The organism is Telluria antibiotica (assembly GCF_011682055.1).
GTDB lineage: Bacteria > Pseudomonadota > Gammaproteobacteria > Burkholderiales > Burkholderiaceae_D > Telluria > Telluria antibiotica.
Window position 1 is genome coordinate 1 of record NZ_JAAQOM010000017.1, and the last position, 57160, is coordinate 57160.

At 66.2% G+C, this 57160-nt stretch carries 49 protein-coding genes and 1 tRNA gene; 25 read left to right on the forward strand and 25 right to left on the reverse strand.

Translation table 11 applies throughout. The annotated features are described in order from the left end of the window. Nucleotides 1–106: 106 nt before the first annotated feature. Both thiL and HAV22_RS24205 read right to left on the reverse strand, forming a co-directional pair. Nucleotides 107–1081 (reverse strand): thiamine-phosphate kinase, encoded by a 975-nt coding sequence (gene thiL, locus HAV22_RS24200; RefSeq protein WP_166862636.1) that lies wholly within the window; start codon nucleotides 1079–1081, stop codon nucleotides 107–109. 83 nt (nucleotides 1082–1164) lie between these two features. Beyond that, nucleotides 1165–1677: a cupin domain-containing protein gene (locus HAV22_RS24205; RefSeq protein WP_229421405.1), complete on the reverse strand. Its 513-nt coding sequence runs from the start codon at nucleotides 1675–1677 to the stop codon at nucleotides 1165–1167. Between the two features lie 356 nt (nucleotides 1678–2033). Here HAV22_RS24205 and HAV22_RS24210 point away from each other — a divergent pair, with 356 nt between their 5' ends. The 5 genes from HAV22_RS24210 (at nucleotide 2034) to HAV22_RS24230 (ending at nucleotide 9129) form a co-directional block, all read left to right on the forward strand. After that, complete coding sequence (locus HAV22_RS24210) at nucleotides 2034–4346, forward strand: NADP-dependent malic enzyme (RefSeq protein ID WP_166862641.1); 2313 nt, start codon at nucleotides 2034–2036, stop codon at nucleotides 4344–4346. Between the two features lie 350 nt (nucleotides 4347–4696). Continuing rightward, entirely contained in the window at nucleotides 4697–5740 is a 1044-nt protein-coding gene (gene gmd, locus HAV22_RS24215) for a GDP-mannose 4,6-dehydratase (RefSeq protein ID WP_166862643.1), read from the forward strand. 34 nt (nucleotides 5741–5774) lie between these two features. Continuing rightward, nucleotides 5775–6695, forward strand: coding sequence for a GDP-mannose 4,6-dehydratase (locus HAV22_RS24220; RefSeq protein WP_166862904.1), 921 nt, complete (start codon nucleotides 5775–5777; stop codon nucleotides 6693–6695). Between the two features lie 5 nt (nucleotides 6696–6700). Beyond that, complete coding sequence (locus HAV22_RS24225) at nucleotides 6701–7957, forward strand: glycosyltransferase family 4 protein (protein WP_308789238.1); 1257 nt, start codon at nucleotides 6701–6703, stop codon at nucleotides 7955–7957. Between the two features lie 20 nt (nucleotides 7958–7977). Then, entirely contained in the window at nucleotides 7978–9129 is a 1152-nt protein-coding gene (locus HAV22_RS24230; RefSeq protein WP_166862908.1) for a glycosyltransferase family 4 protein, read from the forward strand. Nucleotides 9130–9539: 410 nt separating this feature from the next. Here the strand turns inward: HAV22_RS24230 and HAV22_RS24235 are convergent, their stop codons facing one another. After that, nucleotides 9540–10562, reverse strand: coding sequence for a response regulator (locus tag HAV22_RS24235; protein WP_166862645.1), 1023 nt, complete (start codon nucleotides 10560–10562; stop codon nucleotides 9540–9542). After that, nucleotides 10559–13936, reverse strand: coding sequence for an MHYT domain-containing protein (locus HAV22_RS24240; protein ID WP_166862648.1), 3378 nt, complete (start codon nucleotides 13934–13936; stop codon nucleotides 10559–10561). The genes HAV22_RS24235 and HAV22_RS24240 overlap by 4 nt, the downstream gene beginning before the upstream one ends. Nucleotides 13937–14172: 236 nt before the next feature. Between HAV22_RS24240 and HAV22_RS24245 the strand changes: the two genes are divergently transcribed. Then, on the forward strand, nucleotides 14173–14913 hold the full coding sequence (locus HAV22_RS24245) for a substrate-binding periplasmic protein (protein ID WP_166862650.1): 741 nt from the start codon (nucleotides 14173–14175) through the stop codon (nucleotides 14911–14913). A 149-nt stretch (nucleotides 14914–15062) separates the two neighbouring features. On the opposite strand, the gene HAV22_RS24250 is transcribed toward HAV22_RS24245, so the two are convergent. Further along, nucleotides 15063–17111: a beta-galactosidase gene (locus HAV22_RS24250; protein ID WP_166862652.1), complete on the reverse strand. Its 2049-nt coding sequence runs from the start codon at nucleotides 17109–17111 to the stop codon at nucleotides 15063–15065. Nucleotides 17112–17562: 451 nt separating this feature from the next. Beyond that, a tRNA-Leu gene (locus HAV22_RS24255) sits at nucleotides 17563–17647 on the reverse strand. 161 nt (nucleotides 17648–17808) lie between these two features. On the opposite strand from HAV22_RS24255, the gene HAV22_RS24260 reads away from it, so the two are divergent. Beyond that, complete coding sequence (locus HAV22_RS24260; protein WP_166862654.1) at nucleotides 17809–19776, forward strand: APC family permease; 1968 nt, start codon at nucleotides 17809–17811, stop codon at nucleotides 19774–19776. Nucleotides 19777–19794: 18 nt separating this feature from the next. Here the strand turns inward: HAV22_RS24260 and HAV22_RS24265 are convergent, their stop codons facing one another. The 7 genes from HAV22_RS24265 to hutC all read right to left on the reverse strand — a co-directional run bounded on the left by HAV22_RS24265 (nucleotide 19795) and on the right by hutC (nucleotide 26073). Then, nucleotides 19795–20268 carry a hypothetical protein gene (locus HAV22_RS24265; protein ID WP_166862656.1) on the reverse strand — a complete coding sequence of 158 codons (474 nt, stop codon included), beginning with the start codon at nucleotides 20266–20268 and terminating at the stop codon, nucleotides 19795–19797. A 225-nt stretch (nucleotides 20269–20493) separates the two neighbouring features. Continuing rightward, on the reverse strand, nucleotides 20494–22254 hold the full coding sequence (locus tag HAV22_RS24270) for an ArnT family glycosyltransferase (protein ID WP_166862658.1): 1761 nt from the start codon (nucleotides 22252–22254) through the stop codon (nucleotides 20494–20496). 166 nt (nucleotides 22255–22420) lie between these two features. Beyond that, on the reverse strand, nucleotides 22421–22690 hold the full coding sequence (locus tag HAV22_RS24275; protein WP_036236125.1) for a type B 50S ribosomal protein L31: 270 nt from the start codon (nucleotides 22688–22690) through the stop codon (nucleotides 22421–22423). Nucleotides 22691–22832: 142 nt separating this feature from the next. Beyond that, entirely contained in the window at nucleotides 22833–23102 is a 270-nt protein-coding gene (locus HAV22_RS24280; protein ID WP_166862660.1) for a hypothetical protein, read from the reverse strand. 135 nt (nucleotides 23103–23237) lie between these two features. Further along, nucleotides 23238–24500, reverse strand: coding sequence for a transcription termination factor Rho (gene rho / locus HAV22_RS24285; protein ID WP_036236120.1), 1263 nt, complete (start codon nucleotides 24498–24500; stop codon nucleotides 23238–23240). Nucleotides 24501–24638: 138 nt separating this feature from the next. After that, the gene (gene trxA, locus HAV22_RS24290; protein ID WP_036236119.1) at nucleotides 24639–24965 is read right to left on the reverse strand and encodes a thioredoxin TrxA; all 327 of its coding nucleotides are present in this window, start codon (nucleotides 24963–24965) and stop codon (nucleotides 24639–24641) included. A gap of 388 nt (nucleotides 24966–25353) precedes the next feature. Further along, nucleotides 25354–26073 (reverse strand): histidine utilization transcriptional repressor HutC, encoded by a 720-nt coding sequence (hutC, locus tag HAV22_RS24295; protein ID WP_229421400.1) that lies wholly within the window; start codon nucleotides 26071–26073, stop codon nucleotides 25354–25356. A 159-nt stretch (nucleotides 26074–26232) separates the two neighbouring features. Here hutC and ada point away from each other — a divergent pair, with 159 nt between their 5' ends. Both ada and HAV22_RS24305 read left to right on the forward strand, forming a co-directional pair. After that, nucleotides 26233–27360 carry a bifunctional DNA-binding transcriptional regulator/O6-methylguanine-DNA methyltransferase Ada gene (gene ada / locus HAV22_RS24300; RefSeq protein ID WP_166862662.1) on the forward strand — a complete coding sequence of 376 codons (1128 nt, stop codon included), beginning with the start codon at nucleotides 26233–26235 and terminating at the stop codon, nucleotides 27358–27360. Next, nucleotides 27357–28046, forward strand: coding sequence for a 2OG-Fe(II) oxygenase (locus tag HAV22_RS24305; RefSeq protein ID WP_166862673.1), 690 nt, complete (start codon nucleotides 27357–27359; stop codon nucleotides 28044–28046). The genes ada and HAV22_RS24305 overlap by 4 nt, the downstream gene beginning before the upstream one ends. Nucleotides 28047–28101: 55 nt before the next feature. Here the strand turns inward: HAV22_RS24305 and HAV22_RS24310 are convergent, their stop codons facing one another. Then, nucleotides 28102–28980, reverse strand: a complete 879-nt coding sequence (locus HAV22_RS24310; RefSeq protein WP_371869725.1) for a transposase — start codon at nucleotides 28978–28980, stop codon at nucleotides 28102–28104. Between the two features lie 140 nt (nucleotides 28981–29120). Between HAV22_RS24310 and HAV22_RS24315 the strand changes: the two genes are divergently transcribed. After that, a complete protein-coding gene (locus tag HAV22_RS24315; RefSeq protein WP_166862675.1) occupies nucleotides 29121–29621 on the forward strand; it encodes a hypothetical protein in 501 nt (166 codons plus the stop codon). A gap of 20 nt (nucleotides 29622–29641) precedes the next feature. Here HAV22_RS24315 and HAV22_RS24320 read toward each other — a convergent pair whose 3' ends face one another. Then, on the reverse strand, nucleotides 29642–30280 hold the full coding sequence (locus HAV22_RS24320) for a glutathione S-transferase family protein (RefSeq protein WP_166862677.1): 639 nt from the start codon (nucleotides 30278–30280) through the stop codon (nucleotides 29642–29644). 183 nt (nucleotides 30281–30463) lie between these two features. Between HAV22_RS24320 and HAV22_RS24325 the strand changes: the two genes are divergently transcribed. From HAV22_RS24325 to HAV22_RS24365, 9 genes are all read left to right on the forward strand, one after another. Then, entirely contained in the window at nucleotides 30464–31333 is an 870-nt protein-coding gene (locus HAV22_RS24325; protein WP_166862679.1) for an amidohydrolase family protein, read from the forward strand. Between the two features lie 23 nt (nucleotides 31334–31356). Continuing rightward, nucleotides 31357–32022, forward strand: coding sequence for a hypothetical protein (locus HAV22_RS24330; RefSeq protein WP_166862681.1), 666 nt, complete (start codon nucleotides 31357–31359; stop codon nucleotides 32020–32022). Nucleotides 32023–32114: 92 nt separating this feature from the next. Next, entirely contained in the window at nucleotides 32115–33833 is a 1719-nt protein-coding gene (hutU, locus tag HAV22_RS24335; RefSeq protein ID WP_166862683.1) for a urocanate hydratase, read from the forward strand. Nucleotides 33834–33850: 17 nt separating this feature from the next. Continuing rightward, the gene (hutH, locus tag HAV22_RS24340) at nucleotides 33851–35392 is read left to right on the forward strand and encodes a histidine ammonia-lyase (RefSeq protein ID WP_166862914.1); all 1542 of its coding nucleotides are present in this window, start codon (nucleotides 33851–33853) and stop codon (nucleotides 35390–35392) included. Nucleotides 35393–35480: 88 nt separating this feature from the next. Continuing rightward, nucleotides 35481–36281, forward strand: coding sequence for an N-formylglutamate deformylase (gene hutG / locus HAV22_RS24345; RefSeq protein WP_166862685.1), 801 nt, complete (start codon nucleotides 35481–35483; stop codon nucleotides 36279–36281). Continuing rightward, on the forward strand, nucleotides 36278–37639 hold the full coding sequence (locus tag HAV22_RS24350; RefSeq protein WP_166862687.1) for a formimidoylglutamate deiminase: 1362 nt from the start codon (nucleotides 36278–36280) through the stop codon (nucleotides 37637–37639). Before hutG ends, HAV22_RS24350 begins: the two co-directional genes overlap by 4 nt. Before the next feature lie 43 nt (nucleotides 37640–37682). Beyond that, nucleotides 37683–38300 carry a HutD/Ves family protein gene (locus tag HAV22_RS24355; RefSeq protein WP_166862689.1) on the forward strand — a complete coding sequence of 206 codons (618 nt, stop codon included), beginning with the start codon at nucleotides 37683–37685 and terminating at the stop codon, nucleotides 38298–38300. Continuing rightward, on the forward strand, nucleotides 38293–39504 hold the full coding sequence (hutI, locus tag HAV22_RS24360) for an imidazolonepropionase (protein WP_166862691.1): 1212 nt from the start codon (nucleotides 38293–38295) through the stop codon (nucleotides 39502–39504). Before HAV22_RS24355 ends, hutI begins: the two co-directional genes overlap by 8 nt. Before the next feature lie 45 nt (nucleotides 39505–39549). Beyond that, nucleotides 39550–41016 (forward strand): ABC transporter permease/substrate-binding protein, encoded by a 1467-nt coding sequence (locus HAV22_RS24365; protein ID WP_166862916.1) that lies wholly within the window; start codon nucleotides 39550–39552, stop codon nucleotides 41014–41016. Here HAV22_RS24365 and HAV22_RS24370 read toward each other — a convergent pair. From HAV22_RS24370 to HAV22_RS24395, 6 genes are all read right to left on the reverse strand, one after another. Continuing rightward, nucleotides 41004–41246, reverse strand: coding sequence for a hypothetical protein (locus tag HAV22_RS24370; RefSeq protein WP_229421401.1), 243 nt, complete (start codon nucleotides 41244–41246; stop codon nucleotides 41004–41006). The two genes, HAV22_RS24365 and HAV22_RS24370, sit on opposite strands and share 13 nt — an antisense overlap. A 189-nt stretch (nucleotides 41247–41435) precedes the next feature. After that, nucleotides 41436–41927, reverse strand: coding sequence for a GNAT family N-acetyltransferase (locus HAV22_RS24375; protein ID WP_166862693.1), 492 nt, complete (start codon nucleotides 41925–41927; stop codon nucleotides 41436–41438). Next, the gene (locus tag HAV22_RS24380; protein ID WP_166862695.1) at nucleotides 41924–42865 is read right to left on the reverse strand and encodes a DMT family transporter; all 942 of its coding nucleotides are present in this window, start codon (nucleotides 42863–42865) and stop codon (nucleotides 41924–41926) included. Before HAV22_RS24380 ends, HAV22_RS24375 begins: the two co-directional genes overlap by 4 nt. A gap of 48 nt (nucleotides 42866–42913) precedes the next feature. Further along, complete coding sequence (locus HAV22_RS24385; RefSeq protein ID WP_166862696.1) at nucleotides 42914–43369, reverse strand: outer membrane lipoprotein; 456 nt, start codon at nucleotides 43367–43369, stop codon at nucleotides 42914–42916. Between the two features lie 100 nt (nucleotides 43370–43469). Then, entirely contained in the window at nucleotides 43470–43907 is a 438-nt protein-coding gene (locus HAV22_RS24390) for an Mpo1 family 2-hydroxy fatty acid dioxygenase (protein ID WP_166862698.1), read from the reverse strand. 33 nt (nucleotides 43908–43940) lie between these two features. Next, nucleotides 43941–44918, reverse strand: coding sequence for a LysR family transcriptional regulator (locus HAV22_RS24395; protein WP_166862700.1), 978 nt, complete (start codon nucleotides 44916–44918; stop codon nucleotides 43941–43943). A gap of 186 nt (nucleotides 44919–45104) precedes the next feature. On the opposite strand from HAV22_RS24395, the gene HAV22_RS24400 reads away from it, so the two are divergent. The 6 genes from HAV22_RS24400 to HAV22_RS24425 all read left to right on the forward strand — a co-directional run bounded on the left by HAV22_RS24400 (nucleotide 45105) and on the right by HAV22_RS24425 (nucleotide 52920). After that, complete coding sequence (locus tag HAV22_RS24400) at nucleotides 45105–45320, forward strand: hypothetical protein (RefSeq protein WP_166862702.1); 216 nt, start codon at nucleotides 45105–45107, stop codon at nucleotides 45318–45320. Continuing rightward, on the forward strand, nucleotides 45317–46177 hold the full coding sequence (locus tag HAV22_RS24405; protein ID WP_166862704.1) for an alpha/beta hydrolase: 861 nt from the start codon (nucleotides 45317–45319) through the stop codon (nucleotides 46175–46177). The genes HAV22_RS24400 and HAV22_RS24405 overlap by 4 nt, the downstream gene beginning before the upstream one ends. Before the next feature lie 165 nt (nucleotides 46178–46342). Beyond that, nucleotides 46343–47551, forward strand: a complete 1209-nt coding sequence (locus HAV22_RS24410; RefSeq protein ID WP_166862706.1) for an efflux RND transporter periplasmic adaptor subunit — start codon at nucleotides 46343–46345, stop codon at nucleotides 47549–47551. Between the two features lie 27 nt (nucleotides 47552–47578). Next, entirely contained in the window at nucleotides 47579–50788 is a 3210-nt protein-coding gene (locus tag HAV22_RS24415; RefSeq protein ID WP_166862708.1) for an efflux RND transporter permease subunit, read from the forward strand. A gap of 1 nt (nucleotide 50789) precedes the next feature. Beyond that, nucleotides 50790–52304 (forward strand): efflux transporter outer membrane subunit, encoded by a 1515-nt coding sequence (locus tag HAV22_RS24420; RefSeq protein WP_166862710.1) that lies wholly within the window; start codon nucleotides 50790–50792, stop codon nucleotides 52302–52304. A gap of 112 nt (nucleotides 52305–52416) precedes the next feature. Continuing rightward, nucleotides 52417–52920 carry a DNA-deoxyinosine glycosylase gene (locus HAV22_RS24425; RefSeq protein WP_166862712.1) on the forward strand — a complete coding sequence of 168 codons (504 nt, stop codon included), beginning with the start codon at nucleotides 52417–52419 and terminating at the stop codon, nucleotides 52918–52920. Between the two features lie 10 nt (nucleotides 52921–52930). On the opposite strand, the gene HAV22_RS24430 is transcribed toward HAV22_RS24425, so the two are convergent. The 4 genes from HAV22_RS24430 to HAV22_RS24445 form a co-directional block, all read right to left on the reverse strand. Continuing rightward, nucleotides 52931–55918, reverse strand: coding sequence for an EAL domain-containing protein (locus HAV22_RS24430; protein WP_229421402.1), 2988 nt, complete (start codon nucleotides 55916–55918; stop codon nucleotides 52931–52933). A gap of 253 nt (nucleotides 55919–56171) precedes the next feature. Then, nucleotides 56172–56399, reverse strand: coding sequence for a hypothetical protein (locus HAV22_RS24435; RefSeq protein ID WP_166862714.1), 228 nt, complete (start codon nucleotides 56397–56399; stop codon nucleotides 56172–56174). Nucleotides 56400–56429: 30 nt separating this feature from the next. Continuing rightward, a complete protein-coding gene (locus HAV22_RS24440) occupies nucleotides 56430–56747 on the reverse strand; it encodes a CcdB family protein (protein ID WP_208296360.1) in 318 nt (105 codons plus the stop codon). After that, nucleotides 56747–57004: a type II toxin-antitoxin system CcdA family antitoxin gene (locus tag HAV22_RS24445; RefSeq protein ID WP_166862718.1), complete on the reverse strand. Its 258-nt coding sequence runs from the start codon at nucleotides 57002–57004 to the stop codon at nucleotides 56747–56749. The genes HAV22_RS24440 and HAV22_RS24445 overlap by 1 nt, the downstream gene beginning before the upstream one ends. Between the last annotated feature and the right edge of the window lie 156 nt (nucleotides 57005–57160).

Consider the following 57160-nt stretch of genomic DNA (forward strand, 5'->3'; position numbering starts at 1 on the left):
TCCCCGTTCCCCGTTCCCCGTTCCCCGTTCCCCGTTCCCCGTTCCCCGTTTCCCGTTTCCCGTTTCTTGTTTGCCGTAGGGTGGGCACCCCGTGCCCACGCGGAAGCTAGCCCGGACTGAAATGGTCCCAGCCCGCCAACTGCAGGTCGAGCCCAGCACCATCGCCATCGACCAGCCGCAATCCCGCCTCGGCCGTGATCGTGCCCACGCGCGTGACGGCCGTCCCGCTGGCTTCTCCGGCTGCCAGGATCGCCGCGCGCTTGTCCGCCGGCGCCGTGAAGCACAGTTCGTAATCGTCGCCGCCCGCCGCCGCGAACCGGCGGCGCAGCGCGCGCGGCTGGCGGGCCAGTGCCGGCCCCGTGGGCAGCGCGTCCACGTCGAGCACGGCCCCCACGCGCGATGAGGCCAGGATGTGCTGCAAATCGCCCACGAGGCCGTCCGAGATGTCGAGCGCGGCGTGCGCCAGGCCGCCATCCGCCAGCAGGCGGCCCAGCGCCACGCGTGGCGTCGGCGCGTGCATGCGCTGCGCAGTGGCCGCATGGTCGGCGGCATCCAGCGCGACTTCGCTGCGGCGCGCGGCCAGCCACAGGCGCGCGTCACCCAGGGTGCCCGAGATCCAGACGTCGTCGCCCGCGCGCGCGGCGTCGCGGCGCAGCGCCCGGCCAGGGGCCAGTTCGCCGAAGATCGTGATGCAGACGTTCAGCGGGCCCTTGGTCGTGTCGCCGCCCACGAGCTCGCAGCCGTGGGCGTCGGCCAGCGCGAACAGGCCGCGCGAAAAGCCGTCCAGCCAGTCGGGGTCGGCCGCCGGCAGCGCCAGCGCGAGGGTGAAGCCGAGCGGCGCGGCGCCCATCGCGGCGAGGTCGGACAGGTTCACGGCCAGGCATTTGTGGCCCAGCAGCAGCGGGTCGGCGCCGGCGAAGAAATGGCGGTCCTCGACGAGCATGTCGGACGAGACGGCCAGCAGCTTGCCGGGCGTGGGCGCGAGCAGGGCGCAGTCGTCGCCGACGCCGAGGACGGTGTTGGCGCCGGGTGCGCGGTCGCGCTGGAAGTAGCGTTTGATGAGATCGAATTCGGAGAGCATCCCGAGATTCTAATCCGGGACGCCCGTCAGGCGGCAACCGCTGCCGGCGCCGCCGCGCGCGCCGCGCGCCATGCGCAGCTGGGTCAGCACGTCGGCCGGCGGCATCCCGCACAGGCGCGCGAACAGGCGCGCGACATGTGGCAGGCCTCGGCCAGGTCTTCCACCTTCCACGCCCGCTCGGGCGGCTCCAGCATCCGGGCCAGTGCATTGCCGAGACGGCGGTCGGCGAGGACGGCGAACTGGCCGGGTGCGGTGCCATCCGTGCCGGCCAGCCAGGCGCGCAGCAGCAGCGCGAACAGGGCGCCGGACAGCTGTGCCACGACGACGTCGCTGCCGGGCCGGACCGACGTCGTCTCGTGCTGCAGCAGCCGCACGAGGGCATGCAGGCCGGGGAAGTCGTCGGCGCGGCTGGCGCGCACGGCCATCACGTCGGGCAGGGCACGCACGAGGGCCTGGCGCGCGGCGCCTTCGAAGACGAAGCTGCCGCACAGGATCGCGGTACCGGGGCCCGCACCGCCATTGCCCATGCGTTGCAGCGGCCCGTCCGCGGCGAGCGGGCGCACCGGCGCGGCGTCCGTGGCGGGACCCGCGTGCAGCCGGTTCGTCCAGCACCCAGGACGCGGCCAGCTCGCAGCGGATGTCGAGCGACGTGCGAATCGTGTACGGCGAGAGGAGGCGGCTCAATGTGTCCACGTGGTATCCGAATGAGACGATCGGAAAAATTATGGCAGCAACTCGGCATTCATTGTGCAAGCGGCGGCGTTTAGCCCGGCGGCCCTCGAGGCACTGCCGCACTTTGGTGAGAAACTGGTGGACACAGGCCATGGCGGGCTGCTCCGCCATGCTACCCGCCCTTGGTCGCTGCTGTCGATACCAAGAAATACGTAGACGGAGGACCGTGACACTCTGCTAAAATCGTAGACCCCCCGTCAGTTCAGGAAGGCAGCAAAGCATGGATTCGTCAATCGATAAAAAAGAAGAATTACGTCAACAACTGCGGGCTGCCGCGCTCGAGTACCACCAGTTTCCCACGCCCGGCAAGATCGCCGTCACGCCGACCAAGTCGGTCCTGAACCAGCGCGACCTGGCCCTGGCGTACTCGCCGGGCGTCGCCGCACCCTGCGAAGAAATCGTCAAGGACCCGTCCACGGCCTATAAGTACACGGCGCGCGGCAACCTCGTCGCCGTGATCTCGAACGGCACCGCCGTGCTCGGCCTGGGCAATATCGGCCCGCTGGCCTCGAAACCGGTCATGGAAGGCAAGGGCGTGCTGTTCAAGAAGTTCGCCGGCATCGACGTGTTCGACATCGAGATCAACGAAAACGATCCGGACAAGCTGATCGAAGTCATCGCCGCGCTGGAGCCGACGTTCGGCGGCGTGAACCTCGAGGACATCAAGGCGCCCGAGTGCTTCTACATCGAGCGCAAGCTGCGCGAGCGCATGAAGATCCCCGTCTTCCACGACGACCAGCACGGCACCGCGATCATCGTCGGCGCCGCCATCCTGAACGGCCTGAAGGTCGTCAATAAAGATCTCAAGAAGTGCAAGCTGGTGGTGTCCGGCGCGGGCGCGGCGGCGCTGGCCTGCCTCGACCTGATCGTCGACCTCGGCTTCCCGATCGAGAACATCTACGTGACCGACCTGGCCGGCGTCGTCTACAAGGGCCGCACCGAGCTGATGGACCCGGACAAGGAACGCTTCGCGCAAGACACGCCGGCCCGCTCGCTGGCCGAGATCATCCCCGACGCCGACATCTTCCTGGGCCTGTCCGCCGGCGGCGTGCTGAAGCCGGACATGGTCGCGAAGATGGCGCCGAACCCGCTGATCCTGGCACTCGCCAACCCGAACCCGGAAATTCTGCCGGAAGACGCGAAGGCCGTCCGCAACGACGTCATCATCGCCACCGGCCGTTCGGACTACCCGAACCAGGTTAACAACGTGCTGTGCTTCCCGTACATGTTCCGCGGCGCGCTGGACTGCGGCGCGACGACGATCACGCGCGAGATGGAAATCGCCGTCGTGCACGCGATCGCCGACCTGGCCCACGCCGAGCAGTCGGACATCGTGGCGTCCGCGTACGGCATCTCGAACCTGTCGTTCGGCCCGGAATACCTGATCCCGATGCCGTTCGACCCGCGCCTGTTGACGCACATCGCGCCGGCCGTCGCCAAGGCCGCGATGGACGGCGGCGTCGCCACCCGTCCGATCGCCGACCTGGCTGCCTACGCCGAGAGCCTGCAGCAATTCGTCTACCGCAGCGGCAGCTTCATGAAGCCGCTGTTCCAGATCGCCAAGACCGCGCCGGCCGAACGCAAGCGCATCGTCTTCGCCGAGGGTGAGGAAGAGCGCGTGCTGCGCGCCGTGCAGGTCGTCGTCGACGAGAACCTTGCCCGGCCGATCCTCGTCGGTCGTCCGGCCGTGCTGGAAAAACGCATCGAGAAATTCGGCCTGCGCCTGAAGCTGGGCAAGCACTTCGACGTCATCAACCCCGACTTCGACGAGCGCTACCGCGATTACTGGCAGTCGTACCACCAGATGGTCATGCGCAAGGGCATCACGGAAGACCTCGCCAAACTGGCGATGCGCCGCCGTCACACGCTCATCGGCGCGATGATGATCCACAAGGGCGACGCCGACGGCATGATCTGCGGCACGTACGGGACGACCGACGTGCACCTGCAGTACATCGACCAGGTGCTGGGCAAGCGTGCCGGCGCCAACGTCTATGCGGCGCTGAATTTCATCATCACGCAGGAACGCCAGCTGGCGATGGTCGACACGCACGTCAACGAGAACCCGACGGCGGAAGAGCTGGCCGAGATCACGCTGATGGCGGCCGAGGAACTGGAACGCCTGGGCATCAACCCGCGCGTGGCATTGCTGTCGCATTCGAACTTCGGTACGTCGAACAGCGCGTCCGCGAAGAAGATGCGCGCGGCGCTGGCCCTGATCCAGCAGAAGGCCCCGGCCCTGGAAGTCGACGGCGAGATGCACGGCGACACGGCGCTCGACTCGAAGCTGCGCGCCAAGATCATGCCGCAGTCGACGCTCAAGGGCGACGCCAACCTGCTCGTCATGCCGAACATCGAAGCCGCGAACATCGCCTACAACGTCGTCAAGACGGCGGCCGGCAGCGGCGTGGCCATCGGCCCCGTGCTGCTGGGCTGCGCGCGTCCCGTGCACATCCTGACGCCGTCGGCCACCGTGCGCCGTATCGTCAACATGACGGCCCTGTGCGTCGTCGATGCCGTCTCGGAGCGCTGACACAGTGCTGTAGTAGATTCGTCACCGGTAGTAACATCCGACAAAAGGGCCCATCCGGGCCCTTTTGTCATTCAACTGTAGAAATTTCTTACAAATCGTGAACATGTAATAAAGCTTGAGTAACAAGTAACAATGCGTAATCACGCGCCGTCTTTTCGAGGTTTCAGTCCATAATAGACGAGTACTTATTGTTTATTTTGCATCTTTTATGCGGTGCAAGACATAAGTGAATTCGCGGCAACGTGGCTGTATCGGAGTGTTATTTCCTCCGTGCCACCGCGTCCGATGTCCCGTGCCGTTCCCAAGGCGGTCGCGGCTGTCGCTACGGATCACCAATTGACACCAAGAACATGCAGACTACGAAAACGGCCGTGATCACCGGCATTACCGGCCAGGACGGCGCCTACCTGGCGCAACTGCTCCTCGACAAGGGCTATCGCGTGACGGGCACGTTTCGTCGGTCCAGCTCGGTCAACTTCTGGCGGATCGCCGAGCTCGGTATCGAGCAACACCCGAACCTGTCCCTCGTCGAATACGACCTCACCGACCTCGCGTCGAGCATCCGCCTGATCGAATCCACCCGTCCGGACGAGGTGTACAACCTGGCCGCGCAAAGCTTCGTCGGCGTCTCGTTCGACCAGCCCATCACCACCGCATCGATCACGGGCCTGGGCGCCGTGAACCTGCTGGAAGCGATCCGCATCGTGCATCCGAAAGCGCGCTTCTACCAGGCGTCGACGTCCGAGATGTTCGGCAAGGTGCAGGCCGTGCCGCAGGTCGAGTCGACGCCGTTCTACCCGCGCAGCCCGTACGGCGTGGCCAAGCTGTATGCCCACTGGATGACCGTGAATTATCGCGAATCGTACGGTATCTTCGGCAGCTCGGGCATCCTGTTCAACCACGAGTCGCCGCTGCGCGGCCGCGAATTCGTCACCCGCAAGATCACGGACGCCGTCGCCAGGATCGTCCTGAACAAGCTCGACGTGCTGGAACTGGGCAACCTGGACGCCAAGCGCGACTGGGGCTATGCGCGCGAATACGTGGAAGGCATGTGGCGCATCCTGCAGGCCGCCGAGCCGGACACGTTCGTGCTCGCGACCAACCGCACGGAAACCGTGCGCGACTTCGTGACCATGGCCTTCCGCGGCGCCAACCTGGACGTGGAGTGGAAAGGCGCGGGCGAACAGGAGACTGGCCATTGCGCCCGTACCGGCAAGCTGCTCGTGCGCGTGTCGCCGAAGTTCTACCGCCCGGCCGAGGTCGACCTGCTGATCGGCGACCCGTCGAAGGCGCAGCGCGAGCTGGCCTGGAAGGCCGAGACGTCGCTGGAACGGCTGTGCCAGATGATGGTCGACGCCGACCTGCGCCGCAATGAATCCGGTTTCTCGTTCTGACGTGCACGGCATGGCCACGGAAGACATCGTCCGCATGGGTGAACGCCACGACGAACCTCGCGAGGGGGAGGGTGGACGCGCCCTGATCACGGGCCTGCGCGGCTTCACGGGCCGCTACATGGCGCGGGAACTGGCTGCGGCGGGCTATCGAGTCTACGGCACCGTACAGCCGGGCGCGGAGACGGGCCCGGATGTCTTCGCGGCCGACTTGCTCGACCGCGCCGCGCTGGCGGCCGTCGTCGAAGAGGTACGGCCGGACGTCGTCGTGCACCTGGCCGCGATCGCGTTCGTCGCCCACGACAATGCCGAGCAAATGTACCGCGTCAACGTGGCCGGTACCCGCAACCTGCTGGAAGCGCTGGCACAGGGCGCGCACAAGCCGTCATGCGTGCTGCTGCCCTCGTCGGCCAATATCTACGGCAACGCCTCGGTGCCCGTCATCGACGAATCCGTCGCGCCCGCGCCCGCCAACGACTACGCCGTCAGCAAGCTCGCGATGGAATACATGGCGCGCCTGTGGATGGCCAGGCTGCCGATCGTGATCGCGCGGCCGTTCAACTACACGGGCGTCGGCCAGCACGAGGTCTTCCTGCTGCCGAAGATCGTGTCCCACTTCCGCAAGGGCGCGCACCGCATCGAACTGGGCAACCTCGCGATCGCCCGCGATTTTTCCGACGTGCGCATGGTCGTGAAGAGCTACCGCCGCCTGCTCGCGGCGGCGCCGGCCGGGGGAGTGTTCAACATTTGCTCCGGCCGCTCGCATTCGCTCGAGAGCGTGATCGACATGATGAGCGACATCGCCGGCTACCGCATCGACGTGCACGTCAACCCGGCCTTCGTGCGCGCCGGCGACGTGGCGACGCTCACCGGCAGCAACGCCAAGCTGACGGGCGTGATCGGGGCCGTCGCCTCGCCGCCGCTGGTCGACACGCTGCGCTGGATGTACGAGGCGTGAGCACGATGCAGACCGGCCAGGACAACACCATGATCGAACTGGGCCTCCCCAAACGACGAGCGGTCGGCGCTGCCGGCCTCCACGACCACCTCCGCACGCTGGTCAGTACCGCCGAGGCCGCGAACGACGCGCTGGCGTTGCCCGACCTGCGCATCGGCCTGGGCACGACCATGATCGAACCTGCGTACACGGGCGGCCACCTGGACGGCATCGGCGTTTATACGCAGGCGTTGCTGCGCCACCTGCCCCGGGCCGGTTGCGCGCTGCTGCCGTATTCCTGGCCGCGCGTGCGCGGCGCCGCCGCCATCACGGCGGGCGCGGCGCTGCCCCATTCGTTCGAGCGCGCGTCGTTCGTCGACCTCGTGACACCGCGCACGCACCGCGTGCACGTGCCCGTCGACGTGTTCCACGTCACGGACTACCGCGTCGTGCGCATGGATTGCCCCGTGGTGGCGAGCCTGCACGATGCGCTGCCGGTCAAGCATCCCGAATGGTGCAACCCGACTCTGCGCGGCGTGAAGAACTGGCTCCAGCGCAAGGCCGCGCAAAAGGCCGACCACGTGATCGCGCTGTCGCATTTCGCGATCCAGGAACTGGTCGAATGCTTCGGCATCGACGAGCGCCGCATCACCGTCGTGCCGTGCGGCGTCGACGACGAATGGTTCGACCCGCCGCCGGCCGATGCCGTGGCGGCGACGCTGCGGGTCAATGGTTTGCGGCCGGGTTATTTCCTGTTCGTGGGCACGCTGCAGCCGCGCAAGAACGTCGAGCGCTTGCTGGACGCCTACCTGTCGCTGCCGGCCGTCGTGCGCGCGGAACGCCAGCTCGTCATCGTCGGCAGTGCCGGCGCGCGTTCCGACGACGTGCTGCGCCGCATCGCGGCCGCCGTGCAGGACGGCGCCGACGTCGTCTGGCTGAACCACCTCGTCGACAACGCCGACCTGCGCCACGTGTACGCGGGCGCGGGCGTCTTCGTGTTCGCCTCGCTGTACGAAGGCTTCGGCATCCCGGTCGTGGAAGCGTTCGCATCAGGCGTTCCCGTCGTCGCGTCGAACACGACGTCGCTGCCGGAAGTGACGGCCGGCGCGGCGCTCGACGTCGATCCGCTCGACACGGGCGCGATCGCCGACGCGATGCTCACCCTGGCGCGCGAACCCGCCGCGCGGGCGCGCTGCATCGCGGCCGGTCGCGCGCGGGCGGCCCAGCTGACGTGGGCCGAGACGGCGCGCCAGACGGCCGCCGTCTACCGCGCCCTGGTCTAACACGCGCCATGTCCAGCCCCATGCGCGTCCTCCATTTCTACAAGACCTATTACCCCGATTCCGTCGGCGGGGTCGAGCAGGTCATCCGCCAGATGTGCGTGAGCACGGGACGCCTGGGGATCACGAACCATGTGCTGTCGCTGTCGCGTGACCAGAACCTCGAACCGTTCGACTACGAGGGCCACACGGTGCACCGGGTGCCGCTGAATGTCGAAGTGGCGTCGAACGGCGTGTCGGTGCAGGCGATCGGCGCGCTGGCGCGCATGGCGGCGCAGGCCGACGTCGTGCATTACCACTTCCCGTGGCCGTTCATGGACATGGCGCACTTCCTGGCCCGCATCGACAAGCCGACCGTCGTGACGTACCACTCCGACATCGTGCGCCAGAAAACGCTGCTGAAGCTGTACCAGCCGCTGCGGCACCGGTTCCTGCAGAGCGTCGACGCGATCGTCGCCACCTCGCCCAACTATCTCGCATCGTCCGCCGTGCTGGATCGCTACCGCGACAAGACGCGCGTCATCGCGTTCGGCCTCGACAGATCCAGTTATCCGGTGCCGGAGCAGGCGCGCCTGGACCACTGGCGCGCGCGTGTGGGACAGAAATTCTTCCTGTTCGTCGGCGTGCTGCGCTACTACAAGGGCTTGCACATCCTGCTCGACGCCGTGGCGGGCACCGACTATCCGGTCGTGATCGTCGGCGCCGGGCCGATCGAGGCGGAGCTCAAGGCGCGCGCCGCGAGGCTGGGCCTCAAGCACGTGCAATTCGTCGGCGCCGTCGACGACCATGACAAGGCCGCGCTGCTGGACCTTTGCTACGCCGTCGCCTTTCCTTCGCACCTGCGTTCGGAAGCGTTCGGCATCTCGCTGCTGGAAGGCGCGATGTACGGCAAACCGATGATCTCCAGCGAGATCGGCACGGGCACCACGTACATCAACGTGCACGGCGAGACAGGGCTCGTGGTGCCGCCGTCCGACCATGAGGCCCTGCGCGCCGCCATGCAGCGGCTGTGGAACGACCCGCGCATGGCGCGGGAGATGGGGCAACGCGCCGAGGCGCGCTACTGGCAGCTGTTCACGTCGGCGCAGATGGCCGAGAGCTATGCGCGGCTGTACGAGGAACTCGTTGCGCGCAAGGCGGAAGTGCGGCTCACGGCCGCGGCGCGTGTCGGATAACTGCATGGTGGGCACGGGGTGCCCACCCTACGCGTTACATCTCACGGGTATCCACCCCACGCGTTACATGTCATGGGGTATCCACCCAACGCGTTACATGTCATGAGTATCCACCCCACGCGTTACATGTCACGGGGTATCCACCCAACGCGTTACATGTCATGGGTATCCACCCCACGCGTTACATGTCACGGGGTATCCACCCAACGCGTTACATGTCATGGGGTATCCACCCAACGCGTTACATGTCACGGGGTATCCACCCAACGCGTTACATGTCATGGGTATCCACCCCACGCGTTACATGTCACGGGGTATCCACCCCACGCGTTACACGTCATGGGTATCCACCCCACGCGTTGCATCTGCTGTAGGGTGGGCGGCCTCCGCCCACCATGCCTTCACATGACCTACGCGGCCGCAGGGATCGGCGCCGGCACCGGCTCCTGCTCCGCCCAGCGCGTACGGATCGCGCGGATGGCCGGCATCTGTTCGAGGAACAGGTCGACCAGCACCGGATCGAAATGCCGTCCCTTCTGCTTGATGAGGAAGTCGAGCGCCTCTTCTTCCGTCCACGCTTTCTTGTACGGGCGCACGGACGTCAGCGCGTCGAACACGTCGGCGATGGCGCAGATGCGGCCTTCGAGCGGGATGGCGGCGCCGGCGAGGCCGTTCGGGTAGCCGCTGCCGTCCCATTTCTCGTGGTGGGTGAGGGCGATGTTGCGCGCCAGCGCGAGCACGCCGTGGTCGTGCTGGCCGATGATCTCGGCGCCGATCAGCGCGTGCCCCTGCATGATCTGCCATTCGTCCGCATCGAGCGGCCCGGGTTTCAGCAGCACGCGGTCGGGGATGCCGATCTTGCCCACGTCGTGCATCGGGGCGGCGTGCAGCAGGTCGTCGGCTTCGGCCTCCGTCATGCCGGCGGCGAGGCCGAGGATGCGCGCGAAATGGCTCATGCGGATCACGTGCAGGCCCGTCTCGTTGTCCTTGTACTCGGCGGCGAGGCCCAGGCGCTGGACGATTTCCAGCCGCGAGGCGCGCAACTCTTCCATGCGCACGAGCGACAGGTGCGTGCGCACGCGCGCACGCACGATCGGCGGGCTGACGGGCTTCGTGATGTAGTCGACGGCACCGGCCTCGAAGCCTTCCAGCTCGTCGGCCGTGTCGTTCAGCGCCGTGACGAAGATGACGGGGACGGCCGCCAGCGCCGGATCGGCCTTGAGGGCAGCGCATACTTCATAGCCGCTCATGCCGGGCATCATCACGTCGAGCAGGATCAGGTCGGGGGTTTCCTCGCGCGCCAGCTCGAGCGCGCGCGGGCCGTCCTTGGCGAAGCGCAGGCGGTAGTGGCCTTGCAGGATCTGGCGCAGCAGTTGCAGGTTGCTTGCTTCGTCGTCGACCGCGAGGATCAGCGGCTGGTTGACGGTGGTCATTCGGTAATCTCCTGTGCCGGCTCGTCGATGGCCGCCAGCACGGCGTCAAGTTGTTGCAGGGCGAGGTCGAACTCGAAATCGGAAATGGCGGTGTGCACCTGGGCCACGCGGGCGGCCAGCGGGTGGCCGCTCGTGGCGGCGGCGAGACCGGCCAGTGCGGCGTCGTCCAGGCCGCCGCGCTTGAGCGCATCGCGCAGCACGTTGGCCGCGCGTCGCGCGCGGTCCAGGTCGGCCGCGGGACGCGTGCCCGAGGCTGTCGGCTTCGCGGGCTGGGCGCCGGCGCGGGATGGTTCGACCGCGCGGATCGTGCCCAGCGCCTCGTCCAGCAAGGTGGCCACGTTGGCCAGCGTAGCCTCCAGTGCGTCCTCGGTACCGGGATACAGCTTGCCGCTGTCGCCGTCGACGAGGCCTTCCAGCGCGGCCAATGCGTCGGCCAGCAGCTCCAGGCCGAGGTTCGCGGCGATGCCGCGGACCCGGTGCGCCTGCATGCGCAGCGCGAGGTAGTCGGCGGCGGTGGCCTGGGCCGCGAGCGCCGCGGCCAGGCCGTCGTGCTGGGCGGCGAAGTGGGCGAGGGCTTCCAGGAACGCGTCTTCCTTGCCGCTCCAGCGGCGCAGGCCGGCGTGGCGGTTCAGCGTATGGCGCTCCTGCGCCGGCAGGTCGTCCGGCTGCTGGCCGGGGCCGAGGCCCAGTACGCGCGCGATCTCGTGCGACAGCGCAAACCAGTCGACGGGCTTGCTGGCGAAGCCGTCCATCCCGGCCTCGATGCTGGCGCGACGGTGTTCAGCGAGCACGCTGGCCGTCATGGCGATGATCGGCACGCGCGGGCGCCCCGCCGCCGCGGCCTGCTGGCGGATCATGCGCGTGGCCGAGAGCCCGTCGAGGGTCGGCATCTGGAAGTCCATCAGGATCACGTCAAACGGCTCGCGGGCCACCATCTCGACGACGGCGGCACCGTCGCCGACGGCCGTCATCGTGTGGCCGCGGCGCGCCAGCAGCAGTTGCAGCAGCTCCTGGTTCTGCGGGACGTCGTCGGCCACGAGGACGCGCAGCGGCGGCAGGGCGGCGGCCGTGCGCACGCGCGGCTGCTGCGGGGCGAAGCGCGCCAGCGCGAGCGGCAGCACCACGTGGAACGTCGTGCCGTGGCCAGGCTCGCTCTCGGCCCAGATGCGGCCGCCCATCAGTTCGACGAGCTGCTTGCAGATCGTCGTGCCGAGGCCCGTGCCGCCGAAACGGCGCGTCATCGAGGCGTCGGCCTGGGTAAACGGTTCGAAGATGGCGGACAGGCGGTTCGGCGCGATGCCGATGCCCGTGTCGCTCACCATGAAGTGGAGTTGCTCGTCCTTCAGCTCGGCGCGCAACGTGACGGTGCCTTTTTCCGTGAACTTGATGGCGTTGTCGAGCAGGTTCGTGAGCACCTGGCGCACGCGCAGCTCGTCGCCGCGCAGGCAGGTGGGCAGCGTCGGGTCGTAGTGGATGTCGACGTGCAGGCCCTTGGCGCGCGCGTTCGCGGCCAAGGTGGACGACAGTTCGTCGATCAGCGACAGCAGGTTGTAGTCGTTCTGTTCCAGCTCGACCGCGCCCTTTTCCAGCTTGGCCGTGTCGAGGATCTCGTTGAGCAGGCGCAGCAGCGCACGGCCCGAACTGCGGATCGTGTCGAGGTGGCGGCGCTGGTCGGCGTTCAGTTGGCCGTCCAGCAGCACGTCGGTGAAGCCGAGGATGGAATTCATCGGCGTGCGGATCTCGTGGCTCATGTTGGCGACGAAGCTGGCGCGCGCTGCCGCCGCCTGTTCGGCGTTTTCCTTCGCGACGCGCAGCGCGTCTTCCATGTGGCGGCGCTCGGTGATGTCGAGGATGACGCCGTCGAGCCAGCACAGCTCGCCCGCGTCGTTGCGCACGCCGGTGCCGTTTTCCCACATCCAGCGGGTGCTGCCGTCCGCGTGCAGTAAACGGTATTCGACGAGGTAGGGGCAGTCTTCGCGCAGTGCGGTGGCGATCGTTTCCGACACGCGCACGCGGTCGGCCGCGTGGATCAGCGACCCGAACGCGCGGCGCGGCGCCGTGCCGAGGAAGTCGCGGCCCGGATAGCCGGTGACGCGCTCGACGGCATCGCTGATGAACAGCATCGGCGCGTCGCCGTCGACGAGGCTGCTGCGGTAGGAAATGCCCGGGATGTTGCCGATCAGCGAACGGAACTGCTGCTCGCTGGCGCGCAGCGCCTGCTCCATCTTGCGGCGGCCGCTGATGTCGGTGATGAAGCAGACGAACAGGTCATGCTGGTCGAGGCGTGCGTGGCCGATGGCGCGCCGGATCGGCACGGTGCTGCCGTCCCTGCGGAGGCCCGTCACGTCGGCGCCGCGTGCGCTGGGGCTGATCTCGCCCGTCTGCAGCGAACGCAGCAGGCCGACTTCCTCCAACGCGGACTCGTTGCCGATCAACTGACGGATGTTGCGGCCGACGATCTCGTCGCGGCCCCAGCCGAAGATGCGCTCGGCCGACGCGTTGAATTCGTGGATGGTGCCCTCGCGGTCGACCGTGATGACGCCGTCGACGGTGGTGGTGAGCAGCGCGCGCATCCACGCTTCGCTGCGCGACAGTTCGCGGAACATCTGGCGGTAGCGCAGCAGGCCGTTGGCCGCCAGCACGAAGACGGTGAACGCGACGACGATCAGCGTGATCGCCAGCGCGAGGAAGGTGTCGTTGCTGGCCTTGTGCGGCGTCAGCGTGTCCACGTGGCCGACGAAGCGCGCCGCCTCCATGCCCGTGTAGTGCATGCCGGAGATCGCGCAGCCCATCACGATGGCGGCCAGCAGCAGGCGGCGTTGCTCGCTCAGCCGGTGCGACAGGCTGGACAGGCCGAAGCGCACCCACAGCGCCAACGTCGCCAGCACCACCGCGACGACGATGGACAGGCCGAACGTGAACGGATCGTAGCGCAGCCCGAGGCCCATGCGCATGCCGGCCATGCCGGCGTAGTGCATGACGCCGATGCCGGCGCCGACGAGCACGCCGCCGGCCAGCAAGCCCCAGCCGCCCAGGCGGTCGCGTGCGATCACGGCCAGCGCCACGAACGAGGCGGCGATGCTCGGCAGGCTCGACAGGATGGTGACGGTCGGATCGTAGTCGACGGCCGTGCACAGGTCGAACGCGAGCATGCCGATGAAGTGCATGGCCCACACGCCGGCACCGAGCGACAGGCTGCCTGTTCCAAGGATGATCCAGCGCTGGGCGCGGTTGGCCGTGGCCTGGCCCGCGATCTGCAAGCCCATCCATGAAGCGAAGATGGCGACGAGCACGGACAGCGCGACCAGTTTCGGCGTGTAGAGCCCGTAGCTGAGCAGCGACGGATCGGTGGGGAGCGTGAACACGGACAACATGGTGCGTGATTTTTTGAGAGAATTGATGGGCGTGAATACAAGTATGGCATTTCCCGAAGTGAAAGTCTTTCCAATGAGAACTTAATGTCAGATGAATACGTAACGTTGTCGCATGTACGCCACCTGAAGTCAGACAATCTTGCCGGTTCGGCACGCGTTGCCGCGTTTGCGATGTTGCTGCTATGCTAGTTAAACGGGTAGTCCGGCCTGGGGCGCCCGCATTGGATTCGACGTGCATGAAAACGACAGTTCTTGCCGCACTGCTGGCCGGGGCCTGCGCGCTGGCGCAAGCGGAGCCGGCGCCGCGGCTGTATTTGACCACCGAGACCTCGGCACCGTACAGCATGCGTGAAGGCGATCGCGTGACGGGCATCGGTACCGACATGGTGCGCGAGATCATGGCCCGGTCTGGCGTTGCCTATTCGATCGATCTGCTGCCGTGGAGGCGCGCCTATACGGCCGCGCTGGAACGCAAGGACGCCTGCGTCTACTCGACCACCCGCACGCCCGAGCGCGAACCGCATTTCAAGTGGATCGGTCCGATCGGCGAGGCCGAGTGGGTGCTGATGGGCCGTGCCGACCGCCATTTCGACGTGCGCAGCCTGGACGACGCGCGCGCCTATCGCGTGGGCACGTACAACGGCGACGCGCGCGACCAGTTCCTGCGCGCGCGCGGCTTCAACGTCGACCCTGCCCCGAACGACCTGATCAACCCGCGCAAGCTGATGATGGACCGCATCGACCTGTGGGCCGCGAGCTTCCGCCGCGACAGCCTCACGCTCGACCGGCTGGGCTACGCGGGCAAGCTGGTGCCCGTGTTCGTGTTCAACCGCATCCGCGTCTACCTCGCGTGCAACCGCGCCGTGCCGGACGCGCTCGTCGCGCGCATGAACGGGGCGCTGGATGCGATGGAACGTGACGGGACTGCGCGGGCGATCGTGCACAAGTACGACGGTTGGGGTGTGCCGGCGCGGTAGTGCCCGCGGGGCCTGTCGCCGGCTGCGAGAACATCGCGGCCCGCAAGCCAGCATGAAGTTTGTATCGATCGGCCCCTTCGTGCTCGAGTATCGCTGGATGCAACCCGGGGCAGGAGTCTCCCGATCCGCGCGCGGGCTTCGGATAGCAATCACTTCTCGAGCAGATCGACTCCCAGCGGATCCAGGCGCAGCACACCCGACCAGCGCTTGCCCGTGAGTACACCATTCATGGCGCCATCGATCGCGACATCCTTCGATTCGCCGGTGGTGTTGACGTAGAGCGTCCTGCCATCGGCGACACGCGCGTAGACGCCGTCGGGCGTCTTCGGCCCCGGCGCAATGCCCAGGCTGTCGTAGAGCTGGCGGTACAACGGTCCCATGAGTTTCGGCTGCGCGGCCGTGGCGACGTAGATTGCGCGCCCCTTGCCGAAGCGGTTGACCGTGATGGCCGGCACCTTGCCGTCCGTGTTCGAGAACCGCGCCAGCACGTCGGCGGTGGACGGCTCCAGCACCTCGTACGCGCCCAGGTCGGCCTTGACCTCGTCGCCGCCGATCGTGGTCTGCAGCGTGCCGGCGTTGTAGAACGCATTGGTGCGCAGGCCGAACACGTCGGTCAGCCCGCCAGGCAACGGCGTGTCGAACCACTGGTTGTTGTCGTCCACCTTGTCCGACTGCGCCGTCATGATGACGGTGCCGCCGTCGGACACGAACTTGCGCAGGTTCGTCCTCGACGCCGTGTCGAGCAGGTACACGCCGGGCACGATCACGAGCTTGTAGCGGCTCAGGTCCTCGTGGCCGATGTGGATGACGGCCACGTCGATGTTGTCCTTGAACAGCGGCTCATAGGCGGCGTGCGCCTGCTTCATGTAGCCCGGGTTGATGTAAGGCCGCACCGTGTTGTTCACGCCCTCCCTGGGCAGATTGGTGGCGATCATGTTGTCGAACGAGTAGGCGATGGCCACCTTGGGCTCTTGCAGGCGCGGGAAGCCCAGTTTTTCCAGCGTGGCGAACTCCTTCGCGACGGTGGCGAACTCGTCGAGCTTCCAGGACGCGCGGTCGTCGTGGTCGATCAGGCCGAACAGCGCCTGCTCCTCGCCGCCGTGATGGCTGTGCCACGTCCAGGGCAGCACTGCCTGCGCGCCCATCAGCAGGCCGAAGTGGGCCCACATGCGCGAGCGCCCCGGCGTGCCGTAGTAGCCGGGACCGCCGGCGGTGAACTCGTTGAACCAGATCGGCGCCTTCATGCCGGCGCGCATCATGGTCGATTCGAACCCGGCGCTCAGCGGATCACCGGGATAGAAGCCCATCGCGCCATAGCTGACGTAGTCGCGGTAGGTGGCCAGCATGTCGAAGCCCTTGCGCCCGGCGCTGTCCCAGAGGTTGGAGATGGCCGGCTTGTCCGGCACGTTCTTCTGGCGCACGGCGTCGAGCAGTTTCAGCACGTCGATGGTCTGTTCCGACCAGAAGCGTCGCATGTCGAGGTTGCGCTCGTAAGGACCGGGACCGTCGATATACGGCAGGCGCACCTCGTCCCAGGTGTTCAGGTGGCGCGACCAGCGCTGCGTCGCCCACGCCTTGTTCAAGGCCGCGACGGTGCCGTACTTGTGCTTGAGCCAACCGATGAAGCGCTGGCGGTCTGCCTCCGAGTACGACACCATGCCGTTGCCGCTTTCGTTGTTGTAGCCGATGGCAAACAATGCCGGATGCTTCGCGTAACGCTTGGTCATCGTGTCGGCCAGGCGCACGAGCAGGCGCCTGTAGTTCGGATCGCTGGTGTCGTCCATGTAGCGTTCCACGGGATCGAGCCGTGCGCCGTGCTGGTCGACGATGTCGACGCCGGGATACTTCTTGTGCAACCACACCGGCGCGGGTTGGCCCGGGATGTCCATGATGACCTTGAGGCCGGCGGCATGCATCCGGTCCATGACCCAGTCGAACAGCCGGAAGTCGAACTTCCCTTCGGCGGGCTCGAATGAATCCCACGCCAGGTCGCCCATGCGCACCACCTTGAAGCCCGCTTGCTTCATGCGCTGGATGTCGTGCTCGATCTGCTCGTGGCCGCTGCGGTCGAAGGGCTGGTAGTTGGTGCCGACGAACAGTTGGCCGGCGCCGGGCCAGGACGACGTATCGGCGCTGGCATGTGCAGGCAGCCCTGCCAACGTGGCAAGAGCAAATGTGATGCTGGCAATGAGTTTCATGTATTAGGCCGCTTATTTGACATTGTTTCTGATGAACGACGAACGCGAGGTCCGTGCGCGGTGTGGCTGACTTTTGGCGCAACGATATCCGTTCCCCCCGAGGGCGCCCTAAGACTATCTGGGGGAATCCTGCCAGCGTGCAGAAATTGTTAGGACTTTCCCGGTTTTTAAATGGCTGGCTAACAGACGGTCGATGTCGCCGGCACGCAGGTGCGCGAATTCGGCGTGACGGTTGCCGACTGCTGGACCGATTGAGCGTATTGCCATCCTCCTCACCGATGGCTCGCAGCGGCGCGTTCATGGCGAGTCCGATCACACAGCGGCAGTGGCTATGGACACTAAAAGGGGGGGCGAAATGGACGAGCTCAAACTTCGGCGCACAAAAAAACCGCGTTCCCGGAGCGAGAAACGCGGTTTCATGGACTTTGCGCGACTACTACAGATGAGTAGGTGGTGCCTCCGGCCGGAATCGAACCGGCACGCCTTTCGGCGCTTGATTTTGAGTCAAGTGCGTCTACCAATTCCGCCACAGAGGCTGCAAGCGCAGGCGCGCATATTAGCACATGCGATGGCAAACTGACCAGTGTACGTCGCGAGAGACGTGGATGGCGTGCCGGCGCAGTGGGCGCTGCCACCGTTCCGGCGTATGATCTCGCCTACCTGAGCAAATGCGCCGTCCGGCAAGGCGGCCTGTACGATGAAGAATAAGAAAATACGCGAGATCATCCTCGGCAAGCCGCTCGACCCCATGAAGAGCGAGACGCGCCACTCGATGGCCCTGGTCGCCTTCCTCGCCTGGGTCGGGCTCGGTGCGGACGGCCTGTCCTCTTCCTCGTACGGTCCTGAAGAAACCTTCCGCGCGCTCGGTCCCCATACGCACCTCGGCCTGTACATGGCCATCGCGACGGCCGTCACCGTGTTCATCATCGCGCTCGCCTACAACCAGGTGATCGAACTGTTCCCGACCGGGGGCGGCGGCTACCGCGTGGCCACCAAGCTCGTCGGGCCGTATCTGGGCCTCGTGTCCGGTTGCGCTCTCATCCTCGACTATGTGCTGACCATCGCGATCTCGATCGCGTCCGGCGTCGACGCGCTCGCGTCGTTCCTGCCGCTGGGGTTCCAGCCTTATAAATTGTGGGCCGAGGCGTTCTTCATCGCTCTGCTGATCGTGATGAATCTGCGCGGCCTGAAGGAGGCGATCCAGATCCTGCTGCCGATCTTCCTCGGCTTCGTTGCCACGCACCTCGTGCTGATCGTATACGGCATCGTCGCGCATGCGTCGCACCTGCCGCAGCTCGTGCCGAACACGATCGCGGAGACGGGGGCGCTCGCGCGCGAGATCGGCTGGGCGGGCGTCGCCGGCATGCTGCTGCTCGCGTACTCGCAGGGCGGCGGTACCTACACGGGCCTGGAAGCCGTGTCGAACAACGTCAACCTGCTGGCCGAGCCGCGCGTCCGCACGGGCAAGATGACGATGTTCTATATGGCGCTATCGCTCGCCGTCACGGCCGGCGGCATCATTTTGCTGTACCTGCTGTGGGATGCGCAGCCCACTGCCGGCGAGACGCTGAACGCGACCGCCTTCCGTCGCATCATCGCCAGCATGGGCTTCGGCAGCGAACTGGTGAACCAGGTGCTGCTCGCCGTCGCGCTCGCGTTCGAGGCGGGGCTGCTGTTCGTGGCGGCCAATACGGGCTTCCTCGGCGGCCCGTCCGTGCTGTCGAACATGGCGTCGGATTCGTGGGTGCCCCACCAGTTCCGCTACCTGTCGACGCGCCTCGTCACGCAGAACGGCATCCTCGTGATGGGCATCGCCGCGCTGGCGATCCTCTTCTGGACGCGCGGCCAGGTCACCTTGCTCGTCGTGCTGTATTCGCTGTCCGTGTTCCTGACGTTCGCGATCTCGCTGTTCGGCCTGTGCCTGTACTGGTGGCGCCATCGCAAGGACACGGACAACGCGCGCTGGGTGCGCCGCTTCCTGCTGTCGGCGGTCGGATTCGTGATCTGCGCCGGCATCCTGGCCGTGCTCCTCGTCGAGCGCTTCATGCAGGGCGGCTGGGCGACGGCGCTCATCATCGCGGCCATCGCCAGCCTGTGCATCGTCATCCGCAATCACTATCGTGAAACCAAGCGCGCCATCCGCTCCGTCGACCGCGTGTTCGCGAACCAGCCGTTCGGCCCGGTGACGGAGCCCGTCGAGCCGGATCCGGATGCACAGACGGCCGTGTTCATCGTCGGTAACTCGCGCGGCGGCGGTTTGCACGCGCTGCTGTGGGTGCTGCGCATGTTCCCCGGCCACTTCAAGAATTTCCTGTTCGTGAACGCGCGCACGGTCGATTCGCATGCCTACGGCGGCGAAGGCGCGCTCGAAAAGATGCGGGAAGATGCGGCGCGGACGCTGGAATACTTCGTCGATTTCTGCCAGAGCCACGGCCTGGCGTCGGCGTCGTACATCGGGTTCGGTACGGATGCGGTGGAAGAGGTGACCCGCATGTGCGAGCAGCTCAACCGCGAGTATCCGAGCACGATCTTCTTCACCAGTAAATTGATCTTCGCGTCCGACAACTGGTTCACGCGGCTGTTGCACAACCAGGCGTCGCTGGCGGTGCAGCGCCGGCTGCACCTGGAGGGCTTGCAGATGGTGATCCTGCCGATGAAGGTGTGAGCCTTAAGGCTGGGCCCGTTAGCAGCTGAGATGGCGGCGCAGAGCTTGCAGCGTGCGTACGGGCCCGGTGACTTCGAGCAGGTGGTCGCGTACGGTCACCGTGATGTCCGCCCCGCGCGACATCGGCCAGCGTGCGGGGCGCATGCGATAGCGTACCGTGCCGGGACCGCGGTCGGTGGGGGCATAGCCAAGCCGTTCCATGGCATCGTCCAGCGTGCCGACCAGGTGGCATGCCGAGAAGCGCGTCGTGACTTCCAGGCGGCCAGGCAGGGTTCGCGCGGCCGTCGGCAACAGGGCGCCCATCAGGACCGGCACGACGATGTAGCCGAGCGGCGCCGTCGGATCGATCAAATGGAAGGCGACGACCAGGGCCGGCAGGCCCAGCAGCATGCTCAGCACGAGCAGTACGAGGCGCGGTGCGGGATCGGCGGGAACGGGACGATGCGGGCCCTGCCGGACGCGCTCGATCTCGGAAAACGTCACGCTTTTCATGGAAGAGTCCTTTCGTTGAGGGGCGGCTGGGACCGGCCACACGTCCCATTTTGATCAAGCGCCCTTACGGCAGATTGACTTCTCTCAAATTCGGTCTTTCCGAGATGAATCGTTCTGCGATCGGAAGGTTCCTAGAAGGAACGACGTTTTCGATGCAGAAATGTGCGGCCGGCGCCGATAGAAAAAGGCCACCCCGATGGGTGGCCCCATGCGGAGGGCGCCAGGTCAGCGCGCGCGCCGGTACAGGCGGAAACGTTCGTCGCGGTCGGATGGACGACGGCCTTCCCACAGCAAGGTCCAGTCGCGTCCGTTGAACGGCACGGCGGCGCTGCCGCGCACGAGCGCGCCGTTCTGTATCGTGCTGTCCTGTGCGGCCGCTTTCTTGCCGACGCTGTCTTGAAGCAACAGGACGCTGCACTTGCCGCCGTCGACGGGGGCGAAGGGCAGGTGGCCGAAGTAGGCGAACGAGGCGCGCTGGGCCGGGCCGACGTTCGTGTCGATGCAGTCGGCGTCGGCAGGCAGGCGCGCTGCGATCTGCTGGGCCACGCTGGCGTAGCTCTTGCCATAGTTCAGGTCGGGCAGGAACAATGTCATCAGCAGGACCCACAGCAGGATCAGCCCGCCCGACGACAGCACTACGGCGCGCCACAGCACGGATGGCTGGCGCGACAGGCGCCAGTGCACGAGGTAAATCCAGCCGACGGTCGTCGCGGCGGCCACGAGGAAGGCGACGAGCCCGAATTCCGGACGGAAGCCCGGCACGAGCTTCAGCGCGTTCTTGGCCAGTTGCGCGGGCCAGCCCGTCAGCTTGGCGATCCAGAACGCCCAGACGAGCCCACCCAGCAGCGTGAGCACCATCACGGAGAACCAGTCGATCGCATTGATTGCGCCGCGTTTCATCGTCGGCAGGCCGAATGCGGCCATCAGCGCCATCGGCGGCAGCAGCTTGAGCAGGTCGCCGCTCTCCGGTACGGGGTCGCACAGGATCACGAGCGTGAGCACGCCGACGAAGCAGGTCGGCACGATGATGTGCAACAGCCCATGCTGGCGCCGCCAGGCCCAGGCGGCCCAGGCGGCGAACGGCCACGCAGGCCAGAAATACCAGATGCCGACGCGGAAGAACGCCTTGATTGCATGCCAGCCCGGCACGCTCAGCTGGTCGGCGTTCCAGGCCAGCCAGCCTGCGACGGGTGACAGGCCGTACGGATGCGCCAGCGTGGCCGGCACGGCCCACACGAGCGTGATCAGCAGCGCGGTGCCCGCGGCCTGGCCGAGGCGGCGCAAGGTGAGCGTGGGCGGGAGCTTGAGGAAGCGCGTGCACAGGTACAGCGCGGCGAGCAGCGCGAGCGACGGGGCGTAGCCGCGCGTCAGCGTGAGCAGGCCCAGTGCGACGCCGACGAGCATGGCGTTGCGCGGCGTGGCGTCCTCGATGTAGCGCACCGAGCGGAACAGGAACCAGGACAGCAGGGCGCCCTGCAAGGTCACAGCCAGAGTCTCGTGGCTGTGCAGCAGCAGGCCCAGGCAGCCGAGGTAGATCAGCACGGCCGTATCGGCCAGCGTGCGGCCGTAGTCGTTCGGTTCCGGCTGGCCGCCGAACGCCAGGCGCAGCGGCTGCGCTTCCGAGCGCCGGCCCAGGTGGAATGCCGTGTGCCACAGCGACAGGGCGCCCAGCGCGAAGATGCCGATGGTCGAGATACGCGCGCCGAGCACGTCGCCCACGAGCCAGCCGAACAGCTTGATGCACAGCGCGCCGAGCCAGAATGCCAGCGGTCCTTCGTCGGGCACCGGCAGGCCGGCGATATGGGGCATCAGCCAGTCCTGGATGCCGCCGTGCGCCATCGTCCACATGATGCCGAAGCTGGCGGCGTCATCCTTCCACGGATCGCGCCCGATGAGGCCCGGCAGGATGTACAACAGGCCGAGTGCGTACAAAGCCCAGCGTGGCAGCGCGAGGGTGGCGGCGGCGGGAAGGCGGACGGGTTTCATCGATAGCGCGAAGTCATGCAATAAATTATTGTCGCGTAGTATAAGGGGACCGTGGAAAAGCGTCGCGGTTGGCATTGCTACCAGGCGTAACCCGAGGGCCCCCATTGGCATCCGGCGAAAAAAAAAAGGAAGCCCGCAGGCTTCCTCGTGTTCGCTCGTCGGGGACTTAGCCGTTGGCGACGCTGGTCTTCGAGCCGACCGAGCCGAACTTCTGGCGGAATTTTTCAACGCGGCCAGCGGTGTCGACGATCTTGTGCTTGCCGGTAAAGAACGGGTGCGATTCAGCGGACACCTCGATCTTGACCAGCGGGTAGTCTTTACCTTCGAAATTGATGGTTTCGCGGGTAGCGATGGTCGAACGGGTGATGAATTTGAAATCGCAGGACAGGTCGTGGAACACGACTTCGCGGTAATCCGGATGGATATCGGTCTTCATGGTTTTGCCTTGGTTAAGTTGGTAGCCAAACGGCACTTCGTCGGTCGACCTGCTTCTTGACCCGATTGCCGATCACTTGCCAGGGTTGGATACGGAACCGGAGATTATAAGCCAGCCGTGCCGCCAAGGCAACGGGTGCGACTCAGGCGCCGTGCAGGCGTGCCATCATCGTGAGGATCATGCCACCGAAGCCGAACACCATGGTGACGGCCGTGGCCGCCATCCACTTGCTCAACCGCGCGGCTTCCGCATGGATGTCGGTCTTGAGTTCGGCTTTCAGTTCCGAGAGATCGGCTTTGTTGGGCAGCATGGTCAGTGTCGTATCGAAGCGGGTTTCGAGGACAGTCAGCCGGCGGTCGAGCATCGAGTCCTTGTGCTGGACCGGCGCGTCATGCAAGTCGTTGGAAGTCATGAGAGTCTCCTTGGCTGTCTCGGTGCGGATTCTCCGCCCCCTGACCACCGTCGACTTGACATAAACGAATCGTAGCGCAAAAAGCAGAAAAGGCGAGTACGACTCGCCTTTTCGTTCGATGCCAGGGCTGGAGGATCAGCCGCCGCGACGCATCAGGTCGAAGAATTCGACGTTGTTCTTGGTCGCGCGCATCTTGTCGAGGATGAACTCCATCGCCTCGATCTCGTCCATCGAGTACAGCAGCTTGCGCAGGATCCAGATCTTCTGCAACTGGTCCGGCTTGATCAGCAGTTCCTCGCGGCGGGTACCCGATTTGTTCAGGTTGATCGCCGGGTAGACGCGCTTCTCTGCCAGGCGGCGTTCGAGGTGGACTTCCATGTTGCCGGTGCCCTTGAATTCCTCGTAGATCACGTCGTCCATGCGCGAGCCGGTCTCGATCAGCGCCGTCGCGACGATCGTCAGCGAGCCGCCTTCCTCGACGTTACGGGCGGCGCCGAAGAAACGCTTCGGACGCTGCAGCGCGTTGGCGTCGACGCCGCCGGTCAGCACCTTGCCCGAAGCCGGGATCACGGTGTTGTAGGCGCGTGCGAGACGGGTGATCGAGTCCAGCAGGATCACGACGTCCTTCTTCATCTCGACGAGGCGCTTGGCCTTCTCCAGCACCATTTCCGCGACTTGCACGTGGCGGGTGGCCGGTTCGTCGAACGTCGACGCGACCACTTCGCCGCGCACCGAGCGCTGCATCTCCGTCACTTCCTCGGGACGCTCGTCGATCAGCAGGACGATCAGCGTGCAGTCCGGGTGGTTGGCCGTGATCGCGTGGGCGATGTGCTGCAGCATGACGGACTTGCCCGACTTCGGCGAGGCGACGAGCAGGCCGCGCTGGCCCTTGCCGATCGGCGAGATCAGGTCGACGATGCGGCCCGTGATGTTTTCCGCGCCGTTCATGTCGCGCTCGAGGCGCAGCGGCTCGTTCGGGTGCAGCGGCGTCAGGTTCTCGAACAGGATGCGGTGCTTCGAGGCTTCCGGAGATTCGCCATTCACCTTGTCCACCTTCACCAGCGCGAAGTAGCGTTCACCGTCCTTCGGCGTGCGTACTTCGCCTTCGATCGAGTCACCCGTATGCAGGTTGAAGCGGCGGATCTGCGACGGCGAGATGTAGATGTCGTCCGTCGAAGCCATGTAGCTCGCATCCGGCGAGCGCAGGAAACCGAACCCGTCCGGCAACACTTCGAGCGCACCGTCGCCGAAAATCTGTTCGCCTTGTTTCGCGCGCTTTTTCAGAATCGCGAACATCAGTTCTTGTTTGCGCAGGCGGGCTGCGTTGTCGATATCCAGGCTGATCGCCATCTCCAGAAGGGCGGAGACGTGCATTGCCTTCAGTTCAGATAAGTGCATGTGTCGGGTGTCCCGTGACGGGAAAGTAAAGGTAGGGGAGGGAACTGCGTGGGTTAATCAAAGGGATAGGATCGGAATCGATCGTCTACCCGGTCCGGAACAGGCGGCAGTGCGGGCGCGCTGCCGCCACCTATGGTATCAGATGTTGCTATCGATGAAAGCAGTCAGCTGGCCTTTCGCCATTGCGCCGACTTTCTGGGCGGCTGCCACACCGTTCTTGAACAGGATCAGCGTCGGGATGCCACGGATGCCGAACTTGGCCGGCACGGCCTGGTTCGCATCGACGTCCATCTTCGCGATCAGCAGCTTGCCATCGTATTCTTTCGCGACTTCTTCCAGGATCGGCGCAATCATCTTGCAGGGGCCGCACCACTCGGCCCAGAAGTCGACGAGGACCGGACGCTCGGACTTCAGCACGTCGGTTTCGAAAGATGCATCGCTGATGTGTTTGATGTTTTCGCTCATGTTTTCCTCAAGAGAGGTAGGTCAATTTAACGCCTGCAGGTCGTCGGGCACATTGCAAACCTGCTGCGAACTCGCGACGGTTTTCAAGGTGCCCTTAATCTCTAATCCTGCTCGGTAGTGTCAGCCGGTTCCCGTACTAATCAGACTGGCTTGCTGCACAAAGGTGGTGCCAATGTGTGCAATATTCAATAGTGGAAGAGCTGCAAGAGGATGTCAGGCGGGGTTTAAGCGGAATAATAACCGATTTTTTTGGAACGTGTTCGTAAGCTTTGTACAAAATCTCAACATGCTCACGTTTCCTGATTGCGCGCAGCCATGATCGCGAAAGCGGGGCAGGCTCGGCGACGACGCCGGAACTATTTTGCGCGCCGTGGTCCGACTGGCATCGTCAGCCCACGCTGCCCGTGAACTTGTACAAATGACCCGGGTGCCACATCGTCACGACGGACGCCACGCGGCCGTTCGACGTCGTGCGGCGCTTGAGCACGAGGCACGACGTGCCGGGGGCGACGTCGAGCATCTCCGCCACGTCGCGCGGTGCCGGCAGCGCTTCGATGCTGTAGGTGGCGCCTTGCAGCGGCGCCGCTTCCATCAGGTGTTCGTTGGGGGTGATGCGCGCGAAGTCCTGGTCGAGGTAGGCGGGTGCGCATTCCGGGTTGACCCAGCGGTCCTCGACCTGGATCGGCTGGCCGTTCTCGTCGTGCACGATCAGCGAATGGAACAACGGCGTGCCGGGGGCGAGGTCGAACTGGCGCGCCAGCGCTTCGCCCGCGAGGCTTTGTTCCAGCAGGCGCGGACGGCTCGCGTGCACGTGGCCGCGCGCGCGGACCTCGTCGGCGATATTGCGGATCTCGACCAGCGTCGCCTGGTACTTCTGCGGCGCGACATAGGTGCCGGAACCCTGGCGGCGCGTGAGCACCTGTTCCGCCGTCAGTTCGCGCACGGCGCGGTTGACGGTCATGCGCGAGACACCGAACTGGCGCACGAGCGCCTGCTCGGACGGCACGAGGTCGCCTTCCTTCCAGCGGCCCGATGCGATCTCGCCCAGCAGGTAGTCCTTGATGCGCTGGAAAATGGGCGTGCTGTCTTGCGCGATCTGTTCGTCCAAACTACTCTCCGGAATTCGGGATGCCATCTCGTCGATTAGAGGCGTCATTCTAACACCGCGAGCCGCGCCCGGCCCTGCCGCGAATTCGAAAGCAAGACCCGAAGTGTTTGCCGCGACGCCCGCGCTTACGATGGGGCCATCGAGAATCTGGAGAACGAGATGAACACTGCCACCATCCGCCGACCGGCCGCAGCGGCCCCTGCGTCGCCTGCAATCTATACCACCGACGACGAGCGCTGGGCCGCGATCGTCGCCCGCACGCGCGAGGCCGACGGCCAATTCTTGTATTCCGTGCGCAGCACAGGCGTGTATTGTCGGCCCTCGTGTCCGTCGCGCACGCCGCGCCGCGCCAACGTCGCCTTCCACGCGACGACTCAGGACGCCAAGGCGGCGGGCTTCCGGGCCTGCCTGCGCTGCCGGCCCGATGAACCGCCGCTGGCCGAGCGCCAGGCCGATGCCGTCGCGAAGGCGTGCCGCCTGATCGACGCCGCCGAGGAAGAGCCGGACCTCGCCTGCCTGGCCGCGGCCTGCGGCATGAGCCGCTTCCACTTCCACCGCATCTTCAAGGCCCACACGGGCATCACGCCCAAGGCCTATGCGGCGGCACGGCGCGCCGAGCGCCTCAAGCAGGGCCTCGCGCAGGCAGGCACCGTCACCGCGGCCGCCTACGATGCCGGCTTCAATTCCAGCGGCCGTTTCTATGCCGCGTCGTCCGGCGTGCTGGGCATGACGCCCAAGCGCTACCGCGCGGGCGGCGGCGGGGAAGCGATCCGGTTCGCCGTCGCGCAGTGCTCGCTGGGCGCGCTGCTCGTCGCCGCGACCGACAAAGGCATCTGCTGCATCCTGCTCGGCGACGACCCCGACGCGCTCGTGCGCGACCTGCAGGACCGCTTCCCGAAGGCGGACCTGATCGGCGCCGAGCCGGCGTTCGAGCGCACCGTCGCGCAGGTCGTCGCGTTCGTCGAGGCACCGCGCCTCGGCCTCGACCTGCCGCTCGACGTGCGCGGCACCGCGTTCCAGCAGCGTGTCTGGCAGGCGCTGCGTCAGATCCCGGCGGGGCAGACGGTCGGCTACGCGGAACTGGCCGCGCGCCTCGGCATGCCGCAGGGCGCGCGCGCCATCGCGGGCGCGTGCGCGGCCAATCCCGTGGCCGTGGCGATTCCGTGCCACCGCGTCGTGCGCAACGACGGATCGATCTCCGGCTACCGCTGGGGCGTCGAGCGCAAGCATGCGCTGCTGCAGCGCGAGGCCAGCCAGGCCGATGCGCACAAGGCCGAGGCAGCATGAAGGACATCGACTGGGACCGCGTCGGGAGCGACCTCGATGACTTCGGCTGCGCCGTGCTGCCCGCGCTGCTCGATGCCGGGCAGTGCGCGGCGTATGCCGTTGGCTATGCGGACGATGAGCGCTTCCGCAGCCGCGTCGTGATGGAGCGCCACGGTTTCGGGCGGGGCGAATACCGCTATTACGCATATCCGCTGCCGCCTGGTCTTGCGGACTTGCGCACGGCGCTGTATCCGCCGCTGGCGCGCATCGCCAATCGCTGGCAGGCGGCGCTCGGGTTGCCCGAGCGCTATCCGGACGCGCACGCCGACTACCTGGCACGCTGCCATGCGGCCGGCCAGCTGCGGCCGACTCCGTTGTTGCTGCAATACGGCCCGGGCGACTACAACTGCCTCCACCAGGACCTGTACGGCGACTTCGTGTTCCCGCTGCAGGTGGCCATGCTGCTGTCACGCCCCGGTCTTGACTTCGCCGGCGGCGAGTTCGTGCTGACGGAGCAGCGTCCGCGCATGCAGTCGCGCGTCGAAGTGGTGCCGCTGGGGCAGGGCGACGCCGTCGTCTTCCCCGTGCACACGCGCCCCGTGAACGGCACGCGCGGCATCTACCGCGTGAACATGCGCCACGGCGTCAGCCGCATCCGCAGCGGCCGGAGGCATACGCTCGGCATCATCTTTCACGACGCCGCCTGAAATTCGGGGTCAGAGCATATTCCCGGCTAAATTCGGGGGCAGAGCACGTTTCAGGTCATTTGTTTTTCGTTAGCGGGACGCCTGCCGCGACCTGTTGTCCTGGGCCTTGTCCCGGCGAGCGTGTGACGTCGTCGACGAAAGATGTCGGCCCGAGTGGCCGGCAACTGTTTCCGCAACGCCGTATTTCCTCAAGCAGTTGCTCGGACAAGTCTTCAAAGAACAGGTGACGGTAGGCTGCGCGCCGGTCGACATCATGCATGCCCAGGCCGGTATAGACCAAGTGCGGTGTCACCACCGGATCGTCCGCGCCGAACGCGTTTGCCCGATAGCTCGACCATGCGTAGGCCTCCGGTGTCTCCACCATGCGCGCCCGTACAGGATTCAATTCGATGTAACGCTGGCAGATCAGCAGGTAGCGTTCACTGTCGACCAGGCAGGAGCGGAACCGGCCTTCCCATAGCGTTCCGCTGCGCCCGTGTGTGCGGTTGAAATATTGCACATAGTGCTGGCCGAGCCGTCGCATGAGTATGCTGGGGCCGGTTCTGCTCCCCGTCGAGAGCAATAAATGAACGTGATTGGTCATGAGGACATAGGCGTGGACATGACAGGCAGTCTCGGCCGCGTACTTGCGGAGCAGCGTCAAGTAGACGAGGTAGTCCGTCGTGCCAGCAAAGCAGGCGCCGCGATTATTCCCCCGCTGGATGATGTGGAGCGGTACCGCCGGGAGGATCAAGCGTGAAGGTCGTGACATGGCGAGCGCGTAGTAAAAAAGAGAAGTCATGACCTTAGCGAGGAAACGGGAGCGCTTATGGAGGCCGCTCAATTGAGTGCGGGCCTTTGTCGCAAGATGTGCTCTGACCCCGAATTCCGCCCGTGACGTGCTCTGACCCCGAATTTCCGGCGCCGGCGGCATACGTTCGGCATCATCGATCACGACGCGGCCTGAATCGCAATTACGAAATTCGCCGATCGCCTCAGAATTTTTGCGAGGTGCTTCGCATGCATACGTTTCCGTCGTAGGATCGACGAACCTGCACCTCAGCAGGCATCACAACGATTCCAATGGAGACTAGCATGAGCGTATCGCGTCGCCTGTTCCTGGCCGCCCTCGGTGTGGCCGGTGTCGCAGGCGGGAGCCTGGCCCGGGCCGGGGACCTGCCGCAACCCCTCGTCGCCTTCGACGACGAGTTGAAGAACGGCTTCCAGAACTGGAGCTGGGCCAAGACGCAGTTGTCGGTCCCGGCCGGCAACGGCAAGGCGATCCGTGTCGAAGGCGATCCGTGGAGCGCGCTCGTGCTTCACCACGAGCCGTTTTCGACCGAGGGTTATACCAAGCTCACCTTCGTCATCAACGGCGGCAAGGACGGCGGCCAGGCGCTGACGATCAGGGCCATGGCGGGCGGCAAGGCGATCGACGCCAACTACGCCATCCAGCCCAAGGCGAAGACGTGGGCCGTCGTCGAAGTGCCGTTGAAGGACCTCAACGCGGCCGGCAAGACCATCGAAGGCATCAGCTTGCAGGCCCAGGGCGATCCGTATTCCGCGTACTACATCGCGCGCATCCAGTTCGAGTGAACGCGCGCCGCCGACGGCAATCAGGGCAGTTCGCCGCCCGAGAACGGATCGATCGAGTACGGGTACACGGTGCCCAGGAAGCCCGGCTGCCCGCGCACCCGGTCGATCCAGCGCATGACGGCGGGATGGCCGGCCAGCGCCAGGTCCGCCTCGTCGGCCCGGTGGACGTAGGCGAACAGCGACATGTCGGCGATCGTGTAGATGTCGCCAGCGATGAACGGGCGCCCGGTCAGCTCGTGCTCGAGGATCGCCAGCGCCCGGTGCGCGACGTGGCGCAGGCGTTCGACGAGCGCCGGCGCGCGCCGCGCCAGCTTGCCCGTCAGCGTCCAATGGCGCAAGGTGGCGATCGACGCCACGTGGTCCTGCTCGAACGACAGCCATTGCTGCACCTTCGCGTGCCCGAACGGATCGGCCGGCAGGTACGGCGTACCGTGCGCCAGGTACGTCAGGATGGCATTCGATTCGGCCAGGGTGCGGCCGTCGTCCAGGCGCAGCACCGGCACGGCCCCTGTCGGATTCACGGCCAGGAAGGCCGGCTGCTGGCCCTCTCCCTCGAAGATGCGGACGTTCTCGGTGCGGTACGGGATGTCGAGGTGGTTCAGCAGCAGGCGCACTTTCCAGGCGTTTTGCGAAGGCAGGTAATCGTATAGCGTGAGCATCGTGGTCTCCAGTGATCGGATGCCCATTGGACCATCGCACCCCCGCCAAGCACGCTCCGAATCTTGCGCTCGAACTCCCGTTCGGCGATGACCCGCGCATTGACCACAATGTAAATTTATATACACTCTGTTTCTTGCTGTTGAACCGTACCCCGGCTCATCCATCACAAGAACGGAGACCCCATGCGCAAGCCCACAAGGCCCCTGCAGTGTTCCATGCTCGCCCTGACCTTGGCCTTTGCCATCGCCGCGGCCCACGCCACCACCATCATCGACAATGCCAACGGCTACACGTTGAATGCGAAGGGCGACGTCGTCCAGTTCGCGTCGCTCGCGTTCGACGACGCAGGCCGCATCCTCGCCGCCGGCACTCTCGCCGACGTGGCCGCGAAGGTGCCGCAGGCAACCCACGTCGACGCGGCGCAGGCGATGACCGACAAGGTGCTGCCGCAGCCGACGGAGCAGGAAGCCCGCACGATGCTCGACCGCGCGCTGGCAACGATGGCCAGCGTCGGCCACACGAGTGCGCACGACGCGGGCGTCGGTGTCGGCGAGGACCGGCTGTACCGCGACTATGCGGACCACGGCAAGCTGACCGCGCGCATCTACGCGATGGTCGGCGGCACGGGCGCCGATTTCGACCAGCAGGCGAAGAACGGCCCGCTGAACGGCTACGGCCACGACATGTATGCGCTGCGCGCCGTGAAGCTGTACGCGGACGGCGCCCTGGGCAGCCGCGGCGCCGCGCTGGTGGCGCCGAACCCGTTCTTCGGCATCCACGCCGCCGTCACGCGCCAGGACGCGGACGGGAACCCGAGCGCCGGCTGGTATCCCGAGCAGGAGATGTCGCTCAAGGAAGCGTTCCGCTGCTTCACGCTCGACGCGGCGTACGCCGGACATCAGGAAAACACGCTAGGCTCCCTCGAAAGGGACAAGTACGCCGATTTCATCGTCGTCGACCGCGACCTCTTCAAGATGTCGCCCTACGACGTCCACAAGACAGTCGTGCTCGAGACGTGGGTCGGCGGGCACCGGGTCTATCGCCGGCCATGACATCGCCATCTGGAGGAACCGTGTTGAAAGCCGTTGTTGCCGCTCTCGCTCTCGCCGCTTTGGCGCCGGCCGGCGCCCAGCAGACCAATGCGTCGTATGCGCGGATGGTCGTCATCGTGCCCAAGCCCGGCCAGGCCGAGGCGTTCGAGAAGGGCTACGAACGGCATCTGCAATGGCATCGCGGCGCGAAGGATACGTGGACGTGGTATGGCTGGACGTTCGTGCTGGGCAACCGCATCAACCGCTTCATGGACGGCACGTTCGGCCATGCTGCCGTCGATTTCGACGCGGCCGTGCAGCCCGCGGCCGATGCCGCCGACAACAACGTGAACGTGGTGCCGTACGCGGACTTCGTCAGCCACGGCATCTACCAGCGCATGGACGCGATGAGCACGGGCGAGCCGCTGCCGGACGCGTCGCCGTTCCTGTCCATGACGACCTACCACATCCGCCCCGGCCAGGAAGGGGCGTTCGAGCAGGCGGTGGCGAGCGCGCGTGGCACGGCGGGCCGCCAGACGTGGTACCGGCTGCAGGCCGGCGGCGAGGCCCCGCAGTACGTGCTGATGCGTGCCGTGCCGTCGTTCGGCGCCGCCGCGACGCTGGGCACGCCCCTTACGCTGTCCGGCCTCGTCGACCGCGTGGACAACGAATTGCTGCGCTATCGGCCGAACCTCAGTTACCGTCCTTGACCGTCGCGCTTGACGTAGTTGTATAGACAACTTAGACTTTCTGGAATGCGGGACGGGCGTTCGTCCCGCGCATCCTTAGCGAGGAGTCCGTCATGACCAAAGCCTTTCCCAGCGGTGATCCGCGTTTCGACCCCACCCGCGTCATCCGCGCCCCGCGCGGCAGGGAGCTCACCTGCAAGAGCTGGCTGACCGAGGCGGCCTACCGCATGCTGCAGAACAACCTCGATGCCGAGGTGGCGGAAAACCCGCAAGGGCTCGTCGTCTACGGCGGCATCGGCCGCGCGGCGCGCGACTGGGCGTCGTTCGACCAGATCCTCGCGTCGCTGCGCGAGCTCGACGACGACCAGACCCTGCTCATCCAGTCCGGCAAGCCGGTCGGCGTGTTCCAGACGCACCCGGACGCCCCGCGCGTGCTGCTCGCGAACTCGAACCTCGTGCCGAAATGGGCGACGTGGGAGCATTTCCACGAACTCGATCGCAAAGGCCTGTTCATGTACGGCCAGATGACGGCCGGCAGCTGGATCTACATCGGCACCCAGGGCATCGTGCAGGGCACGTACGAGACGTTCGCCGAGGCCGGGCGCCAGCACTTCGGCGGCGATATGGCGGGACGATGGATCCTCACGGCGGGCCTGGGCGGCATGGGCGGCGCGCAGCCGCTGGCCGCCACGTTCGCGGGCGCCGTGTCGCTGAACGTGGAATGCCAGCAGAGCAGCATCGACTTTCGCCTGCGCACCCGCTATCTGGACAAGCAGGCACGGGACATCGACGAAGCGCTCGCGATGATCAAGACGCACAAGGAGCGCAAGGAAGCCGTTTCCATCGGCCTCCTGGGCAACGCGGCCGACGTGCTGCCGGAACTCGTGCGCCGCGCAAGGGAGAATAAAGGCGAGGGCGGCCTCGTGCCGGACCTCGTGACGGACCAGACGTCGGCCCACGACCTGATCCACGGCTACCTGCCGCGCGGCTGGACCGTCGAGCAGTGGCTGGCGGCGCAGCGCGACCCCGCGCAGCATGCGGTCCTGAAGGAGGCCGCGGCCGAATCGTGCGCCGTGCACGTGCAGGCGATCCTCGATTTCAAGGCGCTGGGATCGTACGCCGTCGACTACGGCAACAACATCCGCCAGGTCGCGTTCGACCACGGCGTGAAAAACGCCTTCGATTTCCCCGGATTCGTGCCCGCGTACATCCGCCCGCAGTTCTGCGAGGGCCGCGGCCCGTTCCGCTGGGTGGCGCTGTCCGGCGACCCGGAAGACATCTATAAAACGGACGCGAAGATCAAGGAACTGTTCCCGCACCACACCCGCGTGCACCGCTGGCTCGACATGGCGCGCGACCGCATCGCGTTCCAGGGCCTGCCGGCGCGCATCTGCTGGCTGGGCCTCGGCGAGCGCCACCTGGCCGGCCTCGCGTTCAACGAGATGGTACGCACGGGCGAATTGAAAGCGCCGATCGTGATCGGGCGCGACCACCTGGACACGGGCTCCGTCGCGAGCCCGAACCGCGAGACGGAGGCGATGCGCGACGGCACCGACGCCGTGTCCGACTGGCCGCTGCTGAACGCCTTGCTGAACACGGCCGGCGGCGCGACGTGGGTGTCGCTGCACCACGGCGGCGGCGTCGGCATGGGCTATTCGCAGCATGCCGGTGTCGTCATCGTGGCCGATGGCACGGAGGCCGCCGACAGACGCCTGGCCCGCGTCCTCGTCAACGATTGCGCGTCGGGCGTGATGCGCCACGCGGACGCGGGCTACGAGCTCGCGATCGAGACGGCCAAGCGCTTCGGCCTGCGCCTGCCGATGATCAAGTAACACGGACAATCGAGATGATGACCCAAGACCACCACCTGACCCTGCAACCCGGCGCCCTGGCGCTGACCGACCTGCGCACCGCGTGGGGCACGCCCGGCAAGTTGACTCTCGCCCCCGGGGCGTATGCCGCGATCGAGACGTCGGCCGCGACGATCCAGGCCATCGTCGCCAAGGGCGATCCTGCGTACGGCATCAACACGGGCTTCGGCCTGCTCGCGAAGCGCCACATCCCGCAGGCGCAGCTCGAACAGTTGCAGCAGAACCTGATCCTGTCGCATGCCGTGGGCACCGGCGACTACCTGCCGGACCACGTCGTGCGCCTGATCCTGCTGACCAAGATCGGCAGCCTCGCGCGCGGCTATTCCGGCGTGCGGCCGCTGATCGTCGACACCTTGATCGCCCTCTACAACGCCGGCATCATGCCAGCGATTCCCTGCCAGGGCTCGGTGGGCGCCTCGGGCGACCTCGCGCCGCTGGCGCACATGACGCTTGCGATGCTGGGCGTCGGCGAAGTGCGCATGCGCGGCGAGATCATGGACGCACGCGCCGCGCTGACGGCGGCCGGCATCGAGCCCGTCGTGCTGGCGGCAAAGGAGGGGCTTGCGCTGATCAACGGCACGCAGGTGTCGACGGCGCTGGCGCTGCACGGCCTGTTCCTTGCCGAGCGCCTGCTGGAAGCGGCGATGGTGACGGGCGCCCTGGCGCTGGACGCCGCACGGGGCAGCGACGCACCGTTCGACCCGCGCGTGCACGAAGTGCGCGGCCAGCCGGGCCAGATCGCGGCGGCGAAGATCTATCGCCAGCTGGTGGCGGGCAGCGCGATCCGCGCGTCGCACCTCGTCGGCGACGAGCGCGTGCAGGACCCGTACAGCCTGCGCTGCCAGCCGCAGGTGATGGGCGCCGTGATGGACCTGATCGCCCAGGCCGGCCGGACACTCCTCATCGAAGCCAACGCCGTCACGGACAACCCGCTCGTGTTCCCGGAAACGGGCGAGGTGATTTCCGGCGGGAATTTTCACGCGGAACCCGTCGCGTTCGCGGCCGACACGCTGGCGCTGGCCATCGCCGAGATCGGCGCGCTGGCCGAACGCCGCATCGCGCTGCTGATCGATTCCACGCTGTCCGGCCTGCCGCCGTTCCTCGTGCGCGAGCCGGGCGTGAACTCCGGTTTCATGATCGCGCACGTGACGGCGGCGGCGCTGGCGTCGGAAAACAAGTCGTTGGCGCACCCCGCCAGCGTCGACAGCCTGCCCACGTCCGCGAACCAGGAAGACCACGTGAGCATGGCGACGTTCGCGGCGCGCCGTCTCGGCCAGATGGCGCACAATACGGGTGTCATCGTCGGCATCGAGCTCCTGGCGGCGGCGCAGGGGATCGAGTTCCACCGCCCGCTGACGAGTTCGAGCCACCTGGAACATGTCCATGCCAAATTGCGCGAGCAAGTGCCGGCGTTCGACGAAGACCGGTTCTTCGCGCCGGACATCGAAGCGGCGCGCCGGATGGTGATGGACGGCGCGCTGTCCGCCGCCTGCAAGGACTTGTTCGCCGCGCTGCACTGACAGGGACCGGTAGGGTGGGCACCCCGTGCCCACCATGAGCAGACGACATGGCGGTATTTGGTGAGATTAGCTTTAAGCAGGAGTCACGATGGATTTCAGGTTCAAGCCGGGGCATGTACCGCTGCTGCTGTCGATGCCGCACGCCGGCACCGACATTCCCGACGACATCGCGGCCCACATGGCGCCGTGCGCGCTCGCGCGGGCCGACACCGACTGGCATCTGCCCGATTTGTACGCGTTCGCGGACAGCCTCGGCGCATCGACGCTGTCCGCGCGCTGGTCGCGCTACGTCATCGACCTGAACCGTCCGCCCGAGGACACGAACCTGTATCCCGGCCAGGACACGACGCGCCTGTGTCCAGTCGACACGTTCGGGCGCGAGCGCCTGTACCAGGAGGGGCATGAGCCGGACGCCGGCGAGATCGAACGGCGTCTCGAGCAGTACTGGCGCCCGTACCATCGCCAGCTGCGCGCGGAGCTCGACCGGCTGCTGGCGCTGCACGGGCAGGTGGTGCTGTGGGATGCGCACTCGATCGCGTCCGTCGTGCCGCGCTTTTTCGAGGGCCGCCTGCCCGACCTGAATTTCGGCACGGCGGACGGGAAATCGTGCTCGCTGCAACTGCAGGGCGAGATGATGCGCGTGGCCGAAGCGCAGGACCGTTATTCGTTCGTGTTCAACGGCCGCTTCAAGGGCGGCCACATCACGCGCTTCTACGGCGATCCGGCCGCCGGCGTGCATGCGATCCAGCTCGAGATGTGCCAGTGCGTGTACATGGACGAAGCGCCGCCGTTCGACTACCTGCCCGACGTCGCCGGCAAGGTGCAGCCGTTGCTGCGTGACCTGCTGGAGGCGGCCATCGCCTGGGCGCGTGCGGGAGGGCACGCGTGAACGCGTTATTCGCGCGCCATGCGCTGCTTGCCAATGGTTGGCAGCGCGACGTGCTGCTCGAATGGGACGTGCGGGGCGATCTGACGAAGGTCGCGCCGGAGGCGTCGCCGCCGCTCGGCGTGGCGCGCGTGGACTACGTCGTGCCGGGCATGGTCAACCTGCATTCCCACTCGTTCCAGCGCGCCATCGCCGGCCTGACGGAACGGGCGGGCGAGAGCCTCGACAGCTTCTGGACGTGGCGCGACCTGATGTACCGTGTCGCCAACCGCATCACGCCCGAGCAGATGGAAGCGGTCGCCGCGCAGCTGTATGCGGAATGCCTGCGTCACGGCTACACGTCCGTCTGCGAATTCCATTATGTGCAGCGGGCACCCGGCGGCCATGAATACGGCAACCCGGCCGAGACGGCGCAGCGCGTCGCGCAGGCCGCGCGTGACTCCGGCATCGGCGTGACCCTGCTGCCCGTGATGTACGCGTATGCCGGCTTCAACGACGCGCCGCTGCGCGAGGACCAGGAGCGCTTCCGTACCGACCCGGCCCAGGTGCTGCGCATCGTGGAGGCGCTGGAACCCCTGCGCGGGCCGCAGCTGGAAGTGGGCGCGGCGCCGCACTCGCTGCGCGCCGTGTCCGCCGGCCAGCTGCGCGAGCTCGTGCAGGCGCTGCCGGCCGGGCGGCCGCTGCACGTCCACATCGCGGAACAGCAGCTCGAAGTGGCGCAATGCCTGGAGGCCACGGGCATGCGTCCCGTCGACTGGCTGATGCACCACACGGACGTCGACGCGCGCTGGTGCCTCGTGCACGCGACGCATCTGTCCGACGGCGAGCGCGACCGGGTCGCGGCCAGCGGCGCCATCGCGGGGCTGTGTCCGACGACGGAAGCCAACCTGGGCGACGGCCTGTTCCCGCTGGCGCCGTATGTCGGGGCCGGCGGCCGCTTCGGGATCGGCAGCGACAGCCATGTGTCGCAAAGCCCCGTGGAAGAACTGCGCTGGCTCGAATACGGCCAGCGCCTCGCCCATCAACGGCGCAACATCGCCGTGGATGGCGCCGAGCGCGACGTCGGCACGTTCCTGTGGCAGGGCGCGCTGGCGGGCGGCGCGCAGGCGACCGGGCGCCGGCTCGGCGTGCTGGCGCCCGGCCGCCGCGCGGATCTGCTCGTGCTGGACAGTGCGCATCCGAACCTGGATGGCGTGCCGCCGCACGAGGTACTCGGGCGTTTCCTGTTCAGCGGCAACGACAACCTCGTGCGCGACGTGCTGGCGGGCGGGCATTGGGTGGTGCAGGGCGGCCGCCACATGGCGCAGGACGCCATCGCCCAGCGCTACAAGGCCGCCGTGCGCACATTGCACGCGTATTGATGCGACAATCGCTTCCGTTTCGAACGACGATGAGGTGCAAGTCATGACGATGCTGATTCCGTTTGCGAACCTCGAACCGGTGTCGTGGAAGAACGGCGGCGGCAGCACGACCGAGATCGCCGTGTTCCCGCCCGATGCCGGCTTCGACGACTTCGACTGGCGCGTAAGCCTGGCCACCGTCGCCGCCGACGGTCCGTTCTCCGCCTTCCCCGGCATCGAGCGCACGCTGGTGCTCGTCGACGGCCACGGCATGACCCTGGACATCGACGGCGAGCCCACCCTGCTGTCGAAGGTGGATCCCATCGTCGCGTTCGACGGCGAGTCGCGCGTGGAGGCCAAGCTGAACCGCGGCGCCAGTACCGACTTCAACGTCATGACCCGCACCGACCGCTGCTGGCACCGCTTCGGCCGCCGCCAGCTCGATGGCGACTCCACGTTCGTCGCGCGCGCCGACGTCACCGTGCTGTTCCTCGCCGACGGCGACAGCCTCGAGCTGTGCAGCGACGACCAGCGCATCAACCTCGTGCGCTTCGACGCCGTCGTGATCGACCCCGACACGACGTGGAAGCTGCGCGCGGAGCAGGGCGCCATCTTCATCGTCGACATCCATTACTACGACGACGAGAACGATCTGGAGCACGAGGACGGCGCGTATGAGTGACGTGGCCGACGTCCTGTACGTGAATGCCCGGCTGGCCACGCTGGTGGACGGCTATGGCGTCATCGAGGACGGCGCCGTGGCCGTGCGCGACGGACGCATCGCATGGGTGGGGCAGCGCGCCGGCGCCCCGCGGGCGGCCGCCATCCACGATTGCGACGGCCGGTGGCTGACGCCCGGCCTCGTCGACTGTCACACGCACATCGTCTACGCGGGCAACCGCAGCGACGAATGGGAAGCCCGGCTGAACGGCTCCAGCTACGAGGACATCGCGCGCGCGGGCGGCGGCATCATGTCCACCGTGCGCGCCACCCGCGCGGCGTCCGAGGACGACCTGCTGCGCGCCAGCCTACCCCGCATCCGCGCGCTGCTCGCCGAGGGCGTGACGACGCTGGAGATCAAGTCCGGCTACGGCCTCGACGTCGACTCCGAAGCGAAGATGCTGCGCGTGGCGCGCCGCGTGGGCGAGCTGCTGCCCGTGACCGTGCACACGACGTTCCTCGGCGCGCACGCGCTGCCGCCGGAATACGCGGGCCGCGCCGAGGCCTATGTCGAGATGCTGTGCGCGGAGATGCTGCCGGCCCTGGCGGCGCAAGGCCTCGTGGATGCCGTCGACGCGTTCTGCGAACGTATCGGCTTTTCGCACGACCAGACGGCGCGCGTGTTCGACGCGGCGCGCCGGCTCGGACTGCCCGTCAAGCTGCACGCGGAGCAGTTGTCCGACCAGCAGGGGGCGGCCCTCGTGGCGCGGTATGGCGGCCTGTCGGCCGACCATCTTGAATGGCTGTCGCCCGAGGGCGTGGCCGCGATGGCGCAGGCGGGCACCGTCGCCGTGCTGCTGCCCGGCGCCTACTACTTCCTGCGCGAGACGCGCATGCCGCCGCTCGCCGCGTTACGGGAAGCGGGCGTGCCGCTGGCCGTCGCCACGGACTGCAATCCCGGCACGTCGCCCATGACGTCGCTGCTGCTGGCGATGAACATGGCGTGCACCCTGTGGCGCCTGACGCCGCTGGAAGCGCTGCGCGGCGTGACCGTCCACGCGGCGCGTGCACTGGGCCTTGTGGACGCCGGCACGCTCGAAGCGGGCAAGCGCGCGGACTTTGCCCTGTGGGACATCGCTCGCCCGGCCGACCTGGCGTATGCGATCGGCGCAAATCCGTGCCGGGGTGTCGTCCATGCCGGCGTGTGGCGCGATCGGTTATCCTGACCGCTGATCCACAACGCCAACGGAAGCCGCATGCTGAGATTTGCCATGCTGGTGCTGGCCTGCGCCGGCATCCTGTCGTCCGCCCACGCGGGTGAACCGTTGCGCGTAGGCTCCAAGCGCTTCACGGAGTCGTACATCCTCGGCGAGATCCTCACGCAGACGGCGGCCCGCACGGGACCGGCGGAACACAAGCAGGGCCTCGGCAACACGGCCATCGTGCTGAGCGCGCTGCGTTCGGGCGCGATCGACGTCTATCCCGAATACCTGGGCACCATCGACCTGGAAATCCTCAAGAATCCGCAACCGACGTCGCTTGATGCGATGCGCAGGGCGCTGCGTCCGCTGGGCCTCGGTGTCGCCGTGCCGCTCGGTTTTTCCAACGGCTACGCGCTCGCGGTGCGGAGTGACGTGGACCTGCGTCGGCTGTCCGACCTGGCGGCGCATTCGGCCATCAAGATCGGCCTGTCGCACGAATTCCTCGGCCGCGCCGACGGCTGGCCCGGCCTCGCGCGGCGCTACGGCCTGGTGCAGCAGCCGCGTGGCCTCGACCACGGCATTGCGTACGAGGCGCTGGCGCAGCGGCAGGTCGATGCCATCGACATCTATTCGACGGACGCAAAGATCCGCCAGTACGGCTTGCGCGTGCTGGATGACGACAAGCACTATTTCCCGCGCTACGATGCCGTGCTGCTGTACCGGCTCGACGTGCCGCAGCGCTTCCCCCAGGCATGGCGCGCGATCGAGCGACTGGAGGGCAGCATCAAGGCCGACGACATGATCGCGATGAACGCGGCGGCCGAGCTGGATGGTCAGAGTTTCGCGGCCATTGCGAAGACGTGGCTGGGTAGGGTGGACGGGAGACCCGTCCACCCTACGCGTGATGGGCTGCTCACCAAAACTTTCGGTAATGGTTTCGCGGCATTAGCGCGCCAACACCTCCTGCTGGTCGTGTTCGCCGTCCTGCTCGGCTGCATCGCCGGCATTCCACTCGGCATCGTGGCCGCGCTCGTGCCGCGCCTGCGCCAGGTCGTGCTGGCCGTGGCGGGCGTACTGCAGACGGTGCCGTCGCTGGCCCTGCTGGCGATCCTGATCCCGCTGCTCGGCCGTATCGGCACGATCCCGGCCCTCGTCGCCCTGTGCGCGTATGCACTCCTCCCGATCGTGCGCAATACGTGCACGGGGTTGCTGCAAGTGCCGGTCGGACTGCGCACGGCAGCGCTCGCGCTGGGGCTGACCCGGCGGCAATCGCTGCTGCAGGTCGAGTTGCCGCTCGCCGCGCCGACGATTCTCGCTGGCATCAAGACGGCCGCCGTGATGAGCGTCGGCACCGCGACCATCGCCGCATTCATCGGCGCGGGCGGCTTCGGCGAACGCATCACGACGGGTCTCGCGCTGAACGATAACGACATGCTGCTGGCCGGCGCCATCCCGGCCGCGTTGCTGGCCTTGCTGACGCAGGCCGCGTTCGAATTGGTCGAGCGCGTGCTGGCGCGGCGGCGCTACAGCGACTGAAGCTTGGAACGTGTGGTGGAGATCGCGCGGTGCAGGATGCGTTCCGCGTGAAAGTCGTTTTCGCGCTGGACGGCGATCGCGTGCAGGTTGCGGGTATAAGTGTCGATCCGGGAACGCAGCCAGGCGCGGTAGACCCATCGGGTGATCGACCTGCTGTGCGGTTTTGTCGGCGTTTTCATGTCCGTGTCCTCGTCGTTGGCCACATTGTCCCGCTCGACGCGCACTTGCATTTGTGATCACTCAATCGCGTCCGGTCGACCGAATCCAACCATTCTGTTACCGAGGTAAGCATTTGTAAGGAACCTGCAAATGCGGTGGCGTGCGGCTTATATTGAAGCCGTTGGATTCAAGTCTCCCCTCCCCATCCGACGAATGGGTTCACCCACGGCGCTGCCACGCAGCCCGTGGGTTTTTTCTTTTCAACCTTCCGCCAGCGCCGTCAACGGTGTGCCCGTGACGCGGCAGATGCGCCAGTCGGGCAGGATCTCGGCGCCCATGGACTTGTAGAAATTAATTGCCGGCGTGTTCCAGTCCAGCACGGACCACTCGAAGCGGCCGCAGCCGCGCTCGACGGCCAGGCGCGCGAGGTGCTTCAGCATGCGGCTGCCGTAGCCCTGGCCGCGGTGCGTTTGCCGCACGTACAGGTCTTCCAGGTACAGGCCGCGCTTCGTGAGGAAGGTCGAGAAATTGTGGAAGAACAGCGCGAACGTCACGACTTCGCCGTCGACCTCGCCGACGATGGCTTCGCAGGCAGGATGCGCACCAAACAAGCCTTCGTGCAATTTTTGTTCCGTCGCCACGACGAGGTGCTCGAGTTTTTCGAAGACGGCCAGCTCGACGATCATCGACTGGATGTGCGTGACGTCGGCCGGGGTGGCGGGGCGGATCGCGAAGGTGGAATCAAGAGTCATGGCGTTGTTTCGATTGCATCGTTGAGGTTGACGGGTGTTGCAGGTTTTGCGGCCGGCGCGCGCAAGGCCCAGGCGACGCTGCCCAGGCAGACGGCCATGCCCAGCCATTCGGCGGGGCCGGGACGGTAGTGTTCCAGCTTGATCGACAGCAGCACGGAGATCACGGGCGTGATGACCCCGATATACACCGCCTTGTTCGAACCGATGCGGTTGATCAGCGTGAAATAGCAGATGAACGCGACGACGGAGCCGAAGATGGACAGGTGCAGCAGGCCCAGCACGTAGCTGGCCGTGCGCGGAATGATGAAGGACTGGCCCGTCGCGAGACACCAGACGGCGACCATGCACGTGCCCCAGAACATCGACCAGCCAGTCGACAGCATCAGGTTGTTCGTTTCCTCGCGCACCTTGCCGACGACGATGCTGCCGGCCGCGCTGGCGATCGACGCGACGATGCCGATCAGCAGGCCGAAGATGAAATGGTCCTGGCCGCCCGCGTGCAGCTCGCGTAGCGCGTTGGCGAGCGAATGCCAGAACAGCAGCGTGACACCGCCGATCGCGGCCGCGCCGGCGCTCCACGTGCGGCGCGGGATCGGCGTGCCGAAGGCGAGGCGCGAGAGGATCGGCGTCCAGAACACCATCAGCGCGAACAGCACGGCGACGAGGGCCGAGACGACGTATTGTTCGGCGTTATAGGTACAGACGTAGGACACGCAGAACGTGAAGAAGCCCTGCAGCAGGAGCCAGCGTTGCGCGCGCCAGGGCAGGCGCAGCTTGTCGCCGCGCAGCAGGCAGAACGCGAATAGAGTCAGCGAGGCAAGCGCGAAGCGGTAGACAACCGAGACGGCGGGCGGGACTTCGCCCAGTTCGAGCGTGATCGCGAAGAATGTCGATCCCCAGATCAGGGAGGCGATGGAGAACAGGACGTAGGAGGGCATCGCGAAAGTATATCGCGATCCCTCATCCGTCGTGGCCGGTGGCCGATGTCAGTGCGTCACGCGCGTCGTGTAGCCGTTGCTGAGCAGGCGCACGCGTTCGCCGGGCCGGAACATTTCGTCGGCGGCCTGCGTGATGGAGCGCAGTTCGCCGTTGTCGAGCTTGACGGTGATTTCGAAGCCGGGCCGGTTGTTGGCCTGGTTCTCGACGCGGTTGCCGATGATGCCGCCCGCGACGGCGCCGATGATGCCGACGGCGGCCGAGCCGTTGCCGTGCCCGACCTGCGAACCGCCCAGGCCGCCCAGCGCGGCACCGGTCATGGTGCCGACGCCGGATTCGGGGTTGGCGATGGTGACGTTGCGGACGGATTCCACGGTGCCCATGCGCACGATCTGTTCATTCATCGTCTGGGCGCTGCTGTAGACGCTGGCCGAGTTCGACGGGCCCGCGCAGGCGCCGAGCAGCGCGGTCAGCGGCAGCAGGGCGAGGATGGCGTATCGTTTCATGTTCAAGACTCCAATGCGGTCGGATTGACCTAGCTTAACCGTTCCCGTACCGTTATTGGCGCGCAAATCTTCGCTGTCGAGCAGTGTCAATAGACTGGCGTCAATAAGCGACGTGAAAACGGCGGTACAGGAAGCCCAGCACGAACAGGGGACCGATCAGCAGGAAGCGCAGGTCGTCGAAGAACGACGGTTTCTTGCCTTCGATCTTGTGCCCGATGAACTGGCCGATCCACGCGACGACGAAGATCGCGATCGACAGTGGCAGCACGGTTCCCGCCGGCATCAGCGCCAGCAGGGCCAGCATCACGGCGCTCATCAACAGCATGCCGAACGCGAACGGCGGCGACAGCCGGAAGTAATACACGAGCGCCGCGACGACCGCTGCGACGGCGAGCGCCGCGTGGATGCTCCACAGGATGCCCAGCAACGTAAACACGATCACGGGCACGCACACGAAGTGGATGAGCTCGTTGGTCGGATTGCGGTGGCTGTCGCTGTACTGGTCGAGCAGCACGTCGATGGTGCGCGGCGGGTTCATCCGGGTCTCCTGTTCGTTGTTATGTCTCCGATTCTACACCTGGCCCTGGGCCGTGAGCGGCACCAGCAATGGCGCCGTCGGCGCTGTCGTGCGGGGCACGGCGCCCATGTGCATGTACGGATTCGCGGCGAACAATTCGGCCACCCATTCCACGAACACGCGCACCTTCGCGGACAGGTGGCGGTTCTGCGGATACACGACGTGGACCGGCGCCGGGTCGCTGCGCCAGTCGCCCAGCACCTGCACCATGTGGCCCGTCTCCACGTACTTGTCGAGCATGTAGTCCGTCATCTGGATCACGCCCAGGCCCGCGAGCCCCGCCTGCACATAGGCGTTGGAATCGTTCAGCGCGACCACGCCGCGCATGGGCACGTCGAAGCGCTCGTCGCCGCGGCTGAAGTCCCAGTCATAGATCTTGCCCGTCTTGGCCGAGAAGTAATTCACGCAGCGGTGGCGTTCGAGGTCGCGTGGGTGCTGCGGCATGCCGTGGCGTGCGATGTACGCGGGAGACGCGGCCGTGACGAAATTGATGACGCCGACGCGCCGCGCGATCAGGCTCGTGTCGGCCAATGCGCCGCCGCGCACGGCGCAGTCGACGCCTTCCTCGACGAGGTCGACGGGGCGGTCGGAACTGCCCAGCTCCAGCATGATGTCCGGATAGCGCTCGAAAAAGGCGGGTAGGGCGGGCACGAGGATTTCGCTGGAGAGGCCCGTCGGCGCGTCCACGCGCAGCCGCCCGCTGGGCGACAGGCGGGTGCGCGACAGCGATTCCTCCGCGTCGCGCACGTCGGACAGGATGCGCAGGCAGCGTTCGTAATAGGCGGCGCCGTCCGTCGTCACTGTCACCTGGCGCGTCGTCCGGTGCAAGAGCTTGGCCGACAGCGCTCCCTCGAGCGACTGCACGAGCGTCGACACCGTCGCCTTGGGCAGGTTCATCATCTCGGCCGCACGCGTGAAGCTGCCGGCATCGACGACCTGCACGAAGACTTCCATGGCTTGTAGCTTGTTCATGACACAACCTTGTCGATCAGGATACCCGGATAGGCATCATATAAATGGTGAGAATGCGTGATTGTTCAAAAATCTGAACAATGGATTCGTAAATGGACTATTTATTGGATTGTAGTTGAAGTCTATGATGTCGTTACGGTAGCTGATAGTTTCGAGATTTGTAAAACCCAACGACAGGAGAGCATCATGAAAACGCATCGCGATGCAATCGCGGCAGTGTTCGGGCTGATACTCGGCGTAGTGGCCATGGCAGGCACGGTACTCACCGACGAGTACGCGCATGCGGCCGTTGCCGAGGCGCGCGGATACGATGCGTTGTTCCACGTCGTCGCCACGGGCGAGCAATGCGATGCGAACGAGCTCCCCGCCGTGCTGGTCGCGGCCAACGAGGTGAATCGATGAGCGTCGCGCGCAAGGCCGAGGATGGCCACACGCTGGCAGTGCGCGACCTGCAGGTCGTGGGCGCGGAAGGACCGCTGGCGGCGCGCCTGTACAAGGCCGCTGTCGACGGCAGGCGTGACGTGCTGATCGTGTTCTTCCATGGCGGCGGCTTCGTCGACGGCGACCTGGAAGATGCCGATCCGTTCCTGCGCCACCTGTCCGTGGCGAGCGGCTATCCGGTCGTGCTGTCGTCGACCTATACGCTGGCAACCGTGAAACCGTTCCCGGCCGCCGCGGAAGACGCGCATGCCGTGCTGACGTGGGCAAAGAAGAACAAGACCAAGCTCGGCTGGACAGGCAAGCGGATGCTGGTGGCAGGCATCGAGGCGGGCGCGAACCTCGCCGCCGTGTGCACCCTGATGGCGCGCGATCGGGGCGCGCCGCGACTGGCCGGCCAGATCCTCCTGATGCCGATGCTCGACCCGGGCCTGTCGACGTGCTCGATGCGCGAGATGCCGACGTGCCCCGACAAGGCCAAGGTGTTCGACGAATGCGCCGCGGCCTACCGGGGTTATCTGCCGCACGCGGCCGACCGCAGCCATCCGTATGCATCGCCGCTGCAGTCGAGCCGTTTAAAGAATTTGCCGCCGGCCTTGATCCTGTCGATCGAGGACGATCCGCTGCGCGACGAAGCGGAAGCCTACGGCGGCAAACTGATCCAGTCGGGCGTGCCGACGACGGTCAGGCGCCTGCATGCGGCGCAAGCCCTGCAGGAACCGAATGCACGCGATACGTGTGCCTGCAGGGGCCAGGCCCTTGCCGAGATCGCCAATTTCATTGCCGGTCTCGACGAGGAAGGCGAGCCGGCCAGCTGTTGATCCTGCGGATCACCCAACTTAATTGATCGCCGCGATCAATTAACTCATCACTAACCATAACAACGTGCCTGCGAGGCGCGAGAGACCTGTCTTTTCCTGAAAAAAGCCTGGGAAGGACCGTTCTCGTCCAACCATTAATAAATAGTTAATAACGGAGGGCTAACCATGAAACCGATTCAACAATTCCAGATGGCCGTGCGTCCCGTCGTGCTGGCGCTGGGTGCCGCCGGCATCGCGGCCCTGATCGCCGGCTGCTCCGACGCGACCGGCAAGGCTGCGGAAGCGCAGGCACAGGCGCAGGCGCAGGCCGGTCCGCCGGTCTCGGCCTCCGTCGTGCTCGAGAAGGCCGTCGCCGAAACGCAGGAATTCTCGGGCCGACTGGAAGCCGTCGAGCACGTCGAGATCCGTCCGCGCGTGTCGGGCTACATTACGGCCGTGAACTTCAAGCCGGGGGCCGAAGTCAAGAAGGGCGACGTGCTGTTCGTGATCGATCCGCGTCCGTACCAGGCGGAAGCCGACCGCGCCGAAGCGGCCGCCAAATCGGCCCGTGCCAAGGCCGAACTGGCCCGCACGGAACTGACGCGCGCCGAGCGCCTGCTGGGCGACAAGGCCATCGCACAGCGCGAATACGACGCGAGCCTGTCGAGCCAGAAGGAGCTCGACGCTTCCGCCCGCGCCGCCGAAGCACAGGCCCAGGCCGCGCGCCTGAACCTGTCGTACACCCGCGTCGTCGCGCCGATCAACGGCCGCGTGTCGAAGGCCGAGATCACCTTGGGCAACCTGGTCGACGCATCGGCCGTGCTGACGTCCGTCGTGTCGCTGGACCGCATCTACGCCAGCTTCGACGGCGACGAGGAAACCTATCTGCGCGTCGCCAAGCAGGCGCACGATGGCCAGTCGGTGCCGGTCAAGGTGGGCCTCGTCAACGAAGACGGCTACCCGCACGAGGGCAAGCTGGAATTCGTCGACAACCAGCTCGACTCGCAGACCGGCTCGGTGCGCATGCGCGCCACGTTCGAGAACAAGGACCGCAGCATGGCGCCCGGCCTCTTCGCCCGCGTGCAGATCGGCGGCGGCGACGCCAGGCCCGCCCTGCTGATCACGGACCGCGCAGTGGGCACGGACCAGAGCCACAAGTTCGTGTTCGTCGTCGGTGCGGACGGCAAGGCCGAATACCGCGAAGTGAAGCTCGGCCCCGTCGTCGACGGCCTGCGCGTCGTGCGTGCCGGCCTGAAACCGGGCGAGAAGATCGTCGTCAACGGCCTGCAGCGCGTGCATCCGGGCGCACCCATCACGGCGCAGGTCGTGCCGATGGTGGCGTCGCTGGCACCGGCCAAGAAGGATGCGAAGCTGGCCATGGCGGACACCAAGTAATCCCATAGGAATCGAGGGACAAGAACAATGAACATCTCACGCTTTTTCGTCGACAAGCCGATCTTCGCGGCCGTGCTGTCGGTGCTGGTCTTCGTGGCCGGCCTCATCTCGATCTTCGAGTTGCCGATCTCCGAGTACCCGGACGTCGTGCCGCCCTCCGTGGTGGTGCGCGCCCAGTACCCGGGCGCCAACCCGAAGGTCATCGCGGAAACCGTCGCGACGCCGCTGGAGCAGGAAATCAACGGCGTCGAAAACATGCTGTACATGACGTCGCAGAACACCTCCGACGGCGCGTTGATGCTGACGGTGACTTTCAAGATCGGCACCAACGTGGAGCAGGCGGAAACCGCCGTGCAGAACCGCGTCCAGCGCGCGCTCCCGCGCCTGCCGGACGAGGTACGCCAGATCGGCGTCACGACCGTCAAGAGCTCGCCCAACATCACGATGGTGGTCCACCTGCGTTCGCCGGACGGCCGTTATGACGACCTCTATCTGCGCAACTACGCCACCTTGAACGTCAAGGATGAACTGGCGCGCATCAACGGCATGGGCGAAGTCCAGCTGTTCGGTTCGGGCGACTACGCGATGCGCGTGTGGCTCGACCCGCAAAAGGTCGCCGCCCGCAACCTGACCGCAAGCGACGTCGTGAACGCGATCCGCGAGCAGAACGTGCAGGTCGCGGCCGGTGTCGTCGGCCAGGGCCCGTCGAAAGGCGCGGACTTCCAGCTGACCGTCAACACGCAAGGCCGCCTGCAATCCGTCGAGGAGTTCGGCAACATCGTCATCAAGACGAACGCCGACGGCGCGACCACCTTGCTGAAGGACGTCGCTCGTCTGGAAATGGGCTCGAACTCGTACGCCCTGCGCGCGCTGCTGGACAACCAGTCGGCCGTCGCGATCCCCATCTTCCAGGCACCGAACGCCAACGCGCTGCAGCTGTCGTCGGACGTGCGCGCCAAGATGAAGGAACTGTCGAAAGATTTCCCGGAAGGCGTCGAATACAGCATTGTGTACGACCCGACCCAATTCGTGCGCGAGTCGATCCGCTCGGTCATCCATACGCTGATCGAAGCAGTGATCCTCGTGGCCATCGTCGTCATCGTGTTCCTGCAGACGTGGCGCGCCTCGGTGATCCCGCTGCTCGCGGTGCCGGTGTCCGTCGTCGGTACGTTCGCGGTGATGCTCGCCTGCGGCTTCTCGATCAACACGCTGTCGCTGTTCGGCCTCGTGCTGGCGATCGGTATCGTGGTGGACGATGCGATCGTCGTGGTGGAGAACGTCGAGCGCAACATCGCGAACGGCCTCAATCCGCATGATGCGACCGTGCAGGCGATGAAGGAAGTCTCCGGCCCGATCATCGCGATCGCCCTTGTGCTGTGCGCCGTGTTCATCCCGATCGCGTTCGTGTCGGGCCTGACCGGCCAGTTCTACCGCCAGTTCGCGCTGACCATCGCCATCTCGACCGTGATCTCCGCGTTCTCGTCGCTCACGTTGGCTCCGGCCTTGGCCGCCGCGCTGCTGAAGTCGCACAACGCGCCGAAGGACCGCCTGACCCGTGCAATGGACGCCGTGTTCGGCCGCTTCTTCGCCGGCTTCAACCGCTTCTTCGGCCGCTCGTCGCAGAAATATGAGGGCGGTGTGCAGGGTGTCCTGAAGCGCAAGAGCGCCGCGCTGGGTGTGTACGCGCTGCTCGCCATCGCCGGCATCTTCATGTTCAAGGCCGTGCCGCCGGGCTTCGTGCCGTCGCAGGACAAGGCTTACCTGATCGGCTTCGCGCAGCTGCCGGACGCCGCCTCGCTCGACCGCACCGACGCCGTCATCCGCAAGATGTCCGACGTCGCCAAGCAGATCCCGGGCGTGGAATCGTCGGTCGCGTTCCCGGGCCTGTCGATCAACGGCTTCACCAACGCGCCGAACGCCGGCATCGTGTTCACGACGCTGAAACCGTTCGACGAACGCAAGGGCAACGCGCAGAGCGCCGAGGCGATCGCCGCCGAGATCAACAAGCGCATGGGCGCCATCGAAGACGCGTTCGTGATGGTGCTGTCGCCCCCGCCGGTGAACGGCCTGGGCACGACCGGCGGCTTCAAGATGATGATCGAGGACCGCGCGGGCGTCGGTTACGACGAACTGTATAAAGCCGTGCAGGCCATCCAGGCCAAGGCGTGGACCGACAAGCGCCTGCAGGGCGTGTTCTCGGGCTACCAGATCAACGTGCCGCAGCTGTTCGCCGACGTCGACCGCGTGAAAGCCAAGCAGCTGGGCGTGCCGCTGGCCGAGATCAACCAGGCCTTGCAGATCAACCTCGGTTCGCTGTACGTGAACGACTTCAACCAGTTCGGCCGTACCTATCAGGTGCGCGTGCAGGCGGATGCGCCGTTCCGTTCGCAGCGCGAGCAGATCGCGCAGCTGAAGGTCCGCAACGACAAGGGCGAGATGATTCCGCTGTCCTCGCTCATGAAGATCAAGGACACCTACGGACCCGATCGCGTCCAGCGCTACAACGGCTACGTCGCCGCCGAGCTGAATGGCGGCCCCGCACCGGGCGTGTCGTCGGGTCAGGCGCAGGCCGCGATGGAGGAAATCGTCAAGGCCAATCTGCCGAAAGGGATCTCGTACGAATGGACCGACCTCACGTACCAGGACATCCTGGCCGGTAACACCATGATCTACGTGTTCCCGCTGTGCGTGCTGCTCGTGTTCCTCGTGCTCGCCGCGCAGTACGAAAGCTGGACCCTGCCGCTGGCCGTGATCCTGATCGTGCCGATGTCGATCCTGTGCGCGCTGATCGGTGTGAAGCTCACCGGCGGCGACAACAACATCTTCACGCAGATCGCCCTGTTCGTGCTGGTGGGCCTCGCATCGAAGAACGCCATCCTGATCGTGGAATTCGCGCTGGAGCTGGAACATCATGGCCGCAGCGTCGTGGCCGCCGTGGTGGAAGCCTGCCACCTGCGCCTGCGTCCGATCCTGATGACGTCGATCGCGTTCATCATGGGCGTGGTGCCGCTGGTGCTGTCGCACGGCGCCGGTGCCGAGATGCGCCACGCGATGGGTGTCGCCGTGTTCGCCGGGATGCTGGGCGTGACGTTCTTCGGTCTGTTCCTGACGCCGGTGTTCTACGTCCTGCTGCGCACGTTGGCCAAGCGTTTCGAGAAGCCCAAGCATGCCCACGCCCACGACGCCGCACCGCATGGCACCGGTGGCGACCATGCGCCGGCACTGAAAGGACACTGATATGAAAACGATGATTGCAAGGGGCGTGGCGCCGCTGGTGGCAGCGCTGCTGCTGACGGCTTGTGCCGCCCCGACCTTCAAGCAACCGGACGTCGTCATGCCGACGGCGTTCAAGGAGTCGCAGACGGTGCCTGCCGCTGCGGCGAACGACGTGCGCAGCGCCGCCGATGGCACGACGTGGACCGTCGGCCGTCCGGCCGAAGCCCAGCCGCGCGGCGAATGGTGGCGCGCGTTCAACGACGAGACGCTGAATGGCCTCATCACGGAAGCCACGGCGAACAACCAGAACCTGACGGTGGCCGCCGCCCGCGTGAAGCAGGCCCGCGCCATCGCGGGCATCGCCGAGGCGGACCGCATGCCGCAGGTCGGCGTGGGCATCGGTGCCGAGCGCACCCGCTTGTCGCCGCTGGAGGCCAACCTGCCGAAGGGGACGAACGTCCCCGCCGTCAACACGTACTCGGCGCGCCTGTCGGCGAGTTATGAGGTCGACCTGTTCGGCCGCGTCTCGTCGAACGTCGCCGCCGCGCGCAGCGATGCGGGTGCCGTCGAGGCGACGTACCGCTCCGTGCTGCTGTCGTTGCAGGCCGACGTGGCGCAGACGTATTTCCGCCTCCGTTCGCTGGACGCGGAAATCGCGACGGTGAACCACACGGTGCAGCTGCGCGAGGAAAGCGTGCGCGTGACGGGCCACCGCTTCGACGCGGGCGACATCGGCGAATTCGACCTGTCGCGGGCGAAGACGGAACTGGCGACGGCGCGATCCGAAGCCATCGGCCTGCAACGCCAGCGCGCCACGGCGGAACACGCGCTCGCTGTCCTGCTGGGCAAGCCGGCGTCGAACTTCAGCGCGCCTTCCACGCCGCTGCTTGACGCCGCCGCGCTGCCGCTGATCCCGGCCGGCCTGCCGTCGACGTTGCTGGAACGCCGTCCCGACATCGCCAGCGCCCAGCGCTCGATGGAAGCGGCCAACGCCCGCATCGGCGTCGCACGCTCGGCGATGTTCCCGGCGCTGAACCTGTCGGCGGGCGCCGGCGGCGTCGGCACGAGCTTCGCCGAGGTCTTCAAATGGAGCAGCCGTTCGTGGCTGCTGGGCGCCGCGCTGTCGATGCCGCTGATCGACGGTGGCCGCAACCGCAACAACGTGGTGCGCAGCGAGGCCGCGCTGGAAGAAGCCGTCGGCTCCTACCGCCAGAGCGTCTTGAGCGCGTTCGCTGAAGTGGAGGACAACCTGGCCGGCCTGCGCATCCTGGCGGGGCAGAGCGCGGAGCTCGAGGCGGCAGTCGTGTCCGCACGCCGCTCGGTCGACCTGGCGCAGAAGCTGTACGACGCGGGCCGCGGCAGCTACCTCGAACTGCTGGACGCGCAGCGCAACCTGGCCAACGTCGAGCGCACCGCCGTGCAGCTGCGCGGCGACCGCGCGATCACGACCGTGGCGCTGATCCGCGCGCTGGGTGGCGGCTGGGACGCGGCGCCGGCTGTCGCGAAAATCGACGACACGGCGCAGGCGCGTAACTAACTGAATCGACTGTCCCTGGCCTTACTGCTTACTGATATGCGGTAATGCCCTTTGCGGCGGTACGTGCAAGCGTATCGCCGCTTTTTTCTTTTGCAGACGCTAGAATCGTCGCATGCCGACATCTTCCGACTCCGCCCAGCTCACGGGGCTCGCGCCCGTCATCGCCTCCGACACGCGCATCCTCATCCTGGGCAGCTTTCCGGGCGCCGCGTCATTGGCCGCCCAGCAGTACTACGCGCATCCGCGCAACCAGTTCTGGAAGCTGGCCGGCGCCCTGGTCGGCGAAGACCTGCATGCGCTGCCGTACGCCGAACGCCTGCCGCGCCTGTTGGCGCACCGCTTCGGGTTGTGGGACGTATTAGCTGCCTGCGAACGCGAAGGCAGCCTCGATTCCGCCATCCGCAAGCCGGCCGCGAACGATTTCGAGCGGCTGCACCGCTTGTGTCCTGAGCTGCAAACGGTCGGCTTCAACGGGCAGACGTCGGGCAAGTTCGCGCCGCAGTTTGCGGAGCACGGCTACCGCACGGTGGTGCTGCCGTCGAGTTCGCCGGCGCATATGGCGATGACGTTCGAACAGAAGCTGGATGTGTGGCGGCAGCTGATCGAACCGCGCTGAACCTGCCGCCTCACTGCGCCTCGGCCGCGGCCAGCGCCGCCCGCACCTGCGCCTCGAACTCGCCCACCGGCACCGGCTTGCCGAACAAATAGCCCTGGAACGAATAGCACCCCTGCGCCACGAGAAAATCGCGCTGGGCTGCCGTCTCCACGCCTTCGGCGATCACGTCGAGCCCGAGGCCGCGCCCCATGTTGATGATCGTCTGGGCGACCATCGCGTCGCGGTGGCTCGCCGGCAGTTCGTCGACGAAGGACTTGTCGATCTTGAGCTGCGTGAGCGGCAGCTTCGTCAGGTAGTTGAGCGAGGAATTGCCGGTGCCGAAGTCGTCGAGCGAGATGCTGAAGCCGTTGTCCCGGAGCGTATGCAGCTTGCGGCTCGAGGATTGGACGTCGCCGATCGCCAGGCTTTCCGTGACCTCCAGTTTCAGCTTGTCTGCCGGTGCCCCGGTGCGCCTGATCTCGGACAGGATGTCGTCGACGAAGCTGTCCGACTCGAACTGGCGCGCACTGATGTTGACGGCGAGCGTCAGGCCACGCATGGCGTCTTGCCGCGACCAGGCGGCGATCTGCCCGCACGCGGTGGCGAGCACCCAGCGTCCGATCGGTTCGATCAGCCCGGTCTCCTCGGCCAGCGGGATGAACGCGTCGGGCGGGATGGCGCCGCGTTCGGGATGGAACCAGCGCAGCAGGGCTTCGGCGCCGATCGGACGATCCTCGGCATCCACCTGGATCTGGTAGTGCAGCGTCAGCTGGTGGTCGCGGATGGCGTCGCGCAACGCCTTCTCGAGCCAGTTGCGGTCGTCGAGTTCGGACTGCATCTCGTGCTCGAAGATGCGCGCCGTGTTGCGTCCGCTGCGCTTGCTTTGGTATAGCGCGAGCTCGGCCTGGCACAGCAAGGCCTCGGGATTCTCCGTGGCGTCGCGGAACAGCGTGATGCCGATCGATCCGGTGCAGGTCAGCCGATGGCCGTCGAGGATCATCGGCTCGGCGATCGTCGCCCTGATGGCGTCGGCCGTCTGCAGCGCGCGGGCGGCCGCGACATGCCGATCCGCGCCCAGGCGTTCGGTGAGCAGCACGAAGCTGTCGCCGCTGAACCGCCCCAGCGTATCGTTGTCGCGCATGATCGAACGGATGCGCCGCGCCATTTCCACGAGCAACTGGTCGCCTGCCGCATGGCCGAGGGAATCGTTCAGTTTCTGGAAGTGGTCGAGGTTCACCATCATGACGGCGCCGAATTCCTGGGCGGCATCGGCCATCGCGCGGGTCATGCGGTCGGCGAGCAGGGCGCGGTTCGGCAGGTCGGTCAGGTGGTCGAACAGCTTCAGGTGCTCGGCCAGGGCGTTGGCCCGCTTTTCCGCCGTGACGTCCTGCAGGTTGCCGACGTAGTGGATCGTCCGGCCCTGTGCGTCCGGTACGGCCGTGATGGAGAGGCGCGCCGTGTACAGGCTGCCGTCGCGGTGGCGGTTGATCACTTCGCCGGTCCAGTAGCCGGTCGTCGTCAACTGCGACCACATGGACGCGTAAAAATCGTCTTCGTGCAGGCCGGAGCGCAGCAGGCGCGGACTGTGCCCGATGGCCTCAAGCGCCGTGTAGCCGCTGATGCGGGTGAAGGCGGCGTTGACGCGCTCGATGCGGCCCTGGGCGTCCGTGATCAGCATGCCGTCCTGGCTTTCGAACGCGACGGACGCGATGCGCAGTTCACGTTCCGCGCGACGGCGCTCCGTGATGTCGCGCGCGACGGCGAGGACGCCCGCAATCTCGCCCTCGTGCGCATGGATCGGCACCTTGATCACGTCCAGGTTGCGCATCGTGCCGTCCGGCGCCGCGAGTTCCTCTTCGTACCGGCGCGTCTGGCCGGTGCGCAGCACGTCGTCGTCGGTTTCCTTGATGAACGCGGCGAACGCCTTGTCCAGGAACAGCTCGGCATCGGTCCGCCCGATGACCTTGTCGCCCGGCAGGCCGAGCAGCGCCTGGGCGCCGGCGTTGCAGTGCACGTAGACGTTGTTCCTGTCTTTCAGCACCATGGCATCCGGGCTGTTCTCGACGAGCGTGCGCAATTGCGCTTGCTCGACCATGAGCGCGCGGGAGGACGCCTCCAGCTGTGCGTTCTTTTGCTGGATCTCGGCGGTGCGCGCATGGACGGCACCGCGCAGCGAGCGGATCCACAGCAGCGTGGCCGCCAGTGCGGCCAGCGCGCCGAGCACCACGAACGCGATGATGCGCAGATAGGGCCGGAACTGGATCGGCTGGGTGAACCACTTGTCGCGCAGCGCCTGGCGTTCTTCCGGCGTGATGCGCGCCATCCCTTGCTCGACCAGGTCATGGGTCGCCTTGTCGCCCTTCGCGACGGCCCGGTGAAACTGCGCCGTATAGATGGTGAAGGCCTTGGCGTATTTCTTCTGATCGCGATAGAGATAGAGGTAGTAGTCCGCCGGCGTGTCGTCCATGCAGAAGATCTTGATGTCGCCAGCCCGCACGGCATCCAGGATGGCGACATAGCCCGGGTAGGGCACCTGGTTGGTGATCCCTTGCCTCGCCAACTGTTCGGCGCAGGCATCGCCGCGCTGGACGCCGACGAGGAAGCCGTTCATCGACTGGACGTCGTGGATGCCGGAAATCGATGGATCGACATAGATCCCGACCGACACCGTGTCGTACGGCGGCGAGTAGTCGAACAGCGGTTCGCGTCCGGGCGTGCGGAAGATCGTGTCGATCACGTCGGCCTGGCCGTCGTGCATCCGCCGTAGCGCGTTGCTCCACTGCATGGGCTGGAGGTCGACGTGGACGCCGGTCTTTTTTTCCCACAAGTGCCAGAGGTCGACGAGATACCCTTCAGGGCGCCCGCTCGAATTCACGTAGAGGTAAGGCGGATAGTTGTTGTCGGCGACGACGCGTAGCGTCCTGGCGTCGGCATGCAATCCGTACGCCAGAAGCGCGATGATCAAGACGAGCCGGCGGCAGATGGCGCCCCCTGGCATGATGGGACTCTTCGAGCCCATGAATTCTCCCTGTCGCACGCTGTGACCAGGCTGCGTGCCGGTACCGGCCTGACCGCGCGGCGGTTAACTATCCCTGTTGATCGCGGCTGCTTTCAGTGGCCGATCTTTATGAACACAAGCTTAACATGGGATGTTGGGAAACTCGAAAAATTTTGGCCGTAGAGCAACACTTGTTGTAAATACCGTTCTGCCGGCGTTTTCGATGCCCATTTTGGAGCAGCGCCGCCCTGGTATCGCGCTTTCAGACGAGTCATCAGGCCTGGAACTGGCCGCGGACCATCTCGCACATCGTGGCCAGCGGCAAGAGGGCGAGCGCGCCGGCCGCGGTCCACATGTTGCGCGAGCCGATGGCGATCAGCAGGGCGGGCAGGCCGCGTACGTCATCGCGGTCGGCGCACACCATGCCGGTCCACCAGAGGGACTTGGCCGGCGACCAGCGGACGTTACCGACTGCGACGTTACCGCGATGCGTATGATGCATGCCCCCTCCACATTGGTATGGCTACGACGGTCAGTAGGACCCGAACACCCTGTCCAGCGCGTCCTGAATGGCCGACCGGTAATCCTGTGCGGAACCGATCCTGACCTTGAGCTCACTCGACGGTATGGCGCCCAGTTGCGGAGTGTCAAGAAATAGCTCTGTGCCGTCGATGGTGATGAGCGGGAACAGGTCAGGGGGAAGGGTGACCTTGGAAAAACCGGCAAGCTGGCGCAGCGGTATGACGATCCTGGTCGCCAGACCGCTGATCACATTGCTTTGCACGTCGACCAGATAGGGAATGGTCGCCTTGTTCCTGCCGGGATTTTCGTAGATATCGAAGCGCGCCATCAGAACGCGCGCCATTCCTGCAACGCCACGCCTTCCGTTTCGACCACGCTGTTATACGTGGCGAGAAAGCCGGCGTGCTGCTCGTTCCATTGTTGTTCCTTGCGTTTTTGTATTTCTTCGCGGAGTTTTTGTTCGCAGAGCTGAGAAATATTGATGCCCATGCTTTTGGCGTCCAGGTACACGTCCATTGCCAGGGTGATGTTGGTAGCCTTCTTGCCAGGAACTTTTTCCGGGGATGTCGAGTGTACAAGTTTCATGGTGGGCTCTCGATGCGCATTCGGAATGTGGGGAGTCTATGGGGATCGCACGGCCATTGTACTCCCGGCAAGGCAGTCATGTACGCGCACGGGCTTGATGTGTATCGTACAGCGGCCTTTTTTTCCGGCACAACGTCCCCATATCGAATCGATCCC

What these genes read in the sequence shown, in the direction of transcription:
- gmd (WP_166862643.1), top strand. Translation starts at nt 4,697, where the DNA reads ATGCAGACTACGAAAACGGCCGTGATCACCGGCATTACCGGCCAGGAC.
- HAV22_RS24390 (WP_166862698.1), bottom strand. Translation starts at nt 43,907, where the DNA reads ATGAACCCGCCGCGCACCATCGACGTGCTGCTCGACCAGTACAGCGAC.
- rho (WP_036236120.1), bottom strand. Translation starts at nt 24,500, where the DNA reads ATGCACTTATCTGAACTGAAGGCAATGCACGTCTCCGCCCTTCTGGAG.
- thiL (WP_166862636.1), bottom strand. Translation starts at nt 1,081, where the DNA reads ATGCTCTCCGAATTCGATCTCATCAAACGCTACTTCCAGCGCGACCGC.
- HAV22_RS24380 (WP_166862695.1), bottom strand. Translation starts at nt 42,865, where the DNA reads ATGCCCTCCTACGTCCTGTTCTCCATCGCCTCCCTGATCTGGGGATCG.
- HAV22_RS24415 (WP_166862708.1), top strand. Translation starts at nt 47,579, where the DNA reads ATGAACATCTCACGCTTTTTCGTCGACAAGCCGATCTTCGCGGCCGTG.
- HAV22_RS24445 (WP_166862718.1), bottom strand. Translation starts at nt 57,004, where the DNA reads ATGAAACTTGTACACTCGACATCCCCGGAAAAAGTTCCTGGCAAGAAG.
- HAV22_RS24365 (WP_166862916.1), top strand. Translation starts at nt 39,550, where the DNA reads ATGCTGGTGCTGGCCTGCGCCGGCATCCTGTCGTCCGCCCACGCGGGT.
- HAV22_RS24320 (WP_166862677.1), bottom strand. Translation starts at nt 30,280, where the DNA reads ATGCTCACGCTATACGATTACCTGCCTTCGCAAAACGCCTGGAAAGTG.
- HAV22_RS24230 (WP_166862908.1), top strand. Translation starts at nt 7,978, where the DNA reads ATGCGCGTCCTCCATTTCTACAAGACCTATTACCCCGATTCCGTCGGC.
- hutH (WP_166862914.1), top strand. Translation starts at nt 33,851, where the DNA reads ATGACCCAAGACCACCACCTGACCCTGCAACCCGGCGCCCTGGCGCTG.
- hutU (WP_166862683.1), top strand. Translation starts at nt 32,115, where the DNA reads ATGACCAAAGCCTTTCCCAGCGGTGATCCGCGTTTCGACCCCACCCGC.
- HAV22_RS24235 (WP_166862645.1), bottom strand. Translation starts at nt 10,562, where the DNA reads ATGACCACCGTCAACCAGCCGCTGATCCTCGCGGTCGACGACGAAGCA.
- hutI (WP_166862691.1), top strand. Translation starts at nt 38,293, where the DNA reads ATGAGTGACGTGGCCGACGTCCTGTACGTGAATGCCCGGCTGGCCACG.
- HAV22_RS24400 (WP_166862702.1), top strand. Translation starts at nt 45,105, where the DNA reads ATGAAAACGCATCGCGATGCAATCGCGGCAGTGTTCGGGCTGATACTC.
- HAV22_RS24240 (WP_166862648.1), bottom strand. Translation starts at nt 13,936, where the DNA reads ATGTTGTCCGTGTTCACGCTCCCCACCGATCCGTCGCTGCTCAGCTAC.
- HAV22_RS24305 (WP_166862673.1), top strand. Translation starts at nt 27,357, where the DNA reads ATGAAGGACATCGACTGGGACCGCGTCGGGAGCGACCTCGATGACTTC.
- HAV22_RS24395 (WP_166862700.1), bottom strand. Translation starts at nt 44,918, where the DNA reads ATGAACAAGCTACAAGCCATGGAAGTCTTCGTGCAGGTCGTCGATGCC.
- ada (WP_166862662.1), top strand. Translation starts at nt 26,233, where the DNA reads ATGAACACTGCCACCATCCGCCGACCGGCCGCAGCGGCCCCTGCGTCG.
- HAV22_RS24375 (WP_166862693.1), bottom strand. Translation starts at nt 41,927, where the DNA reads ATGACTCTTGATTCCACCTTCGCGATCCGCCCCGCCACCCCGGCCGAC.
- HAV22_RS24425 (WP_166862712.1), top strand. Translation starts at nt 52,417, where the DNA reads ATGCCGACATCTTCCGACTCCGCCCAGCTCACGGGGCTCGCGCCCGTC.
- HAV22_RS24355 (WP_166862689.1), top strand. Translation starts at nt 37,683, where the DNA reads ATGACGATGCTGATTCCGTTTGCGAACCTCGAACCGGTGTCGTGGAAG.
- HAV22_RS24370 (WP_229421401.1), bottom strand. Translation starts at nt 41,246, where the DNA reads ATGCAAGTGCGCGTCGAGCGGGACAATGTGGCCAACGACGAGGACACG.
- HAV22_RS24250 (WP_166862652.1), bottom strand. Translation starts at nt 17,111, where the DNA reads ATGAAACTCATTGCCAGCATCACATTTGCTCTTGCCACGTTGGCAGGG.
- HAV22_RS24225 (WP_308789238.1), top strand. Translation starts at nt 6,701, where the DNA reads ATGCAGACCGGCCAGGACAACACCATGATCGAACTGGGCCTCCCCAAA.
- HAV22_RS24420 (WP_166862710.1), top strand. Translation starts at nt 50,790, where the DNA reads ATGAAAACGATGATTGCAAGGGGCGTGGCGCCGCTGGTGGCAGCGCTG.
- HAV22_RS24405 (WP_166862704.1), top strand. Translation starts at nt 45,317, where the DNA reads ATGAGCGTCGCGCGCAAGGCCGAGGATGGCCACACGCTGGCAGTGCGC.
- HAV22_RS24435 (WP_166862714.1), bottom strand. Translation starts at nt 56,399, where the DNA reads ATGCATCATACGCATCGCGGTAACGTCGCAGTCGGTAACGTCCGCTGG.
- HAV22_RS24430 (WP_229421402.1), bottom strand. Translation starts at nt 55,918, where the DNA reads ATGGGCTCGAAGAGTCCCATCATGCCAGGGGGCGCCATCTGCCGCCGG.
- HAV22_RS24385 (WP_166862696.1), bottom strand. Translation starts at nt 43,369, where the DNA reads ATGAAACGATACGCCATCCTCGCCCTGCTGCCGCTGACCGCGCTGCTC.
- HAV22_RS24275 (WP_036236125.1), bottom strand. Translation starts at nt 22,690, where the DNA reads ATGAAGACCGATATCCATCCGGATTACCGCGAAGTCGTGTTCCACGAC.
- HAV22_RS24280 (WP_166862660.1), bottom strand. Translation starts at nt 23,102, where the DNA reads ATGACTTCCAACGACTTGCATGACGCGCCGGTCCAGCACAAGGACTCG.
- HAV22_RS24260 (WP_166862654.1), top strand. Translation starts at nt 17,809, where the DNA reads ATGAAGAATAAGAAAATACGCGAGATCATCCTCGGCAAGCCGCTCGAC.
- HAV22_RS24220 (WP_166862904.1), top strand. Translation starts at nt 5,775, where the DNA reads ATGGGTGAACGCCACGACGAACCTCGCGAGGGGGAGGGTGGACGCGCC.
- HAV22_RS24265 (WP_166862656.1), bottom strand. Translation starts at nt 20,268, where the DNA reads ATGAAAAGCGTGACGTTTTCCGAGATCGAGCGCGTCCGGCAGGGCCCG.
- HAV22_RS24440 (WP_208296360.1), bottom strand. Translation starts at nt 56,747, where the DNA reads ATGGCGCGCTTCGATATCTACGAAAATCCCGGCAGGAACAAGGCGACC.
- HAV22_RS24315 (WP_166862675.1), top strand. Translation starts at nt 29,121, where the DNA reads ATGAGCGTATCGCGTCGCCTGTTCCTGGCCGCCCTCGGTGTGGCCGGT.
- HAV22_RS24325 (WP_166862679.1), top strand. Translation starts at nt 30,464, where the DNA reads ATGCGCAAGCCCACAAGGCCCCTGCAGTGTTCCATGCTCGCCCTGACC.
- HAV22_RS24210 (WP_166862641.1), top strand. Translation starts at nt 2,034, where the DNA reads ATGGATTCGTCAATCGATAAAAAAGAAGAATTACGTCAACAACTGCGG.
- HAV22_RS24270 (WP_166862658.1), bottom strand. Translation starts at nt 22,254, where the DNA reads ATGAAACCCGTCCGCCTTCCCGCCGCCGCCACCCTCGCGCTGCCACGC.
- trxA (WP_036236119.1), bottom strand. Translation starts at nt 24,965, where the DNA reads ATGAGCGAAAACATCAAACACATCAGCGATGCATCTTTCGAAACCGAC.
- HAV22_RS24410 (WP_166862706.1), top strand. Translation starts at nt 46,343, where the DNA reads ATGAAACCGATTCAACAATTCCAGATGGCCGTGCGTCCCGTCGTGCTG.
- hutG (WP_166862685.1), top strand. Translation starts at nt 35,481, where the DNA reads ATGGATTTCAGGTTCAAGCCGGGGCATGTACCGCTGCTGCTGTCGATG.
- HAV22_RS24245 (WP_166862650.1), top strand. Translation starts at nt 14,173, where the DNA reads ATGAAAACGACAGTTCTTGCCGCACTGCTGGCCGGGGCCTGCGCGCTG.